The sequence below is a fragment of the Methylobacterium sp. J-077 genome (genome assembly GCF_022829365.1).
Classification (GTDB): Bacteria; Pseudomonadota; Alphaproteobacteria; order Rhizobiales; family Beijerinckiaceae; genus Methylobacterium.
Window position 1 is genome coordinate 1 of record NZ_JAKSYJ010000137.1, and the last position, 55,741, is coordinate 55,741.

Annotated in this window: 54 protein-coding genes (1 of these 54 cut by a window edge); 32 read left to right on the top strand and 22 right to left on the bottom strand. The window is 68.9% G+C overall.

The window, feature by feature from the left end; translation table 11 throughout:
• Positions 1–1,553: ABC transporter ATP-binding protein (locus MKL11_RS16355; RefSeq protein WP_243945164.1), on the top strand; the 1,553-nt coding region annotated here is incomplete at its 5' end.
• Between the two features lie 206 nt (positions 1,554–1,759).
• The gene (locus tag MKL11_RS16360) at positions 1,760–2,686 is read left to right on the top strand and encodes a cell envelope integrity EipB family protein (protein ID WP_243945165.1); all 927 of its coding nucleotides are present in this window, start codon (positions 1,760–1,762) and stop codon (positions 2,684–2,686) included.
• Positions 2,687–2,975: 289 nt separating this feature from the next.
• Here the strand turns inward: MKL11_RS16360 and MKL11_RS16365 are convergent, their stop codons facing one another.
• Positions 2,976–3,272, bottom strand: a complete 297-nt coding sequence (locus tag MKL11_RS16365; protein ID WP_243945166.1) for a DUF3572 domain-containing protein — start codon at positions 3,270–3,272, stop codon at positions 2,976–2,978.
• 80 nt (positions 3,273–3,352) lie between these two features.
• Here MKL11_RS16365 and MKL11_RS16370 point away from each other — a divergent pair, with 80 nt between their 5' ends.
• Together MKL11_RS16370 and MKL11_RS16375 are read left to right on the top strand one after the other, a co-directional pair.
• Complete coding sequence (locus tag MKL11_RS16370) at positions 3,353–3,724, top strand: response regulator (RefSeq protein ID WP_243945167.1); 372 nt, start codon at positions 3,353–3,355, stop codon at positions 3,722–3,724.
• Between the two features lie 78 nt (positions 3,725–3,802).
• Positions 3,803–5,176, top strand: coding sequence for a PleD family two-component system response regulator (locus MKL11_RS16375; protein ID WP_243945168.1), 1,374 nt, complete (start codon positions 3,803–3,805; stop codon positions 5,174–5,176).
• Positions 5,177–5,191: 15 nt separating this feature from the next.
• Here the strand turns inward: MKL11_RS16375 and MKL11_RS16380 are convergent, their stop codons facing one another.
• Complete coding sequence (locus MKL11_RS16380) at positions 5,192–5,881, bottom strand: MgtC/SapB family protein (RefSeq protein ID WP_243945169.1); 690 nt, start codon at positions 5,879–5,881, stop codon at positions 5,192–5,194.
• Between the two features lie 225 nt (positions 5,882–6,106).
• Here MKL11_RS16380 and MKL11_RS16385 point away from each other — a divergent pair, with 225 nt between their 5' ends.
• Complete coding sequence (locus MKL11_RS16385; protein ID WP_243945170.1) at positions 6,107–7,312, top strand: DUF2252 family protein; 1,206 nt, start codon at positions 6,107–6,109, stop codon at positions 7,310–7,312.
• A gap of 120 nt (positions 7,313–7,432) precedes the next feature.
• On the opposite strand, the gene MKL11_RS16390 is transcribed toward MKL11_RS16385, so the two are convergent.
• The 4 genes from MKL11_RS16390 to MKL11_RS16405 all read right to left on the bottom strand — a co-directional run bounded on the left by MKL11_RS16390 (position 7,433) and on the right by MKL11_RS16405 (position 10,523).
• Positions 7,433–7,774 carry a hypothetical protein gene (locus MKL11_RS16390; protein WP_243945171.1) on the bottom strand — a complete coding sequence of 114 codons (342 nt, stop codon included), beginning with the start codon at positions 7,772–7,774 and terminating at the stop codon, positions 7,433–7,435.
• A gap of 268 nt (positions 7,775–8,042) precedes the next feature.
• Positions 8,043–9,335, bottom strand: a complete 1,293-nt coding sequence (locus tag MKL11_RS16395) for an O-acetylhomoserine aminocarboxypropyltransferase/cysteine synthase family protein (RefSeq protein WP_243945172.1) — start codon at positions 9,333–9,335, stop codon at positions 8,043–8,045.
• 58 nt (positions 9,336–9,393) lie between these two features.
• Entirely contained in the window at positions 9,394–9,780 is a 387-nt protein-coding gene (locus MKL11_RS16400; RefSeq protein ID WP_092045951.1) for a response regulator, read from the bottom strand.
• An 86-nt stretch (positions 9,781–9,866) separates the two neighbouring features.
• Positions 9,867–10,523, bottom strand: coding sequence for an alpha/beta hydrolase (locus MKL11_RS16405; RefSeq protein ID WP_092045953.1), 657 nt, complete (start codon positions 10,521–10,523; stop codon positions 9,867–9,869).
• 273 nt (positions 10,524–10,796) lie between these two features.
• On the opposite strand from MKL11_RS16405, the gene MKL11_RS16410 reads away from it, so the two are divergent.
• The 6 genes from MKL11_RS16410 (at position 10,797) to MKL11_RS16435 (ending at position 17,710) form a co-directional block, all read left to right on the top strand.
• Positions 10,797–11,966, top strand: coding sequence for a cysteine desulfurase family protein (locus MKL11_RS16410; protein WP_243945173.1), 1,170 nt, complete (start codon positions 10,797–10,799; stop codon positions 11,964–11,966).
• Positions 11,967–12,035: 69 nt separating this feature from the next.
• Positions 12,036–13,505, top strand: a complete 1,470-nt coding sequence (gene sufB / locus MKL11_RS16415; protein ID WP_243945174.1) for a Fe-S cluster assembly protein SufB — start codon at positions 12,036–12,038, stop codon at positions 13,503–13,505.
• Between the two features lie 200 nt (positions 13,506–13,705).
• Positions 13,706–14,458 (top strand): Fe-S cluster assembly ATPase SufC, encoded by a 753-nt coding sequence (gene sufC, locus MKL11_RS16420; RefSeq protein WP_243945175.1) that lies wholly within the window; start codon positions 13,706–13,708, stop codon positions 14,456–14,458.
• Between the two features lie 4 nt (positions 14,459–14,462).
• Positions 14,463–15,785 (top strand): SufB/SufD family protein, encoded by a 1,323-nt coding sequence (locus MKL11_RS16425; RefSeq protein WP_243945176.1) that lies wholly within the window; start codon positions 14,463–14,465, stop codon positions 15,783–15,785.
• A gap of 203 nt (positions 15,786–15,988) precedes the next feature.
• Positions 15,989–17,233, top strand: coding sequence for a cysteine desulfurase (locus MKL11_RS16430; RefSeq protein ID WP_243945177.1), 1,245 nt, complete (start codon positions 15,989–15,991; stop codon positions 17,231–17,233).
• 93 nt (positions 17,234–17,326) lie between these two features.
• A complete protein-coding gene (locus MKL11_RS16435; RefSeq protein WP_007566736.1) occupies positions 17,327–17,710 on the top strand; it encodes an SUF system Fe-S cluster assembly protein in 384 nt (127 codons plus the stop codon).
• Between the two features lie 44 nt (positions 17,711–17,754).
• Here MKL11_RS16435 and MKL11_RS16440 read toward each other — a convergent pair whose 3' ends face one another.
• A complete protein-coding gene (locus tag MKL11_RS16440; protein ID WP_243945178.1) occupies positions 17,755–18,159 on the bottom strand; it encodes a hypothetical protein in 405 nt (134 codons plus the stop codon).
• A gap of 434 nt (positions 18,160–18,593) precedes the next feature.
• Between MKL11_RS16440 and MKL11_RS16445 the strand changes: the two genes are divergently transcribed.
• From MKL11_RS16445 to MKL11_RS16470, 6 genes are all read left to right on the top strand, one after another.
• The gene (locus tag MKL11_RS16445; RefSeq protein ID WP_243945179.1) at positions 18,594–18,932 is read left to right on the top strand and encodes a hypothetical protein; all 339 of its coding nucleotides are present in this window, start codon (positions 18,594–18,596) and stop codon (positions 18,930–18,932) included.
• A 313-nt stretch (positions 18,933–19,245) separates the two neighbouring features.
• Positions 19,246–19,557: a hypothetical protein gene (locus tag MKL11_RS16450; protein ID WP_243945180.1), complete on the top strand. Its 312-nt coding sequence runs from the start codon at positions 19,246–19,248 to the stop codon at positions 19,555–19,557.
• Positions 19,558–19,979: 422 nt separating this feature from the next.
• On the top strand, positions 19,980–20,231 hold the full coding sequence (locus MKL11_RS16455; protein ID WP_243945181.1) for a hypothetical protein: 252 nt from the start codon (positions 19,980–19,982) through the stop codon (positions 20,229–20,231).
• Between the two features lie 203 nt (positions 20,232–20,434).
• On the top strand, positions 20,435–21,367 hold the full coding sequence (locus MKL11_RS16460) for an ABC transporter ATP-binding protein (RefSeq protein ID WP_409565869.1): 933 nt from the start codon (positions 20,435–20,437) through the stop codon (positions 21,365–21,367).
• Positions 21,368–21,381: 14 nt separating this feature from the next.
• A complete protein-coding gene (locus MKL11_RS16465; RefSeq protein ID WP_243945222.1) occupies positions 21,382–22,143 on the top strand; it encodes an ABC transporter permease in 762 nt (253 codons plus the stop codon).
• A 167-nt stretch (positions 22,144–22,310) separates the two neighbouring features.
• Positions 22,311–23,228, top strand: a complete 918-nt coding sequence (locus MKL11_RS16470) for a hypothetical protein (RefSeq protein ID WP_243945182.1) — start codon at positions 22,311–22,313, stop codon at positions 23,226–23,228.
• 90 nt (positions 23,229–23,318) lie between these two features.
• Here the strand turns inward: MKL11_RS16470 and MKL11_RS16475 are convergent, their stop codons facing one another.
• Positions 23,319–24,083, bottom strand: coding sequence for an alpha/beta fold hydrolase (locus MKL11_RS16475; RefSeq protein WP_243945183.1), 765 nt, complete (start codon positions 24,081–24,083; stop codon positions 23,319–23,321).
• A 116-nt stretch (positions 24,084–24,199) separates the two neighbouring features.
• Between MKL11_RS16475 and MKL11_RS16480 the strand changes: the two genes are divergently transcribed.
• The gene (locus MKL11_RS16480; RefSeq protein WP_243945184.1) at positions 24,200–25,045 is read left to right on the top strand and encodes an FkbM family methyltransferase; all 846 of its coding nucleotides are present in this window, start codon (positions 24,200–24,202) and stop codon (positions 25,043–25,045) included.
• A gap of 22 nt (positions 25,046–25,067) precedes the next feature.
• Here the strand turns inward: MKL11_RS16480 and MKL11_RS16485 are convergent, their stop codons facing one another.
• Both MKL11_RS16485 and sfsA read right to left on the bottom strand, forming a co-directional pair.
• The gene (locus MKL11_RS16485) at positions 25,068–25,661 is read right to left on the bottom strand and encodes a Uma2 family endonuclease (RefSeq protein ID WP_243945185.1); all 594 of its coding nucleotides are present in this window, start codon (positions 25,659–25,661) and stop codon (positions 25,068–25,070) included.
• Between the two features lie 71 nt (positions 25,662–25,732).
• Positions 25,733–26,446: a DNA/RNA nuclease SfsA gene (gene sfsA / locus MKL11_RS16490; protein ID WP_243945186.1), complete on the bottom strand. Its 714-nt coding sequence runs from the start codon at positions 26,444–26,446 to the stop codon at positions 25,733–25,735.
• A 166-nt stretch (positions 26,447–26,612) separates the two neighbouring features.
• On the opposite strand from sfsA, the gene MKL11_RS16495 reads away from it, so the two are divergent.
• Together MKL11_RS16495 and MKL11_RS16500 are read left to right on the top strand one after the other, a co-directional pair.
• Positions 26,613–27,353 (top strand): competence/damage-inducible protein A, encoded by a 741-nt coding sequence (locus MKL11_RS16495; protein WP_243945187.1) that lies wholly within the window; start codon positions 26,613–26,615, stop codon positions 27,351–27,353.
• 42 nt (positions 27,354–27,395) lie between these two features.
• Entirely contained in the window at positions 27,396–28,265 is an 870-nt protein-coding gene (locus MKL11_RS16500; RefSeq protein WP_243945188.1) for a formate/nitrite transporter family protein, read from the top strand.
• Positions 28,266–28,274: 9 nt separating this feature from the next.
• Here the strand turns inward: MKL11_RS16500 and MKL11_RS16505 are convergent, their stop codons facing one another.
• Positions 28,275–29,555, bottom strand: a complete 1,281-nt coding sequence (locus MKL11_RS16505) for an NAD(P)/FAD-dependent oxidoreductase (protein WP_243945189.1) — start codon at positions 29,553–29,555, stop codon at positions 28,275–28,277.
• A 414-nt stretch (positions 29,556–29,969) separates the two neighbouring features.
• Between MKL11_RS16505 and MKL11_RS16510 the strand changes: the two genes are divergently transcribed.
• Positions 29,970–31,826, top strand: a complete 1,857-nt coding sequence (locus MKL11_RS16510) for a Hint domain-containing protein (RefSeq protein WP_243945190.1) — start codon at positions 29,970–29,972, stop codon at positions 31,824–31,826.
• 15 nt (positions 31,827–31,841) lie between these two features.
• Complete coding sequence (locus MKL11_RS16515) at positions 31,842–32,180, top strand: hypothetical protein (protein WP_243945191.1); 339 nt, start codon at positions 31,842–31,844, stop codon at positions 32,178–32,180.
• A gap of 156 nt (positions 32,181–32,336) precedes the next feature.
• On the opposite strand, the gene MKL11_RS16520 is transcribed toward MKL11_RS16515, so the two are convergent.
• The 7 genes from MKL11_RS16520 to MKL11_RS16550 all read right to left on the bottom strand — a co-directional run bounded on the left by MKL11_RS16520 (position 32,337) and on the right by MKL11_RS16550 (position 36,523).
• Entirely contained in the window at positions 32,337–32,822 is a 486-nt protein-coding gene (locus MKL11_RS16520) for an ATP F0F1 synthase subunit B (RefSeq protein WP_243945223.1), read from the bottom strand.
• Between the two features lie 16 nt (positions 32,823–32,838).
• Positions 32,839–33,417, bottom strand: coding sequence for a F0F1 ATP synthase subunit B' (locus tag MKL11_RS16525; protein WP_243945192.1), 579 nt, complete (start codon positions 33,415–33,417; stop codon positions 32,839–32,841).
• 150 nt (positions 33,418–33,567) lie between these two features.
• Complete coding sequence (locus tag MKL11_RS16530) at positions 33,568–33,795, bottom strand: F0F1 ATP synthase subunit C (protein WP_007566773.1); 228 nt, start codon at positions 33,793–33,795, stop codon at positions 33,568–33,570.
• A gap of 107 nt (positions 33,796–33,902) precedes the next feature.
• Complete coding sequence (locus tag MKL11_RS16535; protein ID WP_243945193.1) at positions 33,903–34,658, bottom strand: F0F1 ATP synthase subunit A; 756 nt, start codon at positions 34,656–34,658, stop codon at positions 33,903–33,905.
• Positions 34,659–34,731: 73 nt separating this feature from the next.
• Positions 34,732–35,106, bottom strand: coding sequence for an AtpZ/AtpI family protein (locus MKL11_RS16540; protein WP_243945194.1), 375 nt, complete (start codon positions 35,104–35,106; stop codon positions 34,732–34,734).
• A gap of 189 nt (positions 35,107–35,295) precedes the next feature.
• Positions 35,296–35,940, bottom strand: a complete 645-nt coding sequence (locus MKL11_RS16545) for a DsbA family protein (RefSeq protein WP_243945195.1) — start codon at positions 35,938–35,940, stop codon at positions 35,296–35,298.
• Between the two features lie 100 nt (positions 35,941–36,040).
• On the bottom strand, positions 36,041–36,523 hold the full coding sequence (locus MKL11_RS16550; RefSeq protein ID WP_243945196.1) for a DUF721 domain-containing protein: 483 nt from the start codon (positions 36,521–36,523) through the stop codon (positions 36,041–36,043).
• A 128-nt stretch (positions 36,524–36,651) separates the two neighbouring features.
• On the opposite strand from MKL11_RS16550, the gene mutY reads away from it, so the two are divergent.
• Entirely contained in the window at positions 36,652–37,992 is a 1,341-nt protein-coding gene (gene mutY, locus MKL11_RS16555) for an A/G-specific adenine glycosylase (protein ID WP_243945197.1), read from the top strand.
• Between the two features lie 138 nt (positions 37,993–38,130).
• On the opposite strand, the gene MKL11_RS16560 is transcribed toward mutY, so the two are convergent.
• On the bottom strand, positions 38,131–39,237 hold the full coding sequence (locus tag MKL11_RS16560; RefSeq protein ID WP_243945198.1) for a site-specific DNA-methyltransferase: 1,107 nt from the start codon (positions 39,235–39,237) through the stop codon (positions 38,131–38,133).
• Between the two features lie 657 nt (positions 39,238–39,894).
• Here MKL11_RS16560 and MKL11_RS16565 point away from each other — a divergent pair.
• From MKL11_RS16565 to MKL11_RS16590, 6 genes are all read left to right on the top strand, one after another.
• A complete protein-coding gene (locus tag MKL11_RS16565; RefSeq protein ID WP_409565870.1) occupies positions 39,895–40,245 on the top strand; it encodes a septal ring lytic transglycosylase RlpA family protein in 351 nt (116 codons plus the stop codon).
• Between the two features lie 119 nt (positions 40,246–40,364).
• Positions 40,365–40,679, top strand: a complete 315-nt coding sequence (locus tag MKL11_RS16570; RefSeq protein WP_058194337.1) for a polyhydroxyalkanoic acid system family protein — start codon at positions 40,365–40,367, stop codon at positions 40,677–40,679.
• 80 nt (positions 40,680–40,759) lie between these two features.
• Entirely contained in the window at positions 40,760–40,996 is a 237-nt protein-coding gene (locus MKL11_RS16575) for a hypothetical protein (protein ID WP_243945199.1), read from the top strand.
• Positions 40,997–41,051: 55 nt separating this feature from the next.
• Positions 41,052–42,854 carry an ATP-binding cassette domain-containing protein gene (locus MKL11_RS16580; protein ID WP_243945200.1) on the top strand — a complete coding sequence of 601 codons (1,803 nt, stop codon included), beginning with the start codon at positions 41,052–41,054 and terminating at the stop codon, positions 42,852–42,854.
• A 103-nt stretch (positions 42,855–42,957) separates the two neighbouring features.
• Positions 42,958–44,448: a carboxypeptidase M32 gene (locus MKL11_RS16585; RefSeq protein ID WP_243945201.1), complete on the top strand. Its 1,491-nt coding sequence runs from the start codon at positions 42,958–42,960 to the stop codon at positions 44,446–44,448.
• A gap of 128 nt (positions 44,449–44,576) precedes the next feature.
• A complete protein-coding gene (locus MKL11_RS16590; RefSeq protein WP_243945202.1) occupies positions 44,577–45,116 on the top strand; it encodes a VOC family protein in 540 nt (179 codons plus the stop codon).
• 397 nt (positions 45,117–45,513) lie between these two features.
• Here MKL11_RS16590 and MKL11_RS33110 read toward each other — a convergent pair whose 3' ends face one another.
• From MKL11_RS33110 to MKL11_RS16605, 3 genes are all read right to left on the bottom strand, one after another.
• On the bottom strand, positions 45,514–48,990 hold the full coding sequence (locus MKL11_RS33110; RefSeq protein ID WP_279600541.1) for a YhaN family protein: 3,477 nt from the start codon (positions 48,988–48,990) through the stop codon (positions 45,514–45,516).
• A gap of 10 nt (positions 48,991–49,000) precedes the next feature.
• Entirely contained in the window at positions 49,001–50,239 is a 1,239-nt protein-coding gene (locus MKL11_RS16600; protein WP_243945203.1) for an exonuclease SbcCD subunit D, read from the bottom strand.
• Positions 50,240–50,955: 716 nt separating this feature from the next.
• Positions 50,956–52,041, bottom strand: a complete 1,086-nt coding sequence (locus tag MKL11_RS16605) for a PAS domain-containing protein (RefSeq protein WP_243945204.1) — start codon at positions 52,039–52,041, stop codon at positions 50,956–50,958.
• Between the two features lie 208 nt (positions 52,042–52,249).
• Here MKL11_RS16605 and MKL11_RS16610 point away from each other — a divergent pair, with 208 nt between their 5' ends.
• The 3 genes from MKL11_RS16610 to MKL11_RS16620 form a co-directional block, all read left to right on the top strand.
• A complete protein-coding gene (locus tag MKL11_RS16610; protein WP_243945205.1) occupies positions 52,250–53,341 on the top strand; it encodes an HD-GYP domain-containing protein in 1,092 nt (363 codons plus the stop codon).
• 243 nt (positions 53,342–53,584) lie between these two features.
• A complete protein-coding gene (locus MKL11_RS16615) occupies positions 53,585–55,060 on the top strand; it encodes a PAS domain S-box protein (protein ID WP_243945206.1) in 1,476 nt (491 codons plus the stop codon).
• Positions 55,061–55,463: 403 nt separating this feature from the next.
• A protein-coding gene (locus MKL11_RS16620; protein WP_243945225.1) for an endonuclease/exonuclease/phosphatase family protein crosses the window boundary here: on the top strand, positions 55,464–55,741 show its start. Its footprint extends 502 nt past the window's final position; 278 of the gene's 780 nt are visible here — the first part of the coding sequence; the start codon lies at positions 55,464–55,466; its stop codon lies beyond the right edge, outside the window.

Consider the following 55,741-nt stretch of genomic DNA (forward strand, 5'->3'; position numbering starts at 1 on the left):
TCCTCTCCGACCTCACCGGCCGGCTGGCGAACCTCACCGAGACCCTGATCGGCGACCTCTACGCCAACGCCGCCTCCCTGCGGTTGATGGCCCACGCCGCCTCCCTCGACCTCGCGCAGTTCGAGGACAGCGCCCAGCAGGACCGGCTGGAGCGGGCGCGCCGGCAGGTGAGCGGCCGCACCGGGCTGATCGGGACCGTCTTCGGGCAGCTCCAGGCCCTGGTGACGCTGGCCTCGCTCACCGCCGGGGTGGCGGCCTTCACCCCGTGGCTGGTGGTGCTGATCGCCGCCGCCCTGGTGCCGGCGCTCCTCAACGAGTGGCACTTCACCAAGGCCGGCTATCGCCTGGCCTGGATCCGCAGCCCGGAGCGGCGGCGGATCGATTACCTGCGCTACCTCGGCGCCAGCGTCGAGACCGCCAAGGAAGTGAAGCTCTTCGGCCTCTCGGGCTACATCACGTCGCTGTATGCCGGCCTCGCGGAAAACCTGCTCGCCGAGAACCGGGCGCTGGCCACGGCCCGGGCGCGCTGGGGCTTCGCCTTCGCGAGCCTCGGGACGCTGGCCTATTACGCCGCCTACGCGGTGATCGTCTGGCGGACCGTGGCCGGCGCGTTCTCGATCGGCGACCTCGCCTTCCTGGCCGGCGCGTTCCAGCGCCTGCGCGGCGGCATCGAGGGGCTGCTGCTCGGGCTGACCCAGATCAGCGGGCAGGCGCAGTATCTCGACGACTTCTTCTCGTTTTTCGCGATCCGGCCGGAGATCCGCTCGCCCGCGCATCCGGTGCCGGTGCCGAGCCCGATCCGCGAAGGCCTGGTGTTCGAGGATGTCGGCTACCGCTATCCCGGCACCGAGATCTGGGCCCTGCGCGGCCTGTCCTTCGCGGTGCGGGCCGGGGAGACCGTGGCGCTCGTCGGCGGCAACGGCGCCGGCAAGACCACGATCGTCAAGCTGATGACCCGGCTCTACGACCCGCACGAGGGCCGGGTGCTGCTCGACGGGCTGCCGCTCGCCGCCTACGACCTCGACGACCTCCGGGCCCGGGTCGCGGCGATCTTCCAGGATTTCGTCCGGTTCGACCTCACCGCCGGCGAGAACGTCGCGGTCGGCCGGATTGGGGCGGCCGGCGACCAGGACCGCATCGCGGCAGCCGCGGCCCGGGGGCTCGCCGCCCCGGTGATCGCGCGCCTGCCGGAGGGCTACGCCCAGCCGCTCGGCAAGCGCTTCGCCGGCGGCGTCGACCTGTCGGGGGGCGAGTGGCAGAAGGTCGCCCTGTCCCGGGCCTATATGCGCGAGGCCGAGATCCTGATCCTCGACGAGCCGACCGCGGCGCTCGACGCAAGGGCCGAGCACGACGTGTTCGCCCGGTTCCGGGAGCTGTCGGCGGGCCGCACCACGGTGCTGATCTCGCACCGGTTCTCGACGGTGCGCATGGCCGATCGCATCCTGGTCCTGGAGGGCGGCCGGTTGCTCGAAGAAGGCAGCCACGCCGCCCTGATGGGGCAGGGCGGCCGCTACGCCGAGTTGTTCACCCTGCAGGCGCAGGGTTATCGGTGACGGGCTACCGGTGAAGGTCAGGGTTTCGAAAGGTCCGGGACCTTTCGCGGGTCCAGGGCGGGGCCCTGGTCCATCGGGGCTCCGCCCCCGAACCCCGCCAAAGGGCTGAGCCCTTTGGGAACCCCATATCGGGGACTGAGGCGATGCCCGAGGATTGCCCCTTTCGCGTCGCCTGCTATCTCGTGGACCTGGAACCGGGATTATTCATGCGCCTCTCGCACCTCCTGACGGCCGGCCTGCTCGTCTCCGCCTGGGGGGCACAGGCTGCGCCGGCCGTCTCCGAGCCGCCGGCCCCCGCGGCCAAGGCCGAGGCCCCCGCGCCGGCCCCAGGCATCGCTCAAGACATCGTGCTGGCCAACCACCGGGCGGTCTACGACCTGTCGCTGGCCGAGGGCGGCGGCACCCGCTCGGTGGAGAGCGCCCGCGGCCGCATCGTGATCGATTTCCGGGGCGATGCCTGCCGCGGCTACACCATGCTGACCCGGCAGGTAACGGAACTCTCCTCCGGCGAGAGCGGGCCGCGCCTGTCGGACATGCGCAGCACCACCTTCGAGGGCGGCAAGGGCCGGGAGTTCCGGTTCAAGACCACGACGCTCACCAACAACCAGCCCGCCGCCCCGGTGGACGGCACCGCCTCCGAGCAGGGCCCGGGGGAATCCGTCACGGTGAAGCTGAAGGGCGCGGCCAAGCCGCTCACCGTGGAGGGGCCGGTGCTGTTCCCGAGCGAGCACATGCGCCACCTGATCGAGGCGGCAAGGGCCGGCCAGGCGACCCTCTCGGCCAAGGTGTTCGACGGCTCCGACGACGGCAAAAAGGTCTACGACACCTTCGCGGTGATCGGCCATGCCGGGACCGGCCCGGCCTCGGACACCGCCCGCGACAAGCCCCTGCGGGAGGGGCCGCTCGCCGGCATGCCGCACTGGCCGGTGCGGCTCAGCTACTACACCGCCGGGGCAGGGGAGCGGACGCCGATCTACACCCTCGGCTTCGACCTCTACGAGAACGGCGTCAGCGGCGCCCTCAAGCTCGATTACGGCGAGTTCGCCATCCTGGGCGACATGGTCGCCCTCGACATCGACGCCCAGGCGGGAAAGACCGCCGCCAAGGAGGGCGACAAGGGCTGCACGCCGTGAGGGGGAAACAGGCCGCCGGACGCGCATCTCCCTCCCCCCTCTGCGGGGGAGGGTGGGCCGGCCGTCAGGCCGGGTCGGGAGAGGGGAGCGCCGCCGCCGAAAAAGGCAGAGCAGACGTGCGGGCCGACGCTCTCTCCTGAACCGTCGCTTCCCTCTCCCGCTCCCCTTCGGGGGCCACCCTCCCCCGCAGAGGGGGGAGGGAAAGCCGCGCCTCCCGCGCCTGACAACCAGATTGCCCACGCGCCAAAAGCCCGTGCACCTCTCAACCCAGGACGCGGCCATCGGCCCGTCACGCCCAGTCGTCCTCCGGCTGCGGCGACAGCGTGTGCCAGGCTGCCGCGATGCGCTCCGGCTTGATCTCCAGCGCCCCGGCGCAGGCCACGAGCACGCCCTCGTCGCCCATCACGTGGTCGAGGACGCCCGCCAGGAACGCCGGCTCCTGGGCGCTCGCGCGCAGGGTATCGGCGCTCAGGCCGCTCGCCGCCAGGAAGGGCAGGAGGCGGTCATCCTCCGCGACGATCCACAGCAGAACGTCGAGCGCGAGCCGTTCCGCAGATTCGGCCCCTTGAAGAGGTTTGCCATTCATCAACATGTGATCGCTACAAAGGTCACTAAGGGGCTTCACGGCCCGCTAATCATGATCGGCGCGCACCGGGACATCGGATCATGAAAAAGACGGTGCTGATCGTCGAGGACAACGAACTGAACATGAAGCTGTTCAACGACCTCTTGGAGGCGAACGGCTACGCGACCCTGAAGACCGCCCACGGCATCGAGGCGATCGAGCTGGCCCGCGCGCACCATCCCGACCTGATCCTCATGGACATCCAGCTGCCAGAGGTCTCCGGCCTCGAAGTGACCAAATGGCTCAAGGAGGACGACGACCTCAAGGACATTCCGGTCATCGCCATCACGGCCTTCGCCATGAAGGGCGACGAGGAGCGGATCCGCGAGGGCGGCTGCGAGGCCTATCTGTCGAAGCCGATCTCGGTCGCGAAGTTTTTGGCAACGGTTCGCGCGTATCTTGAGCCGCGGTGACGCCGAACGGGCGCACCATCGGCGGCGTCTGACCGCCCGCCCGGGCGGAATCGCGCAACGGCGCGTCAGCGAGGAACCATGTCGGCCCGCGTCCTGATCGTCGACGATCTGTTCCCGAACGTGAAGCTTCTGGAGACGAAGCTCGGGCTCGAATATTTCGACACGATCGCCGCCATGAACGGCCCGGACGCGATCGCGATCTGCGAGAAGGGCCTGTGCGACCTGGTCCTGCTCGACGTGATGATGCCCGGCATGGACGGGTTCGAGGTCTGCCGCTACCTCAAGAACAACCCGGTCACCGCCCACATCCCGGTGGTGATGGTCACGGCCCTGGACCAGCCCTCGGACCGGCTGCGCGGCCTCGATGCCGGCGCCGACGATTTTCTCACCAAGCCGGTGGACGACACCGCCCTGTTCAGCCGGGTGCGCAGCCTCGTGCGCCTCAAGGCGGTCACCGACGAACTGCGCCAGCGGGCGCTGGCGTCCCGCGAGTTCGGCATCGGCGATCCCCTGGCGCTCGCCGCCGCCGAGACCGGCCTCGACGCCCGGATCCTGCTGATCGAGGACCGTCCGGGCTCGGCCGAGCGCATGGCCGGGGCGCTGCGCCAGCACCATGCGGTCACGATCGAGCCCGACCCGCAGGCCGCGATGCGCCTGGCCGCCGAGGGCGGGTTCGACCTCGCCCTGGTGAGCCTCGACCTCGAGGGGTTCGACGGGCTTCGCCTCTGCAGCCAGCTCCGCTCGCAGGACGCGACCCGGGCGATGCCGCTGATCATGCTGGCCGAGGAGCACGACCGCGCCCGGGTGGTGCGCGGCCTCGATTTCGGCGTCCACGACTTCCTGATGCGGCCAGTGGACCGCAACGAGCTGATGGCCCGGGTCCGCACCCAGGTGAAGCGCAAGCGCTTCACGGAGGCCCTGCGGGGCGCCATGCAGGCCTCCCTGCAGCTCGCGGTCACCGACGCGCTCACCGGCCTGCACAACCGGCGCTACCTCGACAACCATCTCGGCGCGCTGTTTGCCGACGCGGCCGCCCGGCGCCCGGGGCTCGCCGCCCTGATCCTCGACATCGACCTGTTCAAGGCGATCAACGACAGCTACGGCCACGAGGCCGGGGACGAGGTGCTGCGCACCTTCGCCGAGCGGGTCCGCCAGCACACGCGGCCGGTGGACATCGTCGCCCGCTACGGCGGCGAGGAGATCGTCGTGGTCCTGCCGGAGGCGGGCCTGGCCGAGGCCCGGGCCATCGCCGAGCGGATCCGCGAGAAGGTCGAGGCGCTGCCGTTCTCGGTGCAGCGCGCGACCCGGACGATCCCGGTGACGGTCTCGATCGGCGTCGCGATCCGCCACCCGGAGGATACCGGCCCCAACGACATGCTCAAGCGCGCCGACATCGCCCTGTACCGGGCCAAGGCCGCGGGGCGGAACCGGGTCGAGCAGCAGGCGGCCTGAGGGCCTGCCCGACGCTCAGCTCATGTCCTCCCAGGAGGCTTGGTTCACCGCCGCCGCCCCCTGCAGCCGGGTCAAGGCGGCCAGCGCCCAGGCCCGCGGCTCGCCCTGATGCGAGCCGATGCAGCGCAGGCGACCGCCGTCGCGCCCCTGCGCCAGATTGGTCGAGCGCACCCGCAGGCCGACCTCGTCCAGCAGACCGAGCAGGGCCGCCGGGTTCGCCTCCGCGCCGAACTCCACCGTCACGGTGCCGTAGGTGCGCCGCCGGAGCACGTCCTCGAGCCGGCCGAGACCTTGCAATGTCGCCAGGCCCACGAGGGTCGCGGCGGCGCCGACCTGCCAAGCACCGGCCCCGAAACAGAGCCCGGCCACGGTCGCGAGCCACAGGGTCGCCGCGGTGGTGACGCCGCGCACGATGTTGCCCTGCTTCAGGATGGTGCCGGCGCCGATGAAGCCGATGCCGCCGAGCACGCCCTGCGCCAGGCGCATCAGGTCCAGGGTGATCTGGCTGTCGCCGCTGTCGCCGCTCCGAGCCATCAGCCAGGTCGCCAGCAGCATCGCCGTGCAGGCCGAGACACAGATCAGCACCGTGGTTCGCAGGCCGGCCGGATGGCCGAGCTCCTCGCGATTCCAGCCGAGCGCGAAGGCCGCCAGGAAGCTGAGGCCGAGGCGGATCGCGACGGTGTCGAGGGCAAGATCGCCGGTCATCGTCCGGCCCCGCGTTCCGGCCGGTCGGAGCAGGCGTCATGTGGCGTGAAATGAACGAACTGTAAGCCATAAGTCATGGCCGGGACTTATGGCGTCGGGCCGCGGCAAAAAGCTCAGAGATGCTTCATGAAGCGGAATTTAGTATCGCGTCCGACGCCAAACCATGATGTCGGACCCTGCCCGACTTCCATCAGGCCGGGCGCGACAGAGGAACGGACGACGCGGATGGATATGCAGGTGCCGGCAAGGTCCGGTCGCGCGGCGAGCGTGCTGGAGAAGCGCCGCCTGTGCAAGATCGCCTCCTCGCCCCACGCCTATGTCCGCGGCAGCACCGCGGAGTTCTACGCGCTGATCGCCCGCATGCCGGAGGGATCCCTGCCGGAGGGGCCGCCGGTCTGGATCTGCGGCGACGCGCATCTCGGCAATCTCGGCGCGGTCGCCGGGCCGGACGGGCGGATCGACATCCAGATCCGCGACCTCGACCAGACCTTGATCGCGAACCCGGCCTTCGACCTCGTCCGGCTGGCCCTGTCCCTGGTCACGGCGGCCCTCAACGCGACCCTGCCGGGCATCGTCACCGCCCGGATGATGGACGCCATGGCGGTGGGCTACGCCGACGGCATCCTCGATCCCGAAGAGGCCGAGCGGGACATCGCCGAATCCGACATCGTCGCCACCACCCGCCGCCGGGCGCTGGGCCGGCGCTGGCGCCACCTGTCCCGGGAGCGCCTGAAGGGCAAGGATGCCCGCCTGCCGCGCGGCGACCGGTTCTTCGACCTCGACCCGGAAGAGGAGGAGGCGTTCGCGGCGCTGAGCCGCGATCCGGAGGTGCACCGCCTGGTCCTGGCGCTCGGCGGCGCCGAGGCCGGGGCGGAGATCCGGCTGCGCGATGCCGCCTACTGGATCAAGGGCTGCAGCTCGCTCGGCCGGCTGCGCTATGCCGGCCTCGTCGAGATTTCGGGCGGCGAACGCCCGCATCTCGCGCTCCTCGACGTCAAGGAGGCGGTGCCGTTCCTCGCCCCGGCCGCTCCTGGGGCCGACATGCCCGCGGATGCGGCCGCCCGGGTCGTGGCCGGCGCCCGGGCCCTGTCGCCGAATCTCGGCGACCGGATGGTCGCGACCCATTTCCAGGGCACCCCGGTGACGGTCCGCGAGCTGATGCCGCAGGATCTCAAGATCGACGCCGAGCAGTTCTCCCGGGGCGAGGCGGTGCGCGTCTCGGGCCATCTCGCCGCCATCCTGGGCCGCGCCCACGGCCGCCAGATGGGGGCAGCCGACCGCCAACGCTGGAGCGACACGGTCCGCGCGCCGGGGCAGGGCGCCGACACCCCCGGCTGGCTCTGGTCCGCGGTCACCGACCTGATGGGCGCGCACCAGCGCGGCTACCTGGAACATTGCCGCCGCATCGCCCGGGAGGAGCTGGTGGCCTGATTTTTTGGAGCGGGGCCCGATCGCGCCACGCCTCGGTGGACCGATACGATAGGCCGCGCATTCCAAACGGCGCTCCTCGCGAGCCGCGATCCGCCCCCTCTCCCGAGCGGGCTAGAGGATTCACAGATCGCGTTCGGTGAGCCGGAGGGCGCCGCCGCGTTTTCGGGCCCGGAACTCCGTCCAGCCTCCGAGCGTCACGATCGGGCCCGGCTTGCCGTAATAACCGGTCCAGCGGCCCAGCCGGGCGCAGACCCGGGCGGCGTAGGCGGGCGAGCCGGGCGGGTGCGGGTTCTTCTGCCGGGCGGCCTTGCCCTCCAGCGCGGCGCAGCTTGCCTCCAGCAGCCGCCGGTCCTCGGCCGCGAAGGCGTCGGTCACCGGCCGCAGCGGGCGATCGCCGGCCGCGCCGTCCCGGGCATGGACCAGCCGCTGGACGATCACCGCCGCCACCAGGGTCGCCATCACCTGCCGGGCGCGCCTCCGGCTCGGCGACCCGCAGGTCTCCCCCGGCAAAGCCCTGGGCCGTCAACGTCCGGAACAGCTCCTCATCCTGAGCCCGTCGAAGGATCGATCGCCCAGCGCCGCCGGTACAGATCCGCCGCCGCATCGGCCGCATCGCGCACCGGCCGCGTCGTCGGCAGCCGCCACTGCACCGGCTGCTCCCCCGCCGGCGGCTCGGACCTCGCACAGGTCGACCACGTTCACCGCCTCGGGCAGGTCGCCGCGTCGGCCCTCAGCCGAGCTTGTTCAGCGCCTGCTTGAGGTCGGCGATCAGGTCGGCCTCGTTCTCCAGGCCGATCGACAGCCGCACGGTCTCGGGGCCGACCTGGGCGGCGGCCTTCTCGGTCTCCGGCAATTGCCGGTGCGTGGTCGAGGACGGGTGGATCGCCAGCGACTTGATCTCGCCGATGTTGACGAGGTGCGAGATCAGCTCCAGCCCGGCGATGAAGTTCAGGGCCGCCGGCTCGCCGCCCTTGAACGCGACCGTGAAGATCGAGCCCGGCCCCTGCGGGGTGTAGCGCCGGGCGAGTTCCTCTCCGGTCTGGCCCGGCAGGCCGGGATAGCTCACCCAAGCCACCGCCGGGTGCTCCTTGAGGAAAGCCGCCACGGCCCGGGCGTTCGCGCAATGCCGCTCCATGCGCAGCGGCAGGGTCTCGATCCCCATCAGCGTCAGGAATGCGTTCATCGGCGACAGGCCCGGTCCCAGGTCGCGCAGGCCGAAGAACCGGCAGGCGGCCGCGAACGGTGTCTCCGGGAAGGCCTTGGTGAGGACGAGCCCGTCGTAGTCCGGCCAGGGCTCGGTGATCAGGTCGTAGCCGCCGGCTTTGGTCCAGTCGAAGGTACCGGCATCGCAGATCACGCCGCCGATGGTCTGGCCCGAACCGCTCAGGAACTTCGAGGTGGAGTGCCAGACGATGTCGGCGCCGTGCTCGATCGGCCGGATCAGCGCCGGCGAGGCCAGGGTGTTGTCCACGACGAGCGGCAGGCCATGACGACGGGCCACCGCGGCGATCCCGTCGAGGTCCACCACCGAGGCGCACGGGTTCACGATCGATTCGCAGAAGATGGCCCGGCAGTCCGGAGTAATCGCCGCCTCGAAATCCTCCGGGGCCATGCCTCGGGCGAAGCGCGGCTTCAGATCGTAGCGCCCGTCGAGGCGCCGCATCAGGCCCAGCGTTCCTCCGAACAGGCGGGGCGACGCGACGTAGGCATCGCCGCTACGCATCAGCGTCATCAGGACCAGTTGCATGGCGGACTGTCCGGAGGCCACCGCCACCGCGGCCTTGGCGCCTTCCAGATCGGCGATGCGGCGCTCCAGTGCGGCCACCGTCGGGTTCGAGCCGCGCGAATAGGAGAACCCGGTGCGGCGGCCCGCGAAGATGTCGGCCGCCTGCTCGGTGGACTCGAACACGAAGCCGTTGGTGAAGTAGATCGGCTGGATCCGCGCGCCGGTGGCGGGGTCCGGCGCCGCGCCGGCATGGATGGCCCGGGTCGCGAAACGGTGCTTGCGGCTCAAATCCGTCATGGCTCTCGGTTGGCTGTACGGCGCCCGGATCGTCGACGCGCCCGAGCCGAAAGAGGCTTCACGCCGCGCGACGGAGGAAGGCCTGCAGGGTTCGGACCAGGGTCGTCGGCTCGTAGGGCTTCGGGATGAACCGGGCGCCGTCTGGCATGTCGTTGGGGCCGGGCGTCCCCATGCCGGAGACGACCAGCACGGGGATCGTCGGCCAGCGATGCGCCACCAGCCGGGCCAGCGCGAACCCGTCCATCGAGCCCTGCGGCATGTCGACATCGGTCATCAGGACGCCGACATCGTCGCGGTTTTCCAGGACCTTGAGCGCCTTGTCGGCGTGGCTGGCCTCCAGCACGGTGAAGCCGGCATCCGCCAGGGTATCCGACGCCTCCATGAGCAGGAGGCCGTCATCTTCCACCAGCAGCACGACGGGTTGGTCGGACGGGCTCTCTGACATCAGACCTGCAAAGGTTCAGCCGCGATGTGCGAAGCCCGCGCCGTATGCCCCGGGCCTGCCCCCGTCAAGGCGCGGGACCTCCGACCTCAGGCGGCTTCCTCGCGCTTGCCGAGGCGCTTGTCGAGGTAGGTGTCGACCGTCTGGGTCAGCTCGTCGACCTTACCGTCGAAGAAGTGGTTGGCCCCCTCGACCATCTGGTGCTCGATGATGACGCCCTTCTGCACCTTCACCTTCTCGATCACCGGCATGACGTCGCGGGCCGGCGCGACCCGATCCTCGGAGCCGTGCACGAACAGGCCGGAAGAGGGGCAGGGGGCCAGGAAGGTGAAGTCGAAGCGGTTGGCCATCGCGGCGATCGAGATGAAGCCCTCGATCTCCGGGCGCCGCATCAGCAGCTGCATGCCGATCCAGGCGCCGAAGGACACGCCGGCGATCCAGCACGACTTCGCCTCCGGATTGACCGACTGCACCCAGTCGAGGGCCGCGGCCGCGTCGGACAATTCGCCCGAGCCGTGGTCGAACGCACCCTGGCTGCGGCCGACCCCGCGGAAATTGAAACGCAGGGCTGCAAAGCCGCGATTGGCGAAGGTGTAAAAAAGGTTGTACACAATTTGATTGTTCATCGTGCCCCCGAACTGGGGGTGCGGGTGCAGCACGATGGCGATCGGCGCACCGCGCTTCTTGGGGGCCTGGTAGCGGCCTTCCAGACGTCCGGCCGGACCGGTGAAGATAACCTCAGGCATCGTTCGACTCTCGTTTCAGCGGTCGCCGGCCGCGCAATCGTAGGCAGTGAAGAGGCAGCCTTGACTCACCGCGCGCACACCATACAAACGCTCTTAGAATAGTTCTAGGCGATTAGAACTATTCTAAAGTAGCCGAGCCGGCGGGCAATGTGCGTTGGCTGCACCAGCCTTGCGGTTGGCGAGACCTCATTTGTCGGCGCGCCTTAGCACGGCGGACCGGTGCGCGGGCAAGGAATTGTCACGCGCCGTACCAGGGGACGACACGGAATCAGCATGAGCCGGGCCCGCGCCTATCTCGATCACAACGCGACCGCCCCCGTCCGCCCCGCCGTGGCGGAGGCGGTGGCGCGCGCGCTGATGCTGCCCGGCAACCCCTCGTCGATCCATCAGGAAGGGCGCGCGGTGCGCGCCGCCCTCGAAGCCGCCCGCGGCCAAGTGGCCGCCCTGGTCGGCGCCCGCCCGGGGCAGGTGGTGTTCACGAGCGGCGGGACGGAGGCCGCGAACGCGGTCCTGTCCGGGGCGCTGAGGCGCCGCGGGCAGCCGAAGCCGACGCACCTGCTCCATTCGGCGACGGAGCACCCATGCGTGGCCGCCGGCCATCGATTCCCGGAGGGGGCGGTCGCGGAACTGCCGGTCGATCCGGACGGCGTGATCGACATCCGCATCCTCGAAAGCCGTCTCGCCGCGCTGGCGGACCAGAGCGTGCTGATCTCGGTCCATGCCGCCAACAACGAGACCGGCGCGGTCCAGCCCCTGGCCGAGATCGTCGCCCTGGCCCGCACCCATGGCCGGGCGCTGGTGCACAGCGACGCCGTGCAGGCGGTGGGCAAGATCGCCCTCGACATGGCGGCCCTCGGGATCGACGCGCTCACGCTGTCGGGCCACAAATTCGCGGCCCCGAAAGGCGTCGGCGCGATGATCCTGGCCGACGATGTCGCCCTCGACGCCGCCTTCCTGCGCGGCGGCGGTCAGGAACGGCGCCAGCGCTGCGGCACCGAGTGCCTGCCGGCGATCGTCGGGATGGGCGAGGCGGCGCGGATCGCAGCCGAGTCCCTCGAATCGGAGGGTGTACGCCTCGCGGGCCTGCGCGACCGGATCGAGGCGGGTGTGTTTGTCCGGGCACCTGACGCGGTGGTGTTCGCAGCCGGTGCGCCGCGCCTGCCCAATACGCTGAGCTTCGCGGTTCCGGGACTCGATGCCCCGGCGGCGCTGATCGCCCTGGACCTCGCCGGCGTGGCGGTGTCGTCGGGCTCGGCCTGCTCCTCGGGCAAGGTCGCGCGCTCGGCGACGCTCGCGGCGATGGGCGTTTCTTCCGAGCTTGCCGGGGGGGCGCTGCGCGTCAGCCTCGGCTGGAACACGGTGGACGAGGATGCGTCACGCTTTCTCGACGCCTTCGAACGGGCCTTGCAGCCCCTATATAAGCGGCGAGGGTACGCGGCCTGAGCGCCCGCGTCCCACGCTTTCCGACAGACGCTTCCCGGTCCTTGAAACCGGGCTTGCCAGGAGATGCCGATGCCTGCCGTGCAGGAAACAATCGACCGGGTCCGCTCGATCGACCTCGACCAGTACAAGTACGGGTTCGAGACCACCATCGAGATGGAGAAGTCCGCCAAGGGCATCTCCGAGGATGTCGTGCGCTTCATCTCGGCCAAGAAGAACGAGCCGGAATGGCTGCTGGAATGGCGCCTCGACGCCTATCGGCGCTGGCTGACCATGAAGGAGCCGGAGTGGGCGCGGGTCTCGTACGACAAGGTCGATTATAACGACATCTACTACTACGCCGCGCCCAAGCGTCCGGCGGCGATGTCGCTCGACGAGATCGATCCCGAGATCCTGAAGACCTACGAGAAGCTCGGCATCCCGCTGCGCGAGGTCGAGGTGCTGGAAGGCATTGCGCCGGAGCGCCGCGTCGCGGTCGACGCCGTGTTCGACTCGGTCTCGGTGGCGACGACCTTCAAGAAAGAGCTCGAGAAGGCCGGCGTGATCTTCATGCCGATCTCCGAGGCGGTGCGCGAGCATCCCGAGCTGGTGAAGAAGTATCTCTGCTCGGTGGTGCCGGCGACGGACAACTTCTTCGCGACCCTGAACACCGCGGTCTTCTCCGACGGCTCGTTCGTCTACATCCCGCCGGGCGTGCGCTGCCCGATGGAGCTGTCCACCTATTTCCGCATCAACGAGCGCGATACCGGCCAGTTCGAGCGCACGCTGATCATCGCCGACAAGGGTTCCTACGTTTCGTATCTCGAGGGCTGCACCGCCCCGAAGCGCGACGACAACCAGCTCCATGCCGCGGTGGTCGAGCTGGTCGCCCTGGATGATGCCGAGATCAAGTACTCGACAGTCCAGAACTGGTACCCGGGCGACAACGAGGGCAAGGGCGGCATCTACAACTTCGTCACCAAGCGCGGCGATTGCCGCGGCGCCCGGTCGAAGATCTCCTGGACCCAGGTCGAGACCGGCTCGGCGATCACCTGGAAGTACCCGTCCTGCATCCTGCGCGGCGACGAATCCCGCGGCGAGTTCTACTCGATCGCGGTATCGAACGGCATGCAGCAGGTCGATTCCGGCACCAAGATGATCCACCTCGGCAAGAACACCACCAGCCGGATCATCTCGAAGGGGATCTCCGCCGGGCGTTCGCAGAACACCTATCGGGGCCTGGTCTCGGCCCACAAGAAGGCCAAGGGCGCCCGCAACTTCACCAACTGCGACTCGCTGCTGATCGGCGACCAGTGCGGGGCGCACACCGTGCCCTACATCGAGTCGAAGAACGCGTCCGCGGTGTTCGAGCACGAGGCGACCACCTCGAAGATCTCCGAGGACCAGAAGTTCTACTGCCTGCAGCGCGGCCTCTCCGAGGAGGAGGCGACCGCCCTCATCGTCAACGGCTTCGTCCGCGACGTGCTGCAGCAGCTGCCGATGGAGTTCGCCGTCGAGGCCCAGAAGCTGATCTCGATCAGCCTCGAAGGCTCGGTCGGCTAAGCCGGCCCCGGATCGCGAACCTTCGGCGATCGCGGCGCCCACGCCGCGATCGCCGACCGGATCAAGCGAAGGCTTCGACGCGCGGCCTCCGCGTGCCGGAAAGCCTTCAGAATGGCCGTCTCGGTGACGGCGCTACAGGAACTGACGGCGCGCAGTCGGCGCATGGGTCCGGCCCGCCGTTCGATAGGACTTGAACTAACATGTTGGAAATCAAGAACCTCGTCGTGCAGATCGAGGACAACCGCATCCTGAACGGCCTAAACCTCACCGTGAACGACGGCGAGGTCGCGGCGATCATGGGGCCGAACGGGTCGGGCAAGTCGACCCTGTCCTACGTCATCGCCGGCAAGGAGGATTACGAGGTCCTCGACGGCGAGATCCTGCTCGACGGGCAGAACGTGCTGGAGATGGGCGCCGACGAGCGCGCCGCCGCCGGCGTCTTCCTGGCCTTCCAGTATCCGCTGGAGATCCCCGGCGTCGGCACCATGACCTTCCTGAAGGCTTGCCTCAACGCCCAGCGCCGCGCCCGCGGTGAGGGCGAGATCTCGACGCCGGACTTCATCCGCAAGGTGAATGCTGTCGCCGACAAGCTCGAGATCAACAAGGAGATGCTCAAGCGCGCCCTCAACGTCGGCTTCTCCGGCGGCGAGAAGAAGCGCATGGAGATCCTCCAGATGGCGCTGCTGGAGCCGAAATTCTGCGTGCTCGACGAGACCGATTCCGGCCTCGACATCGATGCCCTGCGCATCGTCTCCGAGGGCGTCAACGCGCTCCGCGCCCAGGGCCGCTCGTTCCTGGTGATCACCCACTACCAGCGGCTGCTCAACTACATCGTGCCCGACACCGTCCACGTCATGTCGAAGGGCCTGATCGTGAAGACCGGCGGCAAGGATCTGGCGCTTGAGCTCGAAGCGTCGGGCTATGCCGAGTACCGCACCAACGAGGCCGCGTAAGTCCATGGCCGAGATCCAGAACCTGCGCACTAGCGCCGAGACCGGGCTGTCGAGCCTGTTCGAATCCGCGCGCAAGAGCTTCGCCTCGGAAGAGGCGATCGCCCGCGAGGAAGCGTTCCGCTTCTTCGAGGCCGCCGGCCTGCCGAGCCGGCGGGTCGAGGCGTTCAAGTACACCGACCTGCGCGCCGCCATGAAGGAGGCCGTTCCGCCGGCCGAAGCACCCTCGCAGGAAGCCGCTCAGGCCGCCGTCGCCTCAGCCAGGGGCTTTGCCGGTCTCGATGCGGCGTGTCTGACCTTCGTCAACGGCCATCTCATCCGTTCGCTGTCGGACCTCGACGGCCTGCCCGCCGGCCTCACGGTGACGCCGCTGAACGACGCGATGGGCAGAGGCGATGCCCGTCTCCGGCTGCTGGCGCCGGTCGAGCAGGCCCGGGAGAACCCGGTCTACCAGCTCAACACCGCCTTCCTGGCCGATGGCGCGCTGATCTCGGTCGCCGCCGGCACGAAGATCGAGCGGGCCCTGCACCTGCGCTTCATCGGCAGCGGATCCGAGGCCTTCTCGACCGCCACCCGCGTGCTGGTCGATCTCGCCGACGGCGCGGAGATGACCCTGCTGGAGAGCCACGAGGGTCCCGACAGCCTGACCTATCAGCCGAACGACGCTCTCGACGTGCGGGTCGGCAAGCAGGCGGTGTTCCGCCATGCCCGGCTCAACCGCGAGGGCAACGGGGCGATCGCGCTCTCGACGATCAGCGTCCGTCTCGACGACGAGTCGCAGCTGGAGACGGTCAACCTCGTCACCGGTGCCGTCCTCTCCCGCCATCAGATCTTCATGCATGTCGCGGGTGAGAACGTGAACGCCGTGGTCAACGGCGCCGCGATGCTGGGCGACGGCCAGCTGGCCGACTCGACCCTGCTGGCCGACCACGCCGCCGTGGGCGGCGTCGGGCGCGAGATGTTCAAGACGGTGATCGACGGGGACGCCACCGGGGTGTTCCAGGGCAAGATCATCGTCCGCCAGGCGGCCCAGCAGACCGATGGCAAGATGAAGTCGGATTGTCTGCTCCTCAGCGACGAGGGGCAGATGATGAACAAGCCGGAGCTGGAGATCTTCGCCGACGACGTCGCCTGCGGCCATGGTGCCACCTGCGGTGCCCCGGACGACGACCTGCTGTTCTACCTGATGGCCCGCGGCCTGCACCGCGCGGTGGCCGAGAGCCTGCTGGTCCAGGCTTTCGTCGGCGAGGCGATCGAGGCGGTCACGCACGAGGGCGCCCGCGCGGCGCTGATCGGCGAGATCGAGGCCTGGCTCGCGGCACGCGCGTGAACTCCTGGCCGGCCCCGCTCCGGGGCCGGACCATCGCATGAACCCGGACCTCATCCTGAGCTGCCCGCGTCAGCGGGCTTCGAAGGAGCCCTCCAGGGATCGCAACGCCAGCTGGAGGGCTCCGTCGAGGCCTCCGCTTCGCTCCGGCGCCTCAGGATGAGGTTGGTTTCCGGGATCGGCGAAGTCTTCGGAGAGTCGCGACCATGAACGCACACGTCCTCACCCCCGGCTACGACATCGAGGCGGTCCGCAAGGACTTCCCGATCCTGTCGCAGACCGTCTACGGCAAGCCGCTGGTCTATCTCGACAACGCCGCCTCGGCGCAGAAGCCGCGACAGGTCATCGACGCGATGGTCTCCTGCATGGAGACCGGCTACGCCAACGTCCACCGCGGCCTGCACTTCATGGCGAACGCCGCCACGGAGGGGTTCGAGGGCGCCCGCGAGACCACGCGCCAGTTCCTCAACGCGGCCTCCACGGACGAGATCATCTTCACCCGCAACGCCACCGAGGCCTACAACCTCGTGGCGTCCAGCATGGGCTGGGCCGGGCTGATCGGTGAGGGTGACGAGATCATCCTGTCGATCATGGAGCATCACTCCAACATCGTGCCCTGGCACTTCCTGCGCGAGCGGCGCGGGGCGGTGATCAAGTGGGCCCCGGTCGACGACGACGGCAATTTTCTGGTCGAAGACTACGAAAAACTGTTCACGCCGCGCACCAAGATGGTGGCGATCACTCAGATGTCGAACGTGCTGGGCACCGTGACGCCCGCGGAAGAGATCGTCCGCATCGCCCACGCCCACGGGGTGCCGGTGCTGCTCGACGGGGCGCAGAGCGCCGTCCACCAGCCGATCGACGTGCGCGCGCTGGACTGCGATTTCTTCGTCTTCACCGGCCACAAGGTCTACGGGCCGACCGGCATCGGCGTGCTCTACGGCAAGAAGGAATGGCTGGAGCGGCTGCCACCCTATCAGGGCGGCGGCGAGATGATCCGCACCGTCAGCCAGGACACGGTAACCTATAACGACCCGCCGCACCGCTTCGAGGCCGGCACCCCGGCGATCGTCGAGGCGGTCGGGCTCGGGGCGGCGCTCGAATACATGCTGGGGCTGGGCCGGGAGAACATCGCGGCACACGAGGCGACGCTGACCCGCTACGCCCACGAGCGCCTCAGCGCGATGAACGCCCTGCGGATCATCGGCACCGCCAAGGGCAAGGGCGGCGTGGTCAGTTTCGAGATGAAGGGCGCCCACGCGCACGACATCGCCACGGTGATCGATCGCCAGGGCGTCGCGGTGCGCGCGGGGACGCATTGCGCCATGCCGCTGCTCACCCGCTTCGGCGTCACCTCGACCTGCCGGGCCTCGTTCGGCCTGTACACGACGACCGCCGAGATCGATGCCCTTGCCGAGGCGCTCGCCAAAGCCGAGATGATGTTCGCCTGATCGGCGCAGCGTCCCGGATTCGATATCGCGGGCGATGCGCGGGCCGTGAATGAAACCGGTCCTGTCCGCGTGGGCCCGGGGGAGAATGAAACCATGAGCACCGACGCCACAATCACCGGCGGCGCGAACGCCCCCGCGGTCGAGGCCGCCTCCGCGATCCCGCCGGCCGAGCTGGACCGGCTGACCGACGACATCGTCGCCGCGCTGAAATCCGTCTACGACCCGGAGATCCCGGCCGACATCTACGAGCTCGGCCTGATCTACAAGGTCGATATCGGCGACGATCGGAAGGTCGCGATCGACATGACCCTGACGGCCCCCGGCTGCCCCGTCGCCGGCGAGATGCCGGGCTGGGTCGAGAATGCCGTCAGCGCCGTGCCGGGCGTGCAATCCTGCGCCGTGACGATGGTATTCGATCCGCCGTGGGACCAGAGCCGGATGTCGGACGAGGCCCGCGTCGCCCTGGACATGTGGTAGGGCGCATTCCGTCGGCTCGCGCCCCCGGCTCGAAGGCGATCGCGTCACAGATGTCGGATCGCGCGAGCCGGGCACCCATCTCGCGCCGATCGATGACGTCGGTCAGCGCTTCGTAGGTCTCTGCCGTCCACCAAGCGCGGCGCGCGGATCTCGGAGAGGTCGCGGATCCGCTCGCCGCATTCCACTGTGATGTGGGGACTCCGGAGCATCGCGATGCCCCTGCGCGGGGCGATGTCAGTCGGTAGCCGGACGGCAGCCGTCGCCTCGAGCGGAAGACTTGGGCTGACGACGATGTTGACCGTCACCTGATCGTGCTGGGTGCTCGCGCCGGTCGTCATCTTGATCTGCGGCACCGGCACGCCGTCCACGCGCGCGTCGAGTCGGCCCTGGCCAAGCTGACACGCGCAGAACGCCGCCGCATTCCTGGGCCGCGTCGCAGGTTCGGCCACGGCGATCGACGGGAGCCTAAAGGAACAGGCAAATCTCGGCCGCGCCAGGCGGCGCAGGGCCGAAGTGGCTCCAGCGGCGCCAATCGAACACGTAAGGATTGGACTATCGGCGCCTTCACCGAGCGAACGACACTCAATAATAGTTCAAATTTACGACCTGACGGCCGAATTTCCGCCAACCATTACTATCTGCGGGACAATTCTCGACCAAATTTCTGTCTAGCGCGACAGCTCCTGAACCTCCGAGACAGACCGGCGGCCCAACACGCAATTGTCAGGCGGAAATTGATTTTGCTTTGACTGTTTAATAACTGACAGAATAGCACTGATATGAATCAATTTATCAGGTCGTTAATATTTCGGTAACCACGCCTGCTCACAGGTCATGGACCGCCCGGGCAGGCGGTTTGGTTCGGTGCAGACGGTGACGTGAGATGGGTCCGGGTTACGTGGTTGCGGCTGTGTTTGAGACGTCCGGACTGATCGGCCTCGTGGTCGCCGGGTTTGCGATCCGCGCGGAACGGCAGGCGCGCGCATCCGGATTGCGCGACTTCCTCCGGTCCGGGCAGATATCGCTCTCAGCGTCGGGCCTGATATCGCCGAGCCGGTGGCGCGGAGCGACGCCGCGGGTGGTCGATGTGCCGGTCGTCGCGCATCGCCGCGGCGCGAGTCATCGGCGCGACTCCGCAGCCCGTTCGGCCCTCGGACGCGCCATCGGGCAGAGCAGCATCCGGACGGCACCCCGCCGCATGGCGCCGATCAACGCAGGATGATGTCGAGGCCGCTGCCGAGCAGGGTCACGGCGCTGAGCAGGACCATGAACTTCAGGTCTTCGAAACGCGCGCTCATGATCGATCCTTATTTATCAACGGGTTCGTTGTTGCTCGGATGCTGGATTATCACCTGATTAACGACTCTTTCGCGAGTCGTTTCAGGAACTGTTAGGGATTGTTCCGCGCTTTCCATTCGGTAAGGTTGATGAATGGTTAAGATCAACCTGTGCTGCTGAACCGGTCTTAACCGCCCGTCGGCAGGCCGGCCGTGCGGCGCCGCACGGTCTCGTCACAACAGGGAAGGCGCAGGCCGATGACGCAGCCACCGACCAGTTCCATCGTGCGGGCGCGCGACTGGATGTTCCGTGATCGCGGGACCGGGGCCATCACCATCGCGCAATGGCCCAACCTGCCGCTCTGGCTGTTCCTGGGATTCACGCTGGCCGCCTGGCTCGCCGGCGGGGCCGAGCCCATCGCCGCGTGGATGGGCATCGCCGCCGACGTGGCTCTCGGCTGGTGGGCGATCGATGAGCTCCTGCGCGGCGTCAATCCGTGGCGCAGGCTGCTCGGCTTCGCCACGCTGATCGGCCTCGCGACGCTCGTCACCCTTCGGAGCGGCGGCTAGAGCGCTCGCCGCCGAAGTGGATACCGGTTCGGCGTAAGCGAGCGCGTGACATCAAAGACTTAGAGCCGTCGCCAAAGAGCGGTCCGAGCCCTGCTGGTCCAGGCCGCCGACCGCGAGTCTGGTAGAGCGCGCTTTCGAGGAGGCATCTACAAATTTTGCACGACCGGAAATTGCATTCCGCGTGTTCGACCGAGAACGACTAGCCATCAGTTTTTGTCCGAATTCAATTTTCGTATAAAGGTTTACGGCGTCATCTAGCATTCAACCAACGCTTGAATTTCGGTTAACTACTGAGACGCGGGCCGATCGATTGCCGCCCGGCAAAAACTCATGAATGGTCGCGCCGGATTTGGCCCTGGGTAGCGCGGACCTGTCGAGGGGTGCGCTCCCTTGCTCGGCTTCAGTTTGGGCTGGACGGCAGGATGACCGACGCAGGAGGCTTCGTAGCCCTCGATGCCGCACCGCGCCTCGGCGAGCAGGAGCGGCTCCTCCGCCAGTTGGCCGACATACTGAACCTGCCCGTTTCGGTCTTTCGCCGCCGCCGCGCCGATCCGACGATCGAGGGACCGACCGCGGCCGAATGTGCGGCGATCCTGGCGGCGTTCTCGCGGATCCGCGATCCGGATGCCCGCCGGCAATGCCTGGCGATGGTCGAGCGTTGCGCCGGCGCGTAGGGTCGCGATCTGCCCCGCTGTGCGCTCGCACACGTGAGCGCAGTGAGAGCCGGCCCCGCCGCATGCTATAGGGGCGCCCGCGTCCGAGAGGGCCCGCCGGATCGGCAGGCCGCAAGGAACATCGCGACCGCCTCGGCACACGGCATCCCGGAGCCGGACTGCAGTCGCCGGTGCATGATGCCCCGCTTTCGACTTAGGCCCTGATGCCGATCATCTCCATTTCGAAGCTGTCGAAGACCTACCAGTCCGGCTTCACCGCCTTGAGCGGCATCGACCTCACCATCGAGCGGGGCGAGATTTTTGCGTTGCTCGGCCCGAACGGGGCCGGCAAGTCGACGCTGATCAACATCGTCTGCGGCATCGTCACGCCGAGTGCCGGCACGGTGATGGTCGACGGCCACGACATCGCCGCCGATTACCGCGCCGCGCGCCGGGCCATCGGCCTCGTGCCTCAGGAACTGACGACCGACGCCTTCGAGACGGTGCTGAACACCGTGAGCTTCTCCCGCGGGCTGTTCGGGCTGCAGCCGGATCCCGGCCATATCGAGCGGATCCTGCGGGCCCTCTCACTCTGGGACAAGCGCGACAGCCGCCTCATGACCCTGTCGGGCGGGATGAAGCGCCGGGTGCTGATCGCCAAGGCCCTCTCGCACGAGCCCCGGGTGCTGTTCCTCGACGAGCCCACGGCCGGCGTCGACGTGGAACTGCGTCAGGACATGTGGCGGCTGGTGCGCGACCTGCGGCAGCAGGGCGTCACGGTGATCCTCACCACCCACTACATCGAGGAGGCCGAGGAGATGGCCGACCGCATCGGCGTGATCCGGCGCGGCCAGATCATCCTGGTCGAGGAGAAGGCCGCGCTGATGCGCAAGCTCGGGCGCAAGCAGCTGACCCTTCAGCTTCAGGCGCCGATCGTCGAAATCCCGCCGGAGCTGTCCGATTACGAATTGGCGCTCGCCGGCGACGGCCGCGAACTGGTCTACACCTACGACACACGCGCCGAGCGCACCGGCATCACCGGGCTGCTCACCGGCCTGGCGGCCGCCGGAATCCGGTTCAGCGATCTCCACACCGAGCAGTCTTCCCTGGAGGACATCTTCGTCGGCCTGGTGCGCGAAGGGGAGACACGGGCATGAGCGACGCGATGAGTATGAACTGGCCGGCGGTCCGGGCGATCTACCGGTTCGAGATGGGCCGGTTCTGGCGCACCGCCGGGCAGAGCATCCTGGCCCCGGTGATCTCGACGACCCTGTATTTCGTGGTGTTCGGGGCCGCGATCGGCTCGCGGGTCTCGGCGGTGGACGGCGTGCCCTACGGGCTGTTCATCGTCCCCGGCCTGATCATGCTCTCGCTGCTGACGCAGAGCATCTCGAACGCCTCGTTCGGGATCTACTTCCCGCGCTTCGCCGGCACGATCTACGAGATCCTGTCGGCGCCGATCTCGCCGCTGGAGGTGGTGCTGGGCTTCGTCGGTGCGGCGGCCTCCAAGTCGATCCTGATCGGGCTGATCATCCTGGCGACCTCGGCGCTGTTCGTGCCGTTGCGCATCGACCACCCGGTCTGGATGATCGGCTTCCTTTTGCTCACCGCGGTCACGTTCAGCCTGTTCGGTTTCGTCATCGGGCTCTGGGCGGACGGGTTCGAGAAGCTGCAGCTGGTGCCGCTCCTCGTGGTGACGCCGCTGACCTTCCTGGGCGGGAGCTTCTACGCCATCAGCATGCTGCCGCCGTTCTGGCACGCGGTGAGCCTGATCAACCCGGTCGTCTACCTGATCAGCGCGTTCCGCTGGGCGTTCTTCGGCAAGGCCGATGTCAGCATCGCGATCAGCCTCGGCATGACCGCCCTGTTCCTGGTGATCTGCCTCGGCCTCGTCACTTACATTTTCCGCACCGGCTATCGCCTGAAGAGCTGAATTCGGGGCTGTGCGGCCAGTAACACGATGGACGAACGGATCCACTAGGGATGAGCGACCTGACGCCGTTCAAGCCAAGCTTACAGTCCGGCCTGAGTCCCGTATTGTGAATCGAACGGTAGGCACTTAGATCTGATTCTCTAAAGAACAGGACGCGAACAAAGGCGATGTCTGGTCCATCATTCCGCATCAAGTTTGATGGCCCCGCCCTGCAAGACCACGAGATCGACGTTGCCGATCTCGCACCCGCACTGGTCGCCCTTGGACAGATGGTCAAGGCGGCCAACCGGGTGGTGAACGGTGAGGCTCTGGAAGTTTCGGTCAGAGTCCGGACGGTTGGCGACGGGTCGTTCTGGGTCGAACTGACCGTCCGTGCTCAAAGCGCCTATGCGGCAGTTCGCGATTTTCTCGTCGGCCCGGATGTCGATGCTGTTCTCAAGCTTATCACAATCATCGGCTTATCAGGAGCAGGAGCGGGCATCGCCGGCAAAGGAGCCCTTGCTCTCATCAGGCAGATCCGGGGACGGCGACCTAAACGTCTTGGGCGACACGGCGGGCTCATCAGAATTGAGTTCGATGACGACACCCAGATTGAGGTCGAGGAAGCGACAGCTCGTGTTGCCTTCGACTCTGAGTTTCGAACGGCTTTGGAGCGCGTAGCGGTCGAACCACTCAACCAACCTGGCATTGATGCGATTGTGCTCGAAGGAGACGGTATAGAGGAGAAGATCACACAGGAAACCGCGGGCTCATTTCTCGCACCGCCAATTGTCGAAGATGGCCTGATCGAGACCCGGCACACGAAGGTCTTCTCAATCATCGATCTTTCATTCAAGCCAGGCAAGAAATGGCGGCTCTCTGATGGCCATGGTCGAGCGACGTTGGTCGATGTAGAGGATGCGGCTTTCATCTCACGGATCGAGAACAGCGAGATAGCTTTTGCCAAAGGCGATATTTTGGTTTGCGACGTGCGGGAAACTGCTCGCCAGACCGCGAAGGGGCTTCGAGCCGATTATGCGATCGTCCGTGTGATCGAGCACCGAGCAGCCGGTGCTCGAACTCAGCAATCGCGCTTGGCGTTCTGAGTTTTCCGTAGTCGCGATACGGCAGCTTCAGCGGCTGCTTCGCATGCTCGCTGCATGCATTCGCGTCGTCTGAGCGGCGCTCCTTCCCGCTCAGGGCTGCGCGGCCAAAAAGGCCAGCACGCCGTCCCGGTGCGGCTTGGCTCCGACTGCCGTCGAGTGGTCCTTGCCCTCGATCTCCAGCGCCCGCGCGTCCGGGATCAGGGCGGCCAGGGCCGGGCCGGAGCCAGCCACCGTGTCGAGGGTCCCGACCGCGACCAGCACCGGCACCTCGATCTGGGCGAGTTCCGCTCGGCTCAGCGTCTGGCGCGAGCCGCGCATGCAGGCGGCGAGCGCCCGCAGGTCGCTTCGGGTCTGCTCGGCGAAGGTGCGGAACGCCGCGGCGGTCGGGTTCGGGGCGGCCGCGCCGGGGGGCGCTTCGAGGGCTTCCGCGATCCCGGACGGCAGGCCCTTGCCCTCGATGAGGTGCATGCCGAGGCCGCCGATCAGGGCGGAGCGGACCCGGTCGGCATGGTCGAGGGCGATATGGGCGGTGATCCGGCCACCCATCGAGTAGCCCATCACGTGCGCGCGTTCGATGCCGAGATGGTCGAGCAGCCGCATCGCATCGCCCGCCATGGCCTCGGAGCTGTAGGCCGCCGGATCGTAGAGCTTCTCGCTCTCGCCGTGGCCGCGGTTGTCGAGCGCGATCGCCCGGTAGCCGGCCTGGGTCAGGGCTCGCACCCACTGGGTGTTGACCCAGTTGACCGCGTGGTTCGAGGCGAAGCCGTGGATCAGCAGGATCGGCGTACCGGCCCCCTCGGCCGGCGGCACGTCGATATAGGCGATCCGCACGCCGTCCGAATCGAAGGAATCCATGCCGCGCAACCTGTGCCGTCGAAGCTCGGCCTCCGCTTAGACCACCCGGCCGCGCTGGGGCAACGCGGCTGCGTCCGCTTGCCGGGCGAGGCACGGGCTGGCACACCGCCCCGGTTATGACCGATACCAAGCCCTACGGCACCTACGAACCGGCCGGCCTCGTCGCGGCGATCACCCGCCGGACCAACCGGATCCCGGCCGAATCCTGGTACGGACGGCGCCTGGCGCTGTTCCTGCGCCGGATCGCGATCTCGCGCCTGGGCGGCAAGCCCCTCGACGTGACCCGCTACGGGGCCCGCATGCGGCTGCACCCGTACAACAACAATTGCGAGAAGAAGGTGCTGTTCACGCCGCAATTCTTCGATCCGCAGGAGCGGGCGCTGCTGCAGGAGCGGTTGCCGAAGGATTGCGTGTTCCTCGATATCGGCGCCAATATCGGCGCCTACGCCCTGTGCGTGGCGGCGTTCTCGGGGCCCGCCGCCCGGATCGTCGCGGTCGAGCCGCAGCCCGACGTGTTCGAACGCCTGACCTACAACATCGCCCAGAACCCGTTCCACACCGTCAAGGCGGTGGCCTGCGCGGTGGCCGACAAGGCCGGCGAGCTGACGCTGTTCATCGACCCCCGCAACCGCGGCGAGTCCAGCCTGCGGATCGTCGGCACCAACGAGGGCGCCCGGATCACCGTGCCGGCGGTGACGCTCATCGCCTTGCTCAGAGCCGAAGGCCTGACTCGCGTCGACGCCATCAAGCTCGACGTGGAGGGCGCCGAAGACCTGATCCTGGAGCCGTTCCTGCGCGAGGCGCCGGATACGCTGCTCCCCCGCATCCTGCTCATCGAGAACGGCACCGGCCAATGGCAGATCGACCTGCCGAAGCACCTGGAAACGTTCGGCTATCGCGAGATCTCGCGCTCCCGGCTGAACCTGATGTTCGAGCGTCAGGGGCCGGTCAGGCCGGCGTAACCATCCCATCGTCAAGCGCCGGTCAGCGGCGCGGGTCGAGATGCGTGTCCGCGTAGAGATCGGCGAGGGTGCAGATCCGGCCGAGGTCTCCCAGCAAGAGCGGATCGTCCGGCGCCGTGAGCGTCGTGATCTGCCACGCCCCGCCGTCGGGGCGTTCATGCAATGCCACAGCCAGCCTGTCCTGCTCGACGACCACGATGAATCGGTTGTGGGCATGGGCGCGGTAGAAGCGAAGCTTGCTCTCGAACACCCGGCCGCGATCACTGGGCGAGGGCACCTCCATGACCAGGTAGAAGCGATCGGTGTAGCTGCGCTCGGTATCGGTTGCCGCGTCAATCACCGTCACTTCCGGCTCGGGTCGATATGCGGACCGGCTCGACACCTCGATCCCGATTTCCCGGTCGGCTCGCCAGGTTGGCCGCAGGCGGCGCAGCGCGGCATTCAGATGCCGCTCGAAATTGCTCGCGATCCGCTGGTGCGCGATCCTCGGAGCGGCCGATTGCATCGGGATGCCCTCGATCAGTTCCCATCGTTCTTCGGACGGGCGCGTCTCCAGGAAGGCGCGGAACGCGCCAGCGTCGAAGAGACGGTGTTCGAGCTGCGCGGAATCGGCCATGGGCTTCGTCGGAACCGCGGCGGTGACCGTGCGACGCTAGCACAGTCCCCTCATGGTCTCCACGGGGCGGATCAGGCCGGTGTGATCACCGGGATCTCGTCCGTCAGGGCGACGCCGGCCGGACTGACGGTGCAGCGATAGGCGCGCACCGCGACGCCAGCCGCGCGGGCGTCGCGGAACGCCCGGTCGAAGGCCGGGTCGATATCCCGGGCGACGTCGAACGCCTCCGCGTGCATCTGCACCACGATGATCACCAGCGCCCGTCCGCCCTCCGCGACCACCTGGGCGAGGTCGCGCATGTGCCGGGCGCTGCGGGCGGCGACGCAATCTGGGAATTCCGCGAGGCCCGCCTGACGCATCAGGTGGCAGTTCTTGACCTCCACATGGCAGGGCCCGCTGGCCGCGCCGCTGGCCAGGAAGTCGACGCGGCTGGCCTGCGCGTAGCGGACTTCCGGCTTGAACAGGTCGTGGCCGGCGAGCGCACCGATTAGGCCGGCGCGAAACGCCTCGGCCACCAGGGCGTTCGGGCGCATCGTGTTGATGCCGACCCATTGCGGGCCGCCCGGCAGGTCGGCCTCCACCAGTTCCCAGGTCAGCGGCAGCTTGCGCGTCGGATTGGTCGAGCGGGAGAGCAGGACCGGCCGGCCGGGCATGTTGAGGCCCAGCATCGCGCCGGGATTGGGACAGTGCGCCGTGACGAGGCCGTCGGCTGTCTCGATGTCGGCGAGGAAGCGTTTGTAGCGCTGCACCAGCAATCCGGGCGCGAGCGGCGCGGCGAAGAGCATCGGGTGGATATCTCCGGGTTCGTGTGGTCCGGGCCGGAGGCCGCGCTATCTGCTGACCATCCGCCGCCGAAGGTGTCACCGCTGCGGCGGCGAGACCGATGCGCGCAGGATCGTCATCGGCCGGGTCGCGATCCGGCTGCGTCCCGTCCTCCGCCGACAGAGTCCCATGGACCAGCCTTCCGATTCGATCACGGCCGCGATCCTCGTCATCGGCGATGAGATCCTCTCGGGGCGGACCAAGGACAAGAACATCGGCACCATCGCCGATTTTCTCACCGCCGCCGGGATCGACCTGCGCGAGGTGCGGGTCGTGCCGGACGAAGCCGCGATGATCGTGGAGGCGGTGAACGCCCTGCGGGCGCGCTACACCTACCTGTTCACCACCGGCGGGATCGGCCCGACCCACGACGACATCACCGCCGATTGCGTGGCCGAGGCCTTCGGGGTCGGCATCGACATCGACGAGCGGGCGCGGGCCATGCTGCTGGAGCGCCACAAGCCCGAGGATCTGAACGCGGCGCGCCTGCGCATGGCGCGGATCCCGTTCGGCGCCGACCTGATCGCCAACGCGGTCTCGAAAGCCCCGGGATTCCGGATCGGCAACGTCCACGTCATGGCCGGGGTGCCGAGCGTCATGCAGGCGATGCTCGACGCCATCGCGCCGACGCTCAAGGGCGGCGCCGCGATGATCTCCGAGACCATCGAGGCGGCCGGGCTGCCCGAGGGGCAATATGCCGACGCGCTCGGCGAGATCGCCAAGGCGCGGCCGGCCGTCTCGATCGGCTCCTACCCGGCGATGACACCGGAAGGGTTTCGCAACCGGATCGTCGTGCGCAGCCGGGACGCGCAGGCGCTGGCGGAAGCGCGACAAGCGGTCGAGGCGCTGGTGGCGCGGCTGTCGGCCTGACCTCCTATCGTCCCGGTCGAGTTGCGTCAGGGAGTTGAGTAGATGATCCGGGACCAGAACGACCGGGCCGACAAGGAGGCCCGGCGCGACGAATTGCTGAAGGAGGTGTCCGAGATCGGCCGCCCCGACGCCTACGTGCTGCACGAGGTGATCCGGCTCGAAGGCGACGAGGAGTTGCGCCGGGATGGCCTCGCGCTGTTCCTGTCGGCTTTCGCGGCGGGCCTCAGCATCGCCCTGTCGCTGATCGTGCCCGGGGTGCTGAAGAGCCACCTGCCCGACGCCGACTGGGTGAAGGTCCTGACCACGATGGGCTATTCGGTCGGCTTCCTGGTGGTCGTCCTGGGCCGCCAGCAGCTGTTCACCGAGAACACGATCACGCCGATCCTGCCGCTGCTGCACGACCGCTCGATGAAGACGGCGTTCCGCGTCGTGCGGCTCTGGCTCATCGTCCTGTGCGGCAACATCCTGGGGACGCTCGCCATCGCCACGGTGCTGGCCCATGCCGGCGCCTTCGAGCCGCCGGTGCTCGAGGCGTTTGCGGCGATCAGCCACGACGCCGTCGGGCACGGGTTCTGGTCCACCTTCGTGAAGGGGGTGTTCGCCGGCTGGATGATCGCCCTGATGGTCTGGTTCCTGCCCGCCACCGGCAGCGCCGCGCCCTTCGTGATCATGCTGATGACCTGGCTGGTCTCGCTCTGCGGGCTCGCCCATATCGTCGCCGGCTCGGTGGAGGCCTTCTATCTGGTGGTGACCGGCGCCGCCTCGCTGGAGGATTACGGGCTGCACTTCTTCCTGCCGACGCTGCTCGGCAACACGATCGGCGGCGTCACCCTGGTGGCGGTGCTGAATTACGGCCAGGTCGCACCGCAAGTAGAGGAGACCAAGGAGGTCGAGGGCGAGCGACCCGACTGACCGAGAGCCTCAGTCGAGCCGCACCGGCGGGCTGATCAGGTGGTCGAGGTCGTCGAGGATCCAGGTCATCGTCCCGCGCAAGGGGCCGTACAAGCCGATCTGGTGCTGCCGGTACAGCAGGTCGTGGGTGAGCCGCGCCGAGAGGCCGTTCAGCCGGCCGCCCCCGAACGTGTAGCGCCCGAGGGTGCCCCAGCCGTTGAAATCGGCCAGCGAGACGATGGCGCCCTTCTCGACATAGTGGAACGGCGGCAGCTCCGTCGCGACCGTCTCGCCCCGGGCCAGCGCCCGCCCGAGATGCGACGCGAAGTGCTGGGCCTGCTGGCGCGCCGCCTGGGCGGTGGCGGGGACCGGCTTGCCGATCTTGGCATCGGCCTGGCTGGCGCAATCCCCGAGGGCGACGATCGCGGGATCCCGGGTCGTGCGTAGGTCGGGACCGACCACGAGCTGGCCCGTGTGCGAGCGCTCCAGCCCCTCGACCGCGCCGAGCACGTCCGGCGCCTTCACGCCGGCCGCCCAGACCCTCAGACCGGCCGGGATGCGGCTGCCGTCCTTCAGGGTGAAACCGGAGGCGTCAGCGCCCGTGACCATGGCGCCGGTCCGCATCGCCACGGCGAGATCCGACAGGGTCCGGGCGGCGGCCCGGGAGACCCGCTCCGGGAAGGCCGGCAGAAGGCGCGGCCCGCTCTCGATCAGGGTGAGACGCAGCCGGCGCGGCAGGTCCGGGGAGCCGTATTCCGAGGCCAGGTTGATGGCGTGCTTGAGTTCCGCGGCCAGCTCGACGCCGGTGGCGCCGCCGCCGACGATGGCGATCTCGAGCCTGTCCGGGCTATCGAGCCGGGCCAGGAGATGGCGCCGCAGATGCCGGTGGAACGACTCGGCCTCGGTGAGGTCGTCGATGGTCAGGCAATGCTCGGCGACGCCCGGGGTGCCGAAATCGTTGGCCCGGCTGCCGATGGCCAGCACCAGGAGATCGTAGGCGAGGTCGGCCTCCGGCCGCCCCTGCGCCGCCTCGACCGCGAGCCGCACCCGCCGGGCCGGGCGGTCGATCCCGATCAGGGTCCCCGGCTGGAACCGGAAGCCGTTGCGCCGCGCCTGCGCGAAGAAGTCGACCTTCTGCCGGTCGGGCCGGGCCGTGCCCGCAGCGAAGGTGTGCAGCATCGGCTTCCAGACATGCGACAGGCTGCGATCGGCCAGCACCACTTCGGCCTTGCCGCCGCGGCCGAGGCTGGTGGCCACCTCGATGCCCGCGACCCCGCCGCCGACGATCACGATGCGCGCTTTGTCCGCCATGCCGTCTCCAGGAATTTTCGCTCCCGGTGAACGCAGCGTGGGCGCCGATGTTCGCGGCTTGGTACCGTGATCCGAACCCTGGTCTGCGGCAATCGGAAGCTCAACCGAAGGCGACCGAAGCGGATCCGGCGAACGGTCTGCAACCGGCCGGTATGAGATTCCCCGCGCGGAGACTCGCGTCGTGGGGGCGAGGAAGCGGCAGCGCACCTACAGCAGCGCCGGCCACCTTTGCCAGGCGCGATTCGGCGTCGGGCCGGCGACGCGCCCGCTCGGCAGGCAGGCCGATATACCTTGAGGTTGTACGCCCAGCTTTCGATAACGCATCATTAACCATTTGATCATTGATATTCACCGATGTTAAAGGCCGATTTGACCGATTAATAACGGAATATCTGCCTAGAAGGGGCGGTTTGAATGGTCGATCTAACCGGCTACCGTCTGACGTTCGACGACGAATTCAATAGCCGCAGCATCTCGCTGACCGGGGCCGGCACCACCTACGCCGACACCCGCGCCGAATGGCGGATGGCCGACGGCAGGTCCGATATCGGGTTCGGCCGTTCGTCCTTCGTCGACCCGTCCTCAGGCTACGATCCGTTCAGCGTCCAGAATGGCGCGCTGTCGATCACGGCAACGCCGAACCCGACGCCATACGGCTATCCCGGAAACTGGGAATCCGGCCTGATCACCACCCAGGGTAATTTCTCGCAGACCTACGGCTACTTCGAGATCCGGGCCGACTTCTCGAACGATCCGAATGCCTGGGACGCGTTCTGGCTGCTGCCCAATCAGCAGAGCGCCCAGTCGAGCAATATCAACGGCCATCAAGAGCTCGATGTCGTCGAGCATTACGGCAACAACGACAAGGGCGTCTACAGCACGATCCACACGACGGACCCGCAGAACGGGATCCCCTGGCAGGACAACCGCCAGGTTTACAGCGAGATGGCCAACCCGTCCGGCTATCACACCTATGGAATGAACTGGCAGCCGGACAAGATCAGCTTCTATGTCGACGGTCAATTCACCGGCTCGCAGGTTACACCGTCGGACCTGAACAGGCCGATGTACCTGCTCGCTAACCTGGCGGTCCGAAGCGATGGATCCGCTACGGGCAGCCCGTTCACCTCGAACATCGACTACATCCGGGTCTATTCCAATAGCGCGAGCGCGGTTGCAGTCCCGCAGGGCCGGGTGTCCCCTCCGGATGGGTACGACCCGGGATTGTATGGCGCGACGGCGGCCGCTTCGGCCGCCCCGGGAGCGGCCAAGCCGTCGCTGACGTCTGGAACGACAGGCGCCCCGTCGACAGGCGCCCCGTCGACAGGCGCGGCGGCCGTGCCCGGATCGACGCCGTCGGCCAATCCCGCACCCTGCTACTGCTCGGGCACCCGCATCCTGACCGAACACGGTGAGGTTGCGGTCGAGGACCTGCGGGTCGGTCAGGGCGTGGTGATCGCCTCGGGGCAACTTCGACCGATCCGCTGGATCGGCAGCCGCCGTTATCCCGGCTCGACAACCCCGCAGGCCGACCGGCCCGTGCGCATCCAGGCAGGGGCCCTCGCGGACGGCGCGCCCGCCCGCGACCTCAGTGTCTCGCCGGACCATGCGCTGTACCTCGACGGCCTGCTCGTCGCCGCCGGCCATCTCGTGAACGGGCGAACGATCACCCGCGGCGAGGCGGTAACGGACCTGACCTACTGGCATGTCGAGCTCGACACCCACGACATGCTGCTGGCCGAGGGCATCCCGGCCGAGAGTTTTTTGCCCGTTGCCGGTCTCCACGCACGGTTCGAGAGCAGCACGGGCCGGCCGCATACGGATCCGGCGCCGGCCCCCTATGCCGAGCGCGTGGAGGGGGGTCCGGCGCTGAAGGCGCTCGTCCGCCGCCTGATCCGGCGCGCCGGCCTGTCGTTGGACGCGCCGGGCTTCGGCGCCATCCGCGGCAGCCTGGATCTGTGCGAGATCCGGAACGGCGATTTGCGGGTCGCCGGCTGGGCGCAGGATGCCGCGCATCCCGAGGGTCCGGTCTGCCTCGATATCGTCGTGAACGGCGTCGTGGCGGCGGTGACGCTGGCGGAGGTCGAGCGGCCCGATCTCGGGGCGGCGGCGATCGGGCAGGGGCGGCACGGTTTCGATCTCGGCCTGGACGAGCCGCTGGCGCCGGGCGTGTCCCACACCGTGTCGGTGCGTCGCTCGGCGGACGGCGCCGTGATCGGCGCCATGCGGCTCGATGCGGCGGGGGCATGGAGGCGGGCGCAGGTTGCCTGACCCGGGGAGGGGCGCATGATGCTGCGCGGCAGTATCGACGTGCTCAGCCATCGGCGCATCGTCGGCTGGGCGTGGGAGATGGACGCGCCGGACGCCCCGGTGGCCATCGTGGTGGCCATAGACCGGCGCGTCCTCGGCCGGTGCCGGGCCGATCTGTTCCGGGAGGATCTGGCGATCGAAGGCGTCGGCACGGGGCGCTGCGGCTTCGCGCTGGACCTCGCGCCCGGATTGCTGTCGCCGCGCCGGGACTACGCCATCAGCGTGCGACGGGAGGGTGATGGCGTGCACCTGCCGGGCTCGCCCTACGTTCTGCCGGCGACGCTCCGGGTCGTCCCAACGCCCGACAGTCGCTGATTCAGCGCGCTCGCTTACGCCGAACCGGTAGCCGCTTCGGCGGCGAGCGCTCTCGTGCCGCCGTCGGGCGGCCGGCCGTCGTGACATCCCGACACGCCGCTCAAACGAAAAAGCCGCCCGGAGGCGGCTTCTCGTCGGCGTCGTGCAGCCGGACTATCAGGACCGCAGGCGGGTCCGGACCTCGCCGAGGCTGGCCCGGATCAGGCCCTGCGCCGCGTCGCCCTGCATCCGCTCGCGCAGGATCGTCTCAGAGACCTTCACGGCCGCCTCGGCGGCGGCGGCACGGACCTGGGCCTCGGCCTGCGCTTCGGCCTGGGAGATCTTGAGGTCGGCGGCCTTGGTGCGGCGCGCGAGGAACTCGTCGAGCTTGCGATGCCCCTCCTCGGCGGCGCGCTTGGCCTCCTCGCGGGCACCGGAAATGATCGACTCGGCCTCCTTCTCGGCCTCGGACCGTCGGCGCTTGTAGTCCGCCAGCACGGCGGCGGCCTCCTCGCGCAGGCGCTTGGCCTCGTCGAGCTCGTGGCGGACGCGGTTGGCGCGACCATCGAGGCCCTTGGTCATGGCCGAGACGCCGCCAGCCTTCCAGGCGATGCCCAGGAAGACGACGAACGCGACGGCGACCCAGAATTCGGCTTCGAGCAGCATCGTGGGTTTCCGTTCAGTGTGCGGTGGCGTCGAGGGCGCGGTCGAGGGTCGCCGTGTCGGGCGCCTGGCCCGTCAGGCGCTCCACGATGGCCGTCGCGGCCTCGCCGGCGATGCTGCGGACGTTGCCCATCGCAGCCTCGGTCCGCGTGCGGATCGTCGCCTCGGCGGTCGCGAGCTTGCCGTTCAGCTCCGCTTCGAGCGCCTTGCGCTTGGTTTCAGCTTCGGCGGCCAGCTCGTTCCGTGTCGTCAGGGCGATATCGCGGGCCTTGCCCTGGGCGTCGCGGAGCGCGGTCTCGTAGGCGACGCCGGCGGCGTCGGCCTCGGTCTTCATCGCCTGGGCCTGGTCGAGATCGGCACGCAGGCGCTCGGCGCGGGCGTGCAGGATCGCCTGGATCCGCGGCAGCGCGATCTTGTCCATCAGGTAGTAGAGGAGACCGAAGGCCAGCGCGAGCCAGATCAGCTGCGACAGGAACCCCGAAGTCTCGAAGGGCGGGAAGGCGCCGCTATGCGCCTCCGTGTGCTCGACATGGCCGGGCACGATCTGCGTGTCGGCGCCCGGGGGCGGCGTGGTGAGGGGATTCGGCTGAGCCATGAGACCGCTACACTGACACCGTTCGCATAGGTCGCCGCCGACGCGGTGACGGAAGAAGGCGGACGCCCCGCTCGCGAAGCGCCCACCTGGTGGTCGGGCCGTGAGAGCCCGGTGGAGGCCGCGTCACCCGCGGCCCCCGAAGCGCGCCGATCAGACGGCGAAGAGCAGCAGCAGCGCGATGAGCAGCGAGAAGATGCCCAGCGCCTCGGTCAGGGCGAAGCCCAGGAGCAGGGTGGCGCGCTGGCCGTCGGCCGCGGAGGGGTTGCGAAGGGCGCCGGCGAGGAACTGACCGAACAGGTTGCCGAGGCCGATGCCCGCACCCGCCATGCCGAGGCAGGCGAGGCCGGCGCCGATGTACTTCGCAGCGACGGGATCCATGATAACTCCTGAGGTCTCTTCAGATCGAAACGTGCGGTGACGTTCGCGGCGGGTGGAGCCGGCCAAGTCCGGAGGCCGGGGTGAAGCTGGGCGGCCGGGGCGTGCGCCTAGTGGCCGGGATGGAGCGCGTCGTTGAGGTAGATCGCCGTCAGCGTCGCGAAGACGTAGGCCTGAAGCGCCGCGACGAGGAACTCGAGGGCGGTCAGGGCGATCGTCAGGAACAGCGGAAGCGGCGATAGCACGCTCCACGCACCCGCGAGAAGAAGCTGGACCACGAAGAAAGCGAAGATCTTCATCGCGATGTGGCCGGCGAGCACGTTGGCGAACAGACGGACCGAGAGGCTGATCGGCCGCGAGACGAACGAGATGATCTCGATCGGCACGAGGATCGCCAGCAGCGGCTTCGGCACGCCCGACGGCACGAACAGGCCGAAGAAATGCGTGCCGTGCTTCATCACCCCGTAGATCACCACCACGGAGATCACCAGGGCGGCGAGGCCGAAGGTGATGATCAGGTGGCTGGTCACGGCGAACGCGTAGGGGATCATCCCGAACAGGTTCAGGATCAGCACGAACATGAACAGCGAGAACACCAGCGGCATGAACCGCTTGCCGCCGTCGCCGGTCGCCTGATGCAGCGTGTCGGCGATGAATTCGTAGAAGATTTCGGCCAGCGACTGCATCCGCCCCGGCACCACCGAGCGCGAGGCCGTCGCCACCACGGTGATCAGCGCGATCACCGCCACGGCGGCGAACATGTACAGGGCGGATTGTGTGAAGGCGAGTTGCTGATGGCCGATATGGCCCAACGATACGAGCGGCTTCAGCTCGAACTGCTCGATCGGGTCGATCGTGACCGCCATTCCCGCTTCCGCCCCTCTTGATCCGGCGCACCGATGGACCCGGCCGCCTCAAACCCCTGTCGACCGGCGTGCCTTATGGCTCTTGCCGATCGCCTCGTCCGGGACGCGCGCCGGCAAAACCTGACACCCGCATCACGTTGTAGATCCCCGCCACGAATCCCAGCATCAGGAGGACGATCAGGCCCCAGGGTTTCGTCCCGAAGACATGATCGACGATCCAGCCGAGGATGCCCCCCGCGATCACGCCCGCGACGAACTCCGTGGAGATCGTCATGGCCTGACCAAGTGAGGAGGGCCCGTCACCCCGAGGCCGCAAGGAAGGATCGGGAGCGGCCTGCGGGCGCTTCCGTTCGATCTGCGTCTCGAGACGTCTGAGCCTCGCGGAAAGTTCGCTGTCCGTCGGCGTTCCCTCGGTCCCGTTCCCGTCCCTGGAATCGTCGCCGCTCACGGCTGAAACTCACAGGGCGGGAGGATCTGAAACCGGCTGGACGCCCCCATCAAGCGGGCGCACCATAGTTTCGCCTATCTTGAGTGTCAAGGCGACGCCGATACATAGCAACCCTTTGACGGAAATGGTGTTTTTGGTTCTTGAGCCGGTCCGGGGCGTGGTGCTTCGCGCATCGCCCCGCACAGCCGATCAGGCGCCGAGGATCGGCTTGATCACCTTCTCCATGCCGTCGACCGTCATCTCGCCGGTGTAGCGCTCGCCGTTGATGAAGAAGGTCGGCGTGGAATCGACCTTCATCACGTCCAGCCCGCGCTGCTTCACGGCGTTGACCGCGCCATAGACCTTCTGGTCCTTCAGGCAGGCCTCGAACGTATCCTTGGTGTAGCCGGCCTGCCGCAGCATCTGCTCCAGGGCGTCCACAGGCTTCTGGGTGAACGCCCAGGCCGGCTGCTGGTCGAACAGCAGGTCGGTGATCGGGTAATACTTGGCGTCGCCCTGGCAGCGCGCCAGCATGAAGGCTGCGGTCGCGAGCGGGTCGAGGGGAAACTCGCGCAGGGTGAACCGCACCTTGCCGGTATCGATGTAGCGCTCCTTGAGCACCGGCCACGTGGTCCGATGGAAAGCGGCACAGTGCGAGCACGTCATCGAGGCGTATTCGATGATCGTGCACTTGGCGTCGGCCGGGCCGAGCCAGACATCCCCGAGCGGGCCCGGCTGCATCAGCGCCGCAAGATCGGCGTTCTGCGCCCAGGCCGAGCGGGCGAGGTAGGGCAGGGCGAGGCCGGCGCCGAGCGCGAGGCCGGTGAACTTGAGAGCGTCGCGTCGCGTGGTCATGGGCAGGCTCCGCCGGATTTATTCGGTCTTGGCGTCGCGGTTCGGTACGCGGGCGCGGCCGTCCTGGCAAGGCGACGGAATCGCCGCCGGATCTTGCGGCTCAGCGCTCCGGCCGGGTCGCCACGGCCGCGATGCCGAGGCGATCCAGGGCGGCGCGCAGGCCGTCATCGTCGATCGCCGCCACCGCGCGCTTCACCTCGACGGCGCGGGACGGGTCGATGCCGGTGCGCGGCGCCGGCCGCCCGCCGCGGCCGACCCGGTCCTGCTGCAGCACGATCCGGGAGACGCAGGCCCAACCATAATGCGCGTTGATGCGCTGGATCACCACCGGCGCGAGATGCTGGAGCTCGATGGCGAATACGCCTTCGACCCGGACCACGAGCGTCCCGGATTCCGGCGTGTCGGCATCCTTGCGGCGGCGCTTGGGCCATTCGAGCTTCGACGGCCGGCAATAGCGTGCCAGCCGCTCGCCCACGATCTCCGGCCAGGCGGCCAGGATGTCGGTCGACGCGAAGCCCTGCGCCGCGAAGGCCGGCCCGATGCAGCTCTCGATCAGCTCGGCCAGCGGTTTGACGCGCGCCATGATGGTTCGGGCCTCGCCCTTCTCTTGAGTCGCGCGAGGTTAGCGCAGCTTCGTTGACGAAGGGAGCACAGACCCGGCGTTTCGCGGCCCTATGATCGGCCGGTCCCTCCGAGTATGCAGCGTGGCCCATGCCGACCTGCCCAGCCACGGATTCCGGGTCCGGTCCCGGACCACGCGCCGACGACCTGCTCGCCTGGTACGACCGGCACCGCCGGGTGCTGCCGTGGCGCGCGCTCGCCGGCGAGGTGCCCGATCCCTACCGGGTCTGGCTCTCCGAGGTGATGCTCCAGCAGACGACGATCGCGGCGGTGCGGCCGTATTTCGAGCGGTTCCTGACGCGCTTTCCCGATGTCGATGCGCTGGCCGCCGCTCCCGAGGGGGCGGTGATGTCCGCTTGGGCCGGGCTCGGCTACTATTCCCGGGCGCGCAACCTGCACGCCTGCGCCAAGACCGTCGCCGCCGCGGGCCGCTTTCCCGATACGGCCGAGGGCCTGCGCAAGCTCCCGGGCATCGGCGCCTACACGGCCGGGGCGATCGCCGCGATCGCGTTCGAGCGGGCGGAGGCCGCGGTCGACGGCAACGTCGAGCGGGTGCTGAGCCGGGTCTTCGCCGTGGAAGCGCCGCTGCCCGGCAGCCGCCCGGAGATCCGCCGGCTGACGCAAAGCTTGGTGCCGCACGACCGGCCCGGCGATTTCGCCCAGGCGCTCATGGATCTCGGCGCGACGATCTGCACGCCCAAGCGCCCCGCCTGCGCGCTCTGCCCGTGGATGCTGCCCTGTCAGGCCCGGGCGCTCGGCACGCAGGACACGTTCCCGCGCAAGATCAAGCTGGCCAAGGGGGCGCTCCGGCGCGGCGCGGCCTTCGTGGCGATCCGCACCGGCGACGAGGCGGTGCTGCTGCGGACGCGTGCGCCCGAAGGGCTGCTCGGCAACATGGCCGAGCCGCCCGGCAGCGCCTGGGAGCCGGATTACGACGTGGCTTCGGCCCTGCTGGACGCGCCCCTCGACGCCCGCTGGAAGCGCCTGCCGGGCCTCGTCCGCCACGGCTTCACGCATTTCCCACTGGAGCTGACGGTGTTCTCGGCCCGGGTCGCGCTCTCGACCCCGACGCCCCCGGGCATGCGCTTCACCCCGCGCGCCGCGCTGGACGACGAGCCGCTGCCCGGCCTGATGCGCAAGGTGCTGGCCCACGCCTTCGATCCGAAGCCGGAGCCCGAGAAAAAGCCCCGCGGCCGCCCGAAGAAGGAGCCGCCGCCGATGCCGCTGCTCGCGGCCATGGAGGCGCCGATCACCATGGAGGATCCGGAGCCGCGGCCGAGCGTGCGCGCAGTCCCCAAGCCCCGGCCGAAACCGGCGCCGGAGCCGCCTCCGGACACGGACGAGTTTTTGGATAACGAGCCCGAGGCGCCCGTTGCGCCAGCGCGCGCCCGGTCAACACCGCGCCGGCCGGGCGCGGCGCGGCGTCGCTAGATCCAAAGGGAGCGGGTTCCCAAAGGGCGAGCCCTTTGGTGGGGTTTGGGGCGAAGCCCCAAGCCACTCGCAGGGCTCCGCCCTGCACCCGCCAAAGGGCTGGGCCCTTCGGGATCCCGTGACGGACACGGGAACGGCTCAGCCGTTCGCCATCGCCTGGCGCAGCCCGGCCCGATAGCTGTCGATCACCACCGGCTTGCCGGAGCGCTCGACGTGCCAGAAGGTCCAGCCGTTGCAGGCCGGGAGCCCCTGGACCAGGGCGCCGATCTTGTGGATCGAGCCGATCACCAAGCCGTTGTCGAGCTGGCCGTCGGGACGCACCGTGGCGCGGAAGCGGCGGCGCTCGTCGGTGACGACCTCGCCCGGGCGGATATGCCCGGCCTCGATCACCGAGAGGAACGGCACCCGCGGCTCGGCCCGCTTGGTCGGCGCCACCATCAGAGCGGCTTTGGACAGCGGCTGCACGGCGGCGATCCGCTCCATCGCGGCCTTCGCGTAGGTCGCCTCGCGCTCGATGCCGATGAACCGGCGGCCGAGGCGCTTGGCGACGGCGCCGGTGGTGCCGGTGCCGAAGAACGGGTCGAGCACCACGTCTCCGGGATTGGTCGCGGCCATCAGGGTCCGGGCGAGCAGCGCCTCGGGCTTCTGGGTCGGGTGGACCTTATGGCCCTCCGCATCCTTCAACCGCTCCTCGCCGGTGCAGAGCGGAATGAACCAGTCCGAGCGCATCTGGAGGTCCTCGTTGCCCCCCTTCATCGCGTCGTAATGGAAGGTGTAGCCCTTCGACTCCGCCGAGCGCGAGGCCCAGATCAGGGTCTCGTGGGCGTTGGTGAAGCGCTTGCCGCGGAAATTCGGCATCGGGTTGGCCTTGCGCCAGACGATGTCGTTGAGGATCCAGTAACCGAGATCCTGCAACGCGCTCCCGACCCGGAAGATGTTGTGGTACGACCCGATCACCCAGAGGGTTGCGTTCGGCTTCATCACCCGCCGGCAGGCGGCGAGCCAGTCCCGCGTGAAGGTGTCGTAAGCCTCGAAGGTCGCGAACTTGTCCCAGTCGTCGTCGACCGCGTCGACACGGCTCTGGTCCGGACGCAGCAGGTCGGCGTCGCCGAGCTGCAGATTGTAGGGCGGGTCGGCGAAGACGCAGTCGACGCTGGACGCCGGCAGCGCGTTCATGGCCGCGATGCAGTCCCCGACCAGCACTTGGTCGAGGGGGAGGGGACGCTGGGCGGGTACGAGACCCATCCGTGGCGCCGACGCGGGCCGCCCGGCACGCGAGACCTGTTTCCGGGCGACGGCATCGGCAGCCACGGTACGCGGGGAAGCCATGGCAAACACCGGTTACGCGACTGACCGGCAGACCATGCGTCGGACACGGTAAAGGTCGCGTTGTCGAAATTCGCCGGCTCGCGTCCCGTTCTGGGGCTGCAGTTTTTGCCTACCGCCGGCTCGACCAATCTTTCTTGAGATGATGCGCGTTCCGGACCCCACTTTTACGTCCGAAGCCTCATGAAGCGCGACCGGTCTTCTCGCCGTCACTTGGTCTTGTAGCGATCAATCCAGCTGATCCGCGCAGAACGTCAAGTTTCGGCGGCCGGTGGTGGTCGCCTCCACCTGAGCGGGAAGCAGGGTCACACCCAGCGCAGACCTTAGGCTTAAATTCTGTTCTGAGGAATGGCAGCGGGTCCATCAAGAAGACTTGCCGTACGCTTGGCACGACTGTCGGCGACACAAATCGCGTCGAGATCGGAAATAAATCGAAATAAAACCCCAAGTCATCAGTATGACCAGGCACAAATCGGCCAAAATGTGACCTGAACCCTTCTGAAAAGCCCGCCTTATTCCGGCCCGTTTCTGAAACGACTGGCGCCGCCCCGGAAACAACAAGGGAATGCGGGAAGAATGACATCTGGTTTCGGTAAGTTCGTGGCCTCCGTTGGAATGCTGTCTGCCATCGTCGGAACGACCCTCCCGGCTGCCGCCCAGAGCGGCGCGGCCTCCTGGTACGGGAGCGGCCATCGCACCGCGAACGGCGAGCGTTTCAACCCCAACGGACTGACCGCTGCCCATCGCAGCCTGCCGTTCGGAACCCGCGTCCGCGTCGAGAACCGCCGGACCGGCCGCTCGGTGGTGGTGCGGATCAACGACCGCGGCCCCTTCGTGCGCGGCCGGATCATCGATCTCTCGCGGGGGTCGGCCCGTGCCCTCGGCATGGGCGGCACGAGCTACGTCTCGCTCCAGGTCCTGAACTGAGCGTCCGGGACTGACGGCTTCCCGGCCGAACGAGTCCTGAAGCCGTGCGGCCTCCCGACGTTGTCTGCGGCCTCGGGAGGCCCCATGTGCTGCGAAAGCAGCCCGGATCCCGCCGCCCCATGCCCAAACCCCTGATCGTCGACATCCCGCACGACCTCGGCCGCGACGAGGCCAAGCGGCGCCTCGAACACGGCACCGACCAGGCGCGAGCCTTCCTGGCCAAGAGCGGCGTGACGGTCGACCAGCTCGCCTGGACCGGCGACCGCCTCGATTTCGGCGTCTCGGCCATGACCCAGAAGATCGGCGGCACGATCGATGTCGGCCCTGAGAGTGTGCGCCTCGAGGTGAAGCTGCCGTTCCTGCTCGCCCTGTTCGCCGAGAAGATCCAGAAGGTCGCGAGCAAGGAAGGCAATCTCCTGCTCACCAAAAAGTAGCGCTCCGGAACTCCGGCCGCACACCCCCGTTGCTGCCCGAACGGTGCGGGACAGCACCGCGGACTCTCTGGAGGATAAGCGTGCCGGACTTCACCCTCGCCGACCCGGGCCAAGTGCCGGAAATCCCGCCGCAGCCGACACCCGCACCGGATACGCCGTACGATCCCCCGCAGGTCCCGACGCAGCCGCCCGGCCCGGAGATCCCCGGCAACACTCCGGCCGAGGCGCCGGGCATCCAGCCGCCGGAAATCCCGGTGAACGATCCCGGCGCGCCGGAGATCAGCCCGCCCACCGGGCCGGCCAACCCGATCGCCTGAGTGACGGGGGGCAGCCCGGTTTGAACCGGACGCCCGGCACTGCCATAAGCCCGGCATGGCCGCTCCCCCGCTTCTGACCCTCCAGGATGTCGCGCTCACCTTTGGCGGCACGCCGCTGATCAACCGCGCCGACCTGACCATCTCCCCCGGCGAGCGCACCTGCCTCGTCGGTCGGAACGGGTCGGGCAAGTCGACCCTGATGAAGATCGCCGCCGGCCTGGTCGAGCCGGACAAGGGGCGGCTGTTCGTCCAGCCCGGCACCACGATCCGCTACCTGGCACAGGAGCCGGATTTCTCCGGGTTTTCCAACACCTTGGACTTCGTCGAGGCCGGCCTGCCGCCGGGCGAATCCGCCCATCGGGCGCGGTACCTGCTGGAAAGCCTCGGCATGACCGGGGCCGAGGATCCGAAAAAGCTCTCGGGCGGCGAGGGGCGGCGCGCCGCGCTCGCCCAGGCGCTCGCCCCCGAGCCGGACGTGCTGCTTCTGGATGAGCCGACCAACCATCTCGACCTGCCGGCGATCGAGTGGCTCGAAGCGGAGTTGCGCGGCACCCGCGCGGCGATGGTCCTGATCAGCCACGACCGGCGGTTTCTCTCCGCGTTATCGCGGGCCACGATCTGGCTAGACCGCGGAGAAACGCGACGGATCGAGCAGGGCTTCTCCAACTTCGAGGCTTGGCGCGACGCGTTCTTCGAGGAGGAGGAGCGCGACCAGCACAAGCTCGACCGCAAGATCGCCGCCGAGGAGCACTGGCTGCGCTACGGCGTCACCGCACGCCGCAAGCGAAACGTCCGTCGCCTCGGCAACTTGCACGAGCTGCGCCAGAATCGCCGCGAGGTCCGCCGCCCGGTGGGGAGCGTCAGCATGAACGCCTCCGACGCCGAGTCCTCCGGCAGCCTCGTGGTCGAGGCCCGGGACATCACCAAATCCTACGGCGAGCGGACCATCGTGGACGGGTTGTCCCTGCGGGTGATGCGCGGCGACCGGCTGGGCATCGTCGGGGCCAACGGCGCCGGCAAGTCGACGCTGATCAACCTGCTGATGGGCCGGCTCGCCCCCGATTCGGGGCAGGTCGTGCTCGGCACCAACCTTTTGCCGGTGGTGCTCGACCAGGCGCGGGCGACCCTGGAGCCCGGGATGACCGTCACCGAGGTGCTCACCGGCGGCAGCGGCGACAGCGTCACGGTGAACGGCCAGAGCCGCCACGTCATCGGCTACCTCAAGGACTTCCTGTTCAGCCCCGAGCAGGCCCGGACCCCGGTCTCGGTGCTGTCCGGCGGCGAGCGCAACCGCCTGTTGATCGCCCGCGCGCTGGCGCAACCGGCCAACTTGCTGGTGCTCGACGAGCCGACCAACGACCTCGACCTCGAGACCCTGGACCTGCTCCAGGAGATGCTCGGCGACTACCAGGGCACGCTGATCCTGGTGAGCCACGACCGCGACTTCCTCGACCGGGTGGCCGGCAGCGTGCTGGTCTCCGAGGGCGCCGGCCGCTGGGTCGAATATGCCGGCGGCTACAGCGACATGCTGGTCCAGCGCGGGCAGGGCGTCGAGGCGCGCACCGTCGCCACGAAGAAGGAACCGCGCGAGCGCAACGCCGCCGCCGCCACATCCCAGCCGGCCCAGAAACCGAAACTCGGCTTCAAGGACCAGCACGAGTTGAAGACGCTGCCGGCCCGCATGGAGAAGCTGGAGGCGGCGATCGCCCAGCTCAAGGCGATCCTGGCGGATGCCGACCTCTACGCCCGCGACCCGGCCCGGTTCGACAAGGCCACCGCCATGCTGGCCCAGGCCGAGACCGAGCTGTCGCAGGCGGAGGACCGGTGGCTGGAGCTGGAGATGCTGCAGGCGGGGTGACGCCGGCCCTTGACGGATCATAGGAAATATGTCTTATACGGTCTCCGCGGGCTCGATCCCGCGGGGCCGCAACGATCGCGAACCGACCGGAACGGATGATCGCATGACCGCCTATCAGACCCTCGAACAGCGCTTCTCCCGTCTGGCGGCCCTGGAAGGCGCGGCCGGGATCCTCGGCTGGGATGCGCAGACGCTGATGCCGGACGGGGCGGCCGAGGCGCGCGGCGACCAGCTGGCGATCCTGCGCGGGCTGGCGCACGAGATCCTGACCGCCCCCGAGACGCGGGATGAACTCGCCGCAGCCGAGCGGCAGGGCGGTCTGGATGCTTGGACGGCGGCCAATCTGCGGGAGATGCGCCGGGCTCAGGCGCATGCCGGCGCCGTACCCCGGGACCTCGTGGAAGCCAGCTCGCGGGCGGTGTCCCGGTCCGAGATGGTCTGGCGCGAGGCGCGCCGGGACTCCGATTTCGCCCGGCTGGCGCCGTATCTCGCCGAGGTGCTGCGGCTCCAGCGGGAGATCGGGCAGGCCAAGGGCGCGGCGCTGGGGCTCGACCCCTACGATGCGCTGCTCGACAGCTACGATCCCGGCATGCGCCGGGCGGTGATCGACCCGCTGTTTGCCGACCTCACGAGCTGGCTGCCGGACCTGATCGCCCGCGCCCGGGCGATCCAGGCCTCGCGCCCGGCGCCGCTGCCCCTGGAGGGGCCGTTCGACACCGGCACGCAGCGCGCGCTCGGCCTCAAGCTGATGACCGCCCTCGGCTTCGATTTCGCCCGCGGCCGGCTCGATATCAGCCTGCACCCGTTCTGCGGCGGCGCCACCGACGACGTGCGCATCACCACCCGCTACGACGAGGCCGATTTCGGCCGCGCCCTGATGGGCGTGCTGCACGAGACCGGCCACGCTCTCTACGAGCAGGGCCGCCCCGCCGCCTGGCGGCACCAGCCGGTGGGCGCCGCCCGGGGCATGAGCCTGCACGAGAGCCAGTCGCTCATCGTCGAGATGCAGGCCTGCCGCAGCCGGGAATTCTTCACCTACCTGGCGCCGCTGCTGCGCGAGGCGTTCGGCCGCTCCGGGCCGGAATGGTCGCCGGAGAACCTGCACGCGCTGAACACCCAGGTCCGGCCGGGCTTCATCCGGGTCGATGCCGACGAGGCGACCTACCCGGCCCATATCCTGCTGCGCTACCGGCTGGAGACCGCGATGATCGCGGGCGACCTCGCGGTGGCCGACCTGCCGGGCGCCTTCAACGAAGGCCTACGCGACCTCCTCGGCCTCACCGTGCCGGACGACCGCCTCGGCTGCCTGCAGGACATCCACTGGCCGAGCGGCGCCTTCGGCTACTTCCCGACCTACACGCTCGGGGCGCTGGCGGCGGCGCAGCTGTTCCGGGCGGCCCGGGCGGCCGAGCCCGCCCTGCCGGGCTGCCTCGCGACGGGCGATTTCGCGCCGCTGCGCACTTGGCTGCGCGCCAACGTCCACGAGGTCGGCAGCCTGCTCGGGACCGATGATTTGCTCACCCGGGCGACGGGGGCGCCCCTCGGGACGGCGGCGTTCCGGGCGCATCTGGAGGGGCGGTATCTAGGGGCTTAGCGCAGGGGCACGCGCGCACCCCGATCGCGCTTTCGCCAAGAGCCGTGCGAGCAAATCGGGGTGGTCCCGTATGTTTTCCCAGCTTTTGTGGTGCTAGCATTCGACTCGGACCAGCAGGGGAATCGGCGATGGCGATCATTGGCGGACACAAGCCCGGTCAATTCGGCCTATCCGTGCTGGTCCAGGACGTGGCGGCGGCGGCGAACTTCTATCGGACGGTTCTAGGCGCCGAAGAAACGGCTCGCACAACGCTGGACGAGCCGATCCACGGCCTCGCGCGCGGGATCGTCACCGCCATCGAGATGCGCCTCGGCGATGTGCATCTCTGCGTCGGACTGGAAAATCCGCGTTGGTCGGAAGCCCCCCGCCGGGATTGGCCGCGTGCGCCGCATTCCGCCGGGACCACGACGGCCCTTTTCTCCCTCTACGTCTCCGACGTGGATGACGCGATCTCCCGGGCTTTGGAAGCGGGCGCGCGGCTGTATAGCGAGGGGTCTGCCGTCGAGGACGCCTACTGGGGCGACCGTGTCGGCCAGTTCGTGGATCCCTTCGGCCATGTGTGGCGTCTCATGACGGCTCGGGAAGCGGTCGCCCGCGAGGATTTGTCGGCTCGGGTCGCTGCGTTACGGGCATCGCACCACGAGACTCGGCCGGGCCGACACGCTTGATCTCTCGATGGCTTGGGTAAATTCATCGAGGTGCGATGGGAGGTCCCCAGTTATGGTGTGCGCTCTCCCTCTCGGGGTAGAGCTATCGCATTCCGAAGCGCGCCACTCTTGAAGGCTGTGGGAGGTCACCGGCCCCTATCACCCTCCTTGTCATCCCGGGGCCGCGAAGCGGAACCCGAGATCCATAGCCGCTGACAGACCAAAGACTCGCACCATCGGAGGCTCGGGATTCCGGGCTCGCCCACGGCGCGCCGGAAAGACAAGCTGATTTATCGCGCTGGCGTTGCGGCTCGGATGGATCGGAAAAGTCGCAGCCTGTTCGAGCAGGGTTTGCTGACATGCGCTTGCACGGCCGAGAGGTGAGGAAGAAACGCCCGCTTCGGTAGATCGCCGCCCCCTACAACTCCAGCACATCCACCGCGTCCCCCAATCGATCCCTTGCGATCTCGGCCACGTGGCGATGGTGGGTGAACAGGATCGGCTGGACGCTGGCGCCGATCTCCGCGAGCGCGTCGAGGCCGTAGCCAGTACGGGCCTCGTCGAACGTTGAAAACAGATCGTCGCCGATGAACGGCGCCGGCTCGGCGCGGCCGGCGTAGTCTTCCAGGTAGGCCAGGCGCAGGGCGAGGTAGAGCTGGTCGCGGGTGCCCTCGCTGAGCGCCTCGATCCCGACCAGCCCGCCGCCCGCACGCTGGCCGGCGAGCTTGGGGGTGTCGGCCTCGTCGTAGGTCTGGGCGAGGCCGGTGAAGGCGCCGCCGGTGAGCGCGCGGAACAGGGCGCCGGCGCGGGCCACCAGGGGATCCTGCTGCCCGGCCCGGTGCCGGGCCACCGCCTGGCCGAGCATCAGGCCGGCGAGCCGCAGCACCGCCCAGGAGCGGGACGCGGCCTGAAGGTCGGCTTCCGCCGCCTTGCGCTCGGCGGCGGCCAGCTCGGCGCCGCTGCCGCCTTCGAGCTCGGCCCGGCGCCGCTCGGCCCGGTCCCGGTCGGCGAAGATGACTTGGCCGCGCTCGGCCTGCTCCTCGGCCTCCATGGCGAGCCGGGCCAGTTCCGCCTCCACGGCCTCAGGGGGCAGGGCGTCGAGGCCGGCGCGGATCTCGGATTCGGGCAGGCCGTCGGCGGCCCCGGCGAGGCTGCCGCGCAGCCGGAGCCGCTCGGCTCGGAGCGTCTCCCGGGCACTCAGCCGGCCGAATATGTCTTCGATGGCGGCCGTCTGCGCCTCGGCCAGATCCGGCATGGTCTCGGCGACCTGGCGGGTCAGGTCCGTCCGGGCGGCGTCGCGCAGGCCGATGGCGATACGCAGGGCGGCCTCGGCCTCCTCCAGGCGCCGGTCCAGCTCGGCCCGGCGCGCCTCCCGGGCCTGGGCCGCGACCAGGCGGGCATGCAGGGTGCGGATCGCGCCGGTGGGCGGCGTGTCGGCGAGGTCCGGGGCGAGGGCGTCGACCAGGGCCGCTGCGCCGACCCGGAACGCCTCCCTGTCGCGCCGGAGACCGGCCGCCCGGCGCTGCAGATCTGCCCGGGCCGTGAGGCGGTCGGGCACCGCGCGCCAGGCTTCGAGGGCGCTCTCGGCTTCCTCGGGCCGGGCGCTGGCGGCGAGGCCGAGGGGAAGCAGCGCCTCCGCCCATTCGGCCTGCCAGGCGGCCCGGCGCGAAGCAGTCTCGGCCAGAGCCGCGTCCAGCCTTTCCGCGGTCGCTGCGGCGGCGCGCAGCAGGCCGCCGGTCTGAAGATTCGCCTCCCAGCGGCTCGCCAGGGTGGCGACCCGCGCTTCGAGCCGCTCGAAGGCCCGGCCGATATCACCATCCGGAGCCGGTTCGAGCCCGGCACGGTTGAACAGATCGGCCAGCGGCGCCCGGGCGGATTCGATCCGGATCTGCAGATGGTCCCGCTCGATCCGCTGCTCGGCCAGCCGCTGCTCGGCCTCGATCAGGTTCTCGGTCTCGGCGAGCCAGGCCGCCATCTCGGCCGGGGGACCGGGCACGAGGCCGGCGGGCTGCCAGGCCTCACGCCAGGCGGCCTCGCCCTCGTCGATCTCGTCGGCGATCCCGGCGAGCATCTGCTCGGCCGCCGCGAGCGCCGCATCCTCGGCGGCGAGACGGTCGAGATCGGCCGCGTGAGCCGCGACCCTTGCGGCGTCCGTGGCGCGCTCGTCCGCGAGGCGGTCCGCCTCGAACAGGGCGCGTTCGTAGGCGGCAAGGGTGCCGGGCTCGGTGATCCGGCCGGCCGCGAGGGCGTCGCGCAGGGGCATGAAGGCGACGTCGCGCGCGGCCCGCACGGACTCGAGCCGATCCTGGGTGGCGATCGGCCGGCCGGCCTCGTGCTCGCGCAGGCGGGTGCGGGTGGCGTCGGCCCGGGCGCGGGCCGCGTCCCGGCGGTCGGCGGCGCGCTCCTGCTCGCGCCGCTTGCCGTCGAGCAGGCCGCGATAGCGCGCGACGGTGTCGGCTTTGGGCAGCGGCATCCGGGCGAGCGCCGCGGTGTCGGCCACCGGCGGCGACAGACGCGCCGCCTGGTTGCGCAGCAGCGCCGTCTCCCGGCGGATCGCGGTGTCCATGGCCTCGTGGGCGGTGAGGCGCTCGTGCAGCCTGGCGAGCGGCTTCAGGGCCTCACGGAGCGGCGTCGGATCGTGGGTTGCGCCGGCGGCCTCGACCTCCCGGGCCAGCCGGTCGCGCTCGGCCCGGGCCGCGGCGGCGTCCCGGGCGAGCTGGTCCTCCGTGGCGGCGAGCGTCCTGCCGTCGCGGATCAGCCGCTCGACCCGGGCGCGGGCGGCGTCGGTGGGCTGGTTCGCCTCAAGGGCCGTGAGATCCGGGGCGCCGATCCGGGTGCGCAGGCGTTCCAGGTCGAGCCCGACCTTGTGGGCGTCGCCCTCGATCCGGGGCAGGTCGATGCCGCCCTTCTCGAACTCCCTGGTGCCGCTGAACGCCGCCAGGATCTCGTCGGCCCGCAGGATCAGCCCCGGCTCGACCGGCACGGATTCGGCCTCGCCACGCGCCCGGGCGAGGGCGGTATCAGCGCGCGCCGCCTCGGCCTCGGCCGTGCGGCAGCGTTCGAGGGCGGCGCCCAGGCGCTCGATCCAGGCGGCATCCGCCTCGGCGAGGCCGGCGTGGGCGGCGATCCGGTCGTCCAGGGCGTCGATCTCGGCGACGATCGGCCGGGCGCGCTTCAGACGCTCCAGCCGGGCGCGCTCGGTGGCCACGCGCTCGCGCTCGGCCCGGAGCGCGTCGAGCTGCTGGGCGGCCGCGGCGATCTCGTCGTTGAGCGCGCGCCAGTCGCCGGCGCGCAGGCCCTTCTCGCGGATCGCCTTGCGGGCGGTCTCGTGCCGCTCCAGCGCCTGGTAGAAGGTCCGGTGCTTGGCCTGGCGGGGCGCGAAGATGCCGTCGGCTTCCGCGTCGAGGGCGGCCTGCAGCTCGGTGAGGCCGCGCAACCCGGAGCCCGCCGCGAACAGGCTGGCACCGACCTCGCCCTCGACATCCACCATCTCGCGCCCGCCGGCCCGCAGGCTGCCGGCATCGAGGCCGAAGGCGCGGCAGAACACGGTGCGGGAGATGCCGCCGAGGAACGGCGCAAGGGCGTCGTCGGGCAGCGGCGCCTCGGCGGCGTCGATCAGGGTCCGGGTGTTGCCCTTGCGGCGGCGGAACGCCAGGCGGCGCCCGTCGGCGGCCTCGACCTCGGCGCCGAGGCGCAGGAGCGGCATGTCGTGCAGGAAGGCGTAGCGGGTGGTCTTCTCGAAGCCGAACAGCAGGTCGGTGACCGCCGCGAGCGCGGTGCTCTTGCCGGCCTCGTTGGCGCCCAGCACCACGTGCAGGCGGGCCTCGGGCCGGAAGGTCACGGTCCGGTCGGTGAAGGCGCCGTAGCGCTCCAGGGCGAGGCGGATCAGCCGCATTGTGCGCGCCTCAGCAGTGTCGGCCGCCGAGGCGGCCCAGGATCAGCGCCTCGGCCTCGGCGCAGAGCGCGTCGAACTCGGCCTCCAGATCGGCTTCCGCCGCGGCATTGGCCGGCATCCGGGCGCCGATCTCGGCGAGCGCCGCCTTGGCCCGGCTGCGGAACTCCGGGTCGCGGTCGAGATCGGCCAGCAGCGCTGCCGGGTCGATCGCCGCCCCGGAGGCCGCGACCGGGGCGCGGGGCCGGCGGGTCTCGATCTTCAGGCGCTCCAGCCAGATATCCTCGTGCAGCCGGTGGGCGGCGGCCTGGATCTCGGCGGTGACGTTTTCCCGGTCGGCCGAGAGCGCATCATGGGCCGGGGTAATGCCGGCGAGGTGGACCCGGACCAGCACCAGGCGCTGGGCCGCGACCTCCGCCAGGGGCCGCAGCGCCGCCTCCACCGTCTCGAGGGCCGCGCTGGTGTCCGTGGCGGCGCTCAGATCGACGGAGACCTGCTCGAACCGGGCCCGGTCGAGGGGCAGGCGGCTCAATCCGGTCACGCGGCCGTCGGCGACCTCGACCAGGACCGCGCCCTTCGCGCCGCATTCGCGCACGCTCCGGCCCTGGATGTTGCCGGGGAACACGATCCAGGGATCCTGGGACAGCTCGGCATACTCGTGGATGTGGCCGAGCGCCCAGTAATCGTAGCCCCGGGCGGTCAGGTCGGCGATGGAGCAGGGGGCGTAGGTCTCGTGGGCGGCGTGGCCGGTGCAGGAGGTGTGCAGCACGCCGAGGTTGAACCAGCCGGGCAGGGCGGCCGGATAGGTCAGCGACAGGTTCTCCTCCACGGCCCGGGCCTGGAAGCTGCGCCCGTGCACGGCGACGCGGAGGGATTCGAGGCGCAGGGTCTCGGCCCGGGCCGCGGAGAAGACGTGCACCGAGGGCGGCAGGGTGATCGCGCGGGTGATCACGCTCTCCGCGTCGTGGTTGCCGCGCACCAGGATGGTCGGGATGGAGGCCCGGTCGAGGCGGGCCACCTGGCGCGCGAAGAACAGCCCGATCGTGTTGTCGGCCCAGTCGCCGTCGTAGATGTCCCCGGCCACGACCACGAAGGCGACCCGCCGCTCGATCGCCTGGGTGACGAGATCCTCGAACGCCTGCCGCCCGGCCGTGGCGAGGCGCCGGGCGAGCTCCGCGTCGCGCGTCGCGAGGCCCGAGAGCGGGCTGCCGAGATGCAGGTCCGCCGCGTGGATGAAGCTGAAGCCCGACATCGGCCTCCGGTGAGCGATCGGTGAGCGGCGGTCTTAGGCCGCCGGGGCGTGCGGCCTCAAGCGCCGCGCACCGAGTGCTGCACAGGCACGGGGCACGGGTGACGGTCTGAGGGCCTGAACGCACTCCGCTTGGCGATGGTGATGTCCGGGGAGCGTGGCATTCGTGCCGGTCCGCTTTTGCACCGCGGAAGCATCAGCGCAGACGTCGCGATCCCGTTCGCTCACAAGCCATTGCAGGCCTTGGAAACGTCCGCTGTTAAGTTCTCTGCAAAGGAGAGACGGACGACGTCGCTTCGACGGCCCTAACATTGGGCTATGGGAGGAGGCACTATGACGTATGTCATCGCAGCGCTTGCCGGCCCCCTCGTGTTTACCGGCGGCGCCCGCGCGGCTGACGATAACAGCATCGGTCCGAGTGCCTCATCCAGACAACCCGGGCGTGCGATGCAGGACAAGGGCAGCATAAAGGGCAGCCCGGATGCCTCCAGCCAAACGCCGAGCCACGAGACGAAGGGCGACGCCGCCGGCTCTGCGCGGTCGGGATCTGGCAGCACCGGGACCAGTTCCGGATTGAAGGTCTGGTTCCCGACCGCGCTGCATCCCTCCCTTCCGAGAGGCGCTGACGACGGTGCTGTGGCTCCATGCCGAGAACCACCTGTGATGAGCCGTCTGTAAGCCCCTCCCGGGAATTGCCGCGGTGACGGCCAACGGGCCCATCAGACCTCGCGAAGGCCCGGTTTGCCGTTCGGTTCAAAGGTGAACTCGATGCCCGCCTGCTCAAGCGCTTGTCGCACCGCCAATACCGTGTCGATACGGGGCCGCACGCCAGAAGCCCCGTCCTCCAACCGCACGATGGTCGAGACGGACACGTTCGCTCGACGCGCCAACTCGTCTTTCGAGAGGCCGGTGATGCCACGCGCGCCGCGGATCTGCGCCGGGGTCAGGATCTGCTGCTCGATGTCGGGGATGGACGGCGCTCCGGCGGCGCAGCTCTTGGATGAACCGTATCGGTTCTGCCCTGGTACGCTGAGGCACACCCCGACCCACTCGCGCACCGAGCCATCTCGGTTCAGGATCGGCACCCCGCGCGCGTTGAACCAGCGATAGACCCCGTCTGCGCACAGGATGCGGTAATCGGTGTTGTAGGGCGTCGTGTGCGAGACTGCGGTCATCCAGGCCGCCGCCGTGCGATGCCGGTCGTCGGGGTGGATGGCCTCGAGCCAACCTTGTCCGCTCATCTGCGCATGGCTTTGCCCGGTGAGCGCTTGCCATTGCGGCATCTCAAGCGGCTCCCCGTCGGGACCATTGATCCAGAACACCGCCGCAGTGGCGCTGAGCAGGGCGTTGAACCTGTCGTGCCGTTGCTCCATCGAGCGCACGCTGTCATGGCGCGCGGTGACGTCGAACACCACGCCCATACCCTGGATCGGCTTGCCGTCTGAACCGAGCACGACTTCGGCACGGTGCAGGATCCAGCGCTTAGTCCGGTCCGGACGGATGATCCGGAACTCGCGGGCGATGGGCTGCCCGCTGCGCAGAACGGTGATCTGGTCGCCGTGGGCAGCTCGGTCCTCCGGGTGGATCATGTCGAGGCCAAACCCGAAGGTCATTTCCTGCGATGGGTCGAGCCCCAGGATTTGGTAGAGACCCACCGAGGCTTCCAGCCGGTCCGTGCGCATATCCGCCGACCAGAAGCCGACCTCGCCCGTGTCCTCGATCAGCTTGAGGAAGTGCCTGGACGAGAAGGCGTGAGATGGGGCGTGTCTGGCCTCTCCCTTCTGCATCAACGGACGTGTCGGCATCCATCCCTCCTGCCCAACCTGCCTGCTTTGCACTGAGCGATTCCACGCCATCCAAACCTTAACGTTGGAATAACGCGATAGGTTTTCCGGCATACCAGCTGGCGAAACTCGCCGATTACCCCAGGACTTTCCCATTAGACATCATTCGCCGGTAGGAACGGGCGTGTAATCAGTATTCCCATGAGAGCGCCAATGTTCGATGGGCACGATGAACGCGATCCTCTTCCTCACCGACGCGCCCGCACGTGGTCGCAGGTTCGCCAGGAACCTGGAGACCCTCGGCTCTCCGGTCGTCATCGACCTTCTTGACCCCTTCGAGGTCACCGAGGTCCCGTCCCGGGATGCGGTGATGGCCGTAGTCAGCGATCTGTCACTTTCTCGCTCGCCGCAGGTCGCCGGCTTGCGGAAGCACCTCGACCGGCTGGGACCGCGGCGTCCTCCCCTTTTGTGCTTGATGCACGAGGACACGCCCAGGGCCCGGGCACAGGCGCAGGCGCTGGGCGCCGACCGGATCCTGAAGGCCGAGGATGCCGCCGGTTCGCTGGCACAAGCCTTGTACGGCCTGATCGCCGCCAAACCCGATTCCGATGCTGTGACCGCCACCACGGCCAGTGTGGCCGCCGCCGACCACGTGCTCGAACGGATGTTCGACCTCGGTCGCTCCGGGAGGGCTCCGGAAGCATCCCTGATTGCCGATGGCGCCATACTCGTCGTCGACGCACTGAGTAAGGCCGACATCCGCACCTGGCTCGACGTGGTCTTGCGGTTCGACGACGCGACGCACCAGCACTGCTTGCTGGTAGCCGGCCTCGCTGCCGGCTTCGGCCAGAAGCTCGGCCTGGGGCGGTCCGACTGCGAGCGGCTGACTCAAGCCGCGCTCCTGCACGACCTCGGCAAGTCCCGTATCCCGCTGTCCATCCTGAACAAGCCTGGCCGGCTGGATGCCGAGGAGATGGCCGTGATGCGCAGGCACCCGGTTCTCGGCCACGAAATGCTGTGCGGCCAGGACTATCCTGACGAGATGCTCGGTGTGGTGCGCTCGCACCACGAGGCGCTGGACGGCTCCGGCTATCCCGACAACCTGCGGGCTCACCAGATCCCCGATTTGGTTCGGCTGGTCACGGTCTGCGACGTCTTCGGTGCCCTGATCGAGCGGCGCCCCTACAAGCGGGCGCTCAACGGTGGTGAAGCCTACGCCATTCTGAAGGGCATGGCCGGCAAGGTCGATCTAGACATGGTCCGTGCCTTCCGAGCCCTGGCTGAGACGAGTGAGGCCGCGGTTCGGGCATTCGCGTCGTAAGCTTCCGTTAGGATATCGGCATTCCCCCATCACCAACCAGTCCGCCTTGAGTTATTTCCATTCATTTTCAGAACGCGTCGCACCTCCGGTCCTGAAAAGAGCGCTATTCGTTACAAATTTTAGCAAAATATTCCGCCATTCCTGCGATCGAATACAGTTTACGTCAACACACAGCAGCTACGCTCTCCTGTATCGACGGAACTAATTCTGCAAACGAAGATGGGCGCAACGATGTTCGGTTTCATGAAGCGGCGCAACGCCGACGCTGAGGGTAATCTGCGGGCGCTCGACCGGTCGCAGGGCATCATCGAGTTCGAGCTCGACGGAACCGTGATCACCGCCAACCCGAACTTCCTCGCCATCGTCGGCTTCAGCCTCGACGAGGTTCGCGGCCAGCACCACCGCCTGTTCGTGGATAAGTCCGAGCAGGGCCCGGACTACGAGCTGTTCTGGGCGGCCCTGCGCCGGGGCGAGTTCCAGTCCGCCGAGTACAAGCGCATCGCCAAGGGCGGCCGCGAGGTCTGGATCCAGGCGACCTACAACCCGGTTACCGACGCATCCGGCAAGCCCGTGAAGGTGGTGAAGTTCGCCACGGACATCACGCAGGCCAAGCTGCGCAGCGCCGACGCCGAGGGCAAGCTGCAGGCGCTCGACCGGTCGCAGGGCATCATCGAGTTCGAGCTCGACGGAAGCGTGATCACCGCCAACCCGAACTTCCTCGCGGTCATCGGCTACGGCCTCGACGAGGTCCGGGGCAAGCACCACTCGATGCTCGTCGACGACGCCGAGCGGCGCTCGGGCGCCTACGCCGCGTTCTGGGAGGCGCTGCGCCGGGGCGAGTTCCAGTCCGCCGAATACCGGCGCATCGCCAAGGGCGGCCGTGAGGTCTGGATCCAGGCGACATACAATCCCGTCAAGGACGCCTCGGGCCGCCTCGTAAAGGTAGTCAAGTTCGCCACAGACGTCACCGCGGCGGTCACGGCTCGCCAGGAACGCGCGCGGTTGCACAAGGCCATCGACGCCGACCTCGACGGCATCGCCTCCTCGGTATCGCGGGCCTCGCAGCAAGCGGTGAGCGCAGCGGGCGCCTCGGAGGAGGCATCCAGCAACGCCCAGAGCGTCGCAGCCGGTGCGGAGGAGCTTGCAGCCTCCGTCGGCGAGATCAGCCAGCAGGTCGCGCGGGCCCTGCTCGTTGCGGGCCGTGCTGTCGAACAGGCGAACGCCACCTCGACGGTGGTTGCAGGCTTGGCGGCAGCGGCCCAACGCATCGGCGAGGTCGTCGACTTGATCGACAAGATCGCGAGCCAGACGAACCTGCTGGCGCTCAACGCTACCATCGAGGCGGCGCGTGCGGGCGAGGCCGGGAAGGGTTTCGCGGTGGTGGCTGCCGAGGTGAAAAACCTTGCGACCCAGACGGCCAAAGCGACCGAGAGCATCAGCGTCCAGATCGGCCAGACCCAGGGTGCCGCCAACGAGGCCGCGGCGGCCATCGCTTGCATCGGGCAGACCATTGGAGAGGTGAACGAAATCTCGGCATCCATTTCCGCCTCCATCGAGCAGCAGGCGGCGGTCGCGCAGGATATGTCGGCCAACATGCAGGCGATGACGGCCGCGGTGTCCGACATCAGCCAGAGTATCGGACTGATCGCCTCCTCGACGCAGGCCGTCGACCAGTCGACCCGTCTAGTGCGCGAGGCGTCCCGGGGCATGGCGTCCTGAGGCCGTCACCTCATCGGGGTCCACTGCAGGATGTAGGACAACCCCATCTTCAGAGCCCGGCTCGGCCCCACTCAACTGCTTCATCGACCATCCCCGAATGCGCTCGACCTTGCTTCAGGGCCCGCCCACGAAGCAGGTTCCTGCCACGGGTGCACAGCCGAAGGTTCGCCGCCAGGCGTCGAGCCGACTTCAGCTGCCCACCCTGAGGCGATGTGCCCAGACGACCGACGGATGGGCACTTTCGGGAGGCACCAACGAGTGCTCGCTCGGCTAGGTTCGGGCGCAAGCAGCCACCCTACACAAAAGCGGATCGGATTCAGACCCTGGCGAACGCTCGAGCCTCCGGCGCGTTGAGGCGCGGCGGTGGCGGCGGGACCGCCCGGTGAGGTACGAGTCCGGCCTGATGAACAGCTTCGCCCATCCGGACCGTTCCGGCCTCGCCTCGGCGCTCCCGATCCGGCCGGCGGATCGCCCGCAGGCCCCGTTCAAGATCGTGAGCTGGAACCTGCTGCGGCGGACCGGCGCGGCGGTGGACGACGTCGTCGCCCTGGTCGCGCAGGAGAAGCCCGACCTGCTGCTGATGCAGGAGGCGACCCGGGGGATCGGCTTCCTGCGCGACCGGATCGGCGGCCATTACGCCTGGGCGCCGCTCCCGGGGCGGATCCACGGGCTCGCCATGTG

Excerpts from the sequence above, each read along its gene's own strand:
- sufB (WP_243945174.1), top strand. The coding sequence starts at position 12,036 with ATGCCTGCCGTGCAGGAAACAATCGACCGGGTCCGCTCGATCGACCTC.
- MKL11_RS16385 (WP_243945170.1), top strand. The coding sequence starts at position 6,107 with ATGGATATGCAGGTGCCGGCAAGGTCCGGTCGCGCGGCGAGCGTGCTG.
- MKL11_RS16505 (WP_243945189.1), bottom strand. The coding sequence starts at position 29,555 with ATGGCGGACAAAGCGCGCATCGTGATCGTCGGCGGCGGGGTCGCGGGC.
- MKL11_RS16570 (WP_058194337.1), top strand. The coding sequence starts at position 40,365 with ATGCCCAAACCCCTGATCGTCGACATCCCGCACGACCTCGGCCGCGAC.
- MKL11_RS16360 (WP_243945165.1), top strand. The coding sequence starts at position 1,760 with ATGCGCCTCTCGCACCTCCTGACGGCCGGCCTGCTCGTCTCCGCCTGG.
- MKL11_RS16585 (WP_243945201.1), top strand. The coding sequence starts at position 42,958 with ATGACCGCCTATCAGACCCTCGAACAGCGCTTCTCCCGTCTGGCGGCC.
- MKL11_RS16465 (WP_243945222.1), top strand. The coding sequence starts at position 21,382 with ATGAACTGGCCGGCGGTCCGGGCGATCTACCGGTTCGAGATGGGCCGG.
- MKL11_RS16370 (WP_243945167.1), top strand. The coding sequence starts at position 3,353 with ATGAAAAAGACGGTGCTGATCGTCGAGGACAACGAACTGAACATGAAG.
- MKL11_RS16475 (WP_243945183.1), bottom strand. The coding sequence starts at position 24,083 with ATGGATTCCTTCGATTCGGACGGCGTGCGGATCGCCTATATCGACGTG.
- MKL11_RS16380 (WP_243945169.1), bottom strand. The coding sequence starts at position 5,881 with ATGACCGGCGATCTTGCCCTCGACACCGTCGCGATCCGCCTCGGCCTC.
- MKL11_RS16430 (WP_243945177.1), top strand. The coding sequence starts at position 15,989 with ATGAACGCACACGTCCTCACCCCCGGCTACGACATCGAGGCGGTCCGC.
- MKL11_RS16485 (WP_243945185.1), bottom strand. The coding sequence starts at position 25,661 with ATGGCCGATTCCGCGCAGCTCGAACACCGTCTCTTCGACGCTGGCGCG.
- MKL11_RS16510 (WP_243945190.1), top strand. The coding sequence starts at position 29,970 with ATGGTCGATCTAACCGGCTACCGTCTGACGTTCGACGACGAATTCAAT.
- MKL11_RS16400 (WP_092045951.1), bottom strand. The coding sequence starts at position 9,780 with ATGTCAGAGAGCCCGTCCGACCAACCCGTCGTGCTGCTGGTGGAAGAT.
- MKL11_RS16425 (WP_243945176.1), top strand. The coding sequence starts at position 14,463 with ATGGCCGAGATCCAGAACCTGCGCACTAGCGCCGAGACCGGGCTGTCG.
- MKL11_RS16515 (WP_243945191.1), top strand. The coding sequence starts at position 31,842 with ATGATGCTGCGCGGCAGTATCGACGTGCTCAGCCATCGGCGCATCGTC.
- MKL11_RS16605 (WP_243945204.1), bottom strand. The coding sequence starts at position 52,041 with ATGCCGACACGTCCGTTGATGCAGAAGGGAGAGGCCAGACACGCCCCA.
- MKL11_RS16590 (WP_243945202.1), top strand. The coding sequence starts at position 44,577 with ATGGCGATCATTGGCGGACACAAGCCCGGTCAATTCGGCCTATCCGTG.
- MKL11_RS16500 (WP_243945188.1), top strand. The coding sequence starts at position 27,396 with ATGATCCGGGACCAGAACGACCGGGCCGACAAGGAGGCCCGGCGCGAC.
- MKL11_RS16365 (WP_243945166.1), bottom strand. The coding sequence starts at position 3,272 with ATGAATGGCAAACCTCTTCAAGGGGCCGAATCTGCGGAACGGCTCGCG.
- mutY (WP_243945197.1), top strand. The coding sequence starts at position 36,652 with ATGCCGACCTGCCCAGCCACGGATTCCGGGTCCGGTCCCGGACCACGC.
- MKL11_RS16550 (WP_243945196.1), bottom strand. The coding sequence starts at position 36,523 with ATGGCGCGCGTCAAACCGCTGGCCGAGCTGATCGAGAGCTGCATCGGG.
- MKL11_RS16600 (WP_243945203.1), bottom strand. The coding sequence starts at position 50,239 with ATGTCGGGCTTCAGCTTCATCCACGCGGCGGACCTGCATCTCGGCAGC.
- MKL11_RS16560 (WP_243945198.1), bottom strand. The coding sequence starts at position 39,237 with ATGGGTCTCGTACCCGCCCAGCGTCCCCTCCCCCTCGACCAAGTGCTG.
- MKL11_RS16580 (WP_243945200.1), top strand. The coding sequence starts at position 41,052 with ATGGCCGCTCCCCCGCTTCTGACCCTCCAGGATGTCGCGCTCACCTTT.
- MKL11_RS33110 (WP_279600541.1), bottom strand. The coding sequence starts at position 48,990 with ATGCGGCTGATCCGCCTCGCCCTGGAGCGCTACGGCGCCTTCACCGAC.
- MKL11_RS16435 (WP_007566736.1), top strand. The coding sequence starts at position 17,327 with ATGAGCACCGACGCCACAATCACCGGCGGCGCGAACGCCCCCGCGGTC.
- MKL11_RS16395 (WP_243945172.1), bottom strand. The coding sequence starts at position 9,335 with ATGACGGATTTGAGCCGCAAGCACCGTTTCGCGACCCGGGCCATCCAT.
- MKL11_RS16375 (WP_243945168.1), top strand. The coding sequence starts at position 3,803 with ATGTCGGCCCGCGTCCTGATCGTCGACGATCTGTTCCCGAACGTGAAG.
- MKL11_RS16615 (WP_243945206.1), top strand. The coding sequence starts at position 53,585 with ATGAAGCGGCGCAACGCCGACGCTGAGGGTAATCTGCGGGCGCTCGAC.
- MKL11_RS16460 (WP_409565869.1), top strand. The coding sequence starts at position 20,435 with ATGCCGATCATCTCCATTTCGAAGCTGTCGAAGACCTACCAGTCCGGC.
- MKL11_RS16480 (WP_243945184.1), top strand. The coding sequence starts at position 24,200 with ATGACCGATACCAAGCCCTACGGCACCTACGAACCGGCCGGCCTCGTC.
- MKL11_RS16525 (WP_243945192.1), bottom strand. The coding sequence starts at position 33,417 with ATGGCTCAGCCGAATCCCCTCACCACGCCGCCCCCGGGCGCCGACACG.
- MKL11_RS16610 (WP_243945205.1), top strand. The coding sequence starts at position 52,250 with ATGAACGCGATCCTCTTCCTCACCGACGCGCCCGCACGTGGTCGCAGG.
- MKL11_RS16410 (WP_243945173.1), top strand. The coding sequence starts at position 10,797 with ATGAGCCGGGCCCGCGCCTATCTCGATCACAACGCGACCGCCCCCGTC.
- MKL11_RS16470 (WP_243945182.1), top strand. The coding sequence starts at position 22,311 with ATGTCTGGTCCATCATTCCGCATCAAGTTTGATGGCCCCGCCCTGCAA.
- MKL11_RS16405 (WP_092045953.1), bottom strand. The coding sequence starts at position 10,523 with ATGCCTGAGGTTATCTTCACCGGTCCGGCCGGACGTCTGGAAGGCCGC.
- sfsA (WP_243945186.1), bottom strand. The coding sequence starts at position 26,446 with ATGCTCTTCGCCGCGCCGCTCGCGCCCGGATTGCTGGTGCAGCGCTAC.
- MKL11_RS16445 (WP_243945179.1), top strand. The coding sequence starts at position 18,594 with ATGGGTCCGGGTTACGTGGTTGCGGCTGTGTTTGAGACGTCCGGACTG.
- MKL11_RS16455 (WP_243945181.1), top strand. The coding sequence starts at position 19,980 with ATGACCGACGCAGGAGGCTTCGTAGCCCTCGATGCCGCACCGCGCCTC.
- MKL11_RS16545 (WP_243945195.1), bottom strand. The coding sequence starts at position 35,940 with ATGACCACGCGACGCGACGCTCTCAAGTTCACCGGCCTCGCGCTCGGC.
- MKL11_RS16495 (WP_243945187.1), top strand. The coding sequence starts at position 26,613 with ATGGACCAGCCTTCCGATTCGATCACGGCCGCGATCCTCGTCATCGGC.
- MKL11_RS16535 (WP_243945193.1), bottom strand. The coding sequence starts at position 34,658 with ATGGCGGTCACGATCGACCCGATCGAGCAGTTCGAGCTGAAGCCGCTC.
- MKL11_RS16530 (WP_007566773.1), bottom strand. The coding sequence starts at position 33,795 with ATGGATCCCGTCGCTGCGAAGTACATCGGCGCCGGCCTCGCCTGCCTC.
- MKL11_RS16565 (WP_409565870.1), top strand. The coding sequence starts at position 39,895 with ATGACATCTGGTTTCGGTAAGTTCGTGGCCTCCGTTGGAATGCTGTCT.
- MKL11_RS16450 (WP_243945180.1), top strand. The coding sequence starts at position 19,246 with ATGACGCAGCCACCGACCAGTTCCATCGTGCGGGCGCGCGACTGGATG.
- sufC (WP_243945175.1), top strand. The coding sequence starts at position 13,706 with ATGTTGGAAATCAAGAACCTCGTCGTGCAGATCGAGGACAACCGCATC.